This is a genomic window from Streptomyces sp. WM6386 (genome assembly GCF_000972385.1).
Lineage (GTDB): Bacteria > Actinomycetota > Actinomycetes > Streptomycetales > Streptomycetaceae > Streptomyces.
This window is the reverse complement of the sequence record NZ_JXTE01000047.1, coordinates 1-55,861: the sequence shown is the minus strand read 5'-3', so window position 1 is coordinate 55,861 and position 55,861 is coordinate 1. Positions and strand designations below refer to the sequence as shown.

At 70.2% G+C, this 55,861-nt stretch carries 53 protein-coding genes and 1 pseudogene (1 of these 54 cut by a window edge); 27 read left to right on the top strand and 27 right to left on the bottom strand.

The window, feature by feature from the left end:
- Together TN53_RS26335 and TN53_RS26330 are read right to left on the bottom strand one after the other, a co-directional pair.
- Positions 1 to 1,011, bottom strand: partial view of a hypothetical protein gene (locus tag TN53_RS26335; RefSeq protein ID WP_046261140.1) — the 5' portion only. 48 nt of this gene lie to the left of the window's left edge; the window shows 1,011 of its 1,059 coding nt (coding positions 1-1,011); its start codon is at positions 1,009 to 1,011; the stop codon falls past the left edge of the window.
- A gap of 69 nt (positions 1,012 to 1,080) precedes the next feature.
- Positions 1,081 to 2,415 carry a PP2C family protein-serine/threonine phosphatase gene (locus TN53_RS26330; RefSeq protein WP_046261139.1) on the bottom strand — a complete coding sequence of 445 codons (1,335 nt, stop codon included), beginning with the start codon at positions 2,413 to 2,415 and terminating at the stop codon, positions 1,081 to 1,083.
- 137 nt (positions 2,416 to 2,552) lie between these two features.
- Between TN53_RS26330 and TN53_RS26325 the strand changes: the two genes are divergently transcribed.
- The gene (locus TN53_RS26325) at positions 2,553 to 2,999 is read left to right on the top strand and encodes a hypothetical protein (RefSeq protein ID WP_046261138.1); all 447 of its coding nucleotides are present in this window, start codon (positions 2,553 to 2,555) and stop codon (positions 2,997 to 2,999) included.
- Between the two features lie 61 nt (positions 3,000 to 3,060).
- Here TN53_RS26325 and TN53_RS26320 read toward each other — a convergent pair whose 3' ends face one another.
- On the bottom strand, positions 3,061 to 3,645 hold the full coding sequence (locus TN53_RS26320) for an SH3 domain-containing protein (protein WP_046261137.1): 585 nt from the start codon (positions 3,643 to 3,645) through the stop codon (positions 3,061 to 3,063).
- Between the two features lie 143 nt (positions 3,646 to 3,788).
- Between TN53_RS26320 and TN53_RS26315 the strand changes: the two genes are divergently transcribed.
- Entirely contained in the window at positions 3,789 to 4,319 is a 531-nt protein-coding gene (locus TN53_RS26315; protein ID WP_107080572.1) for a hypothetical protein, read from the top strand.
- Here TN53_RS26315 and TN53_RS26310 read toward each other — a convergent pair.
- Complete coding sequence (locus TN53_RS26310) at positions 4,234 to 5,562, bottom strand: PLP-dependent aminotransferase family protein (protein ID WP_046261135.1); 1,329 nt, start codon at positions 5,560 to 5,562, stop codon at positions 4,234 to 4,236. The genes TN53_RS26315 and TN53_RS26310 overlap by 86 nt on opposite strands.
- 87 nt (positions 5,563 to 5,649) lie before the next feature.
- On the opposite strand from TN53_RS26310, the gene TN53_RS26305 reads away from it, so the two are divergent.
- The 3 genes from TN53_RS26305 to TN53_RS26295 all read left to right on the top strand — a co-directional run bounded on the left by TN53_RS26305 (position 5,650) and on the right by TN53_RS26295 (position 9,336).
- Entirely contained in the window at positions 5,650 to 6,396 is a 747-nt protein-coding gene (locus tag TN53_RS26305; protein ID WP_046261134.1) for an alpha/beta fold hydrolase, read from the top strand.
- A 70-nt stretch (positions 6,397 to 6,466) separates the two neighbouring features.
- Positions 6,467 to 7,393: an endonuclease/exonuclease/phosphatase family protein gene (locus TN53_RS26300; protein ID WP_234441716.1), complete on the top strand. Its 927-nt coding sequence runs from the start codon at positions 6,467 to 6,469 to the stop codon at positions 7,391 to 7,393.
- 14 nt (positions 7,394 to 7,407) lie between these two features.
- Positions 7,408 to 9,336 (top strand): FUSC family protein, encoded by a 1,929-nt coding sequence (locus TN53_RS26295; protein ID WP_046261132.1) that lies wholly within the window; start codon positions 7,408 to 7,410, stop codon positions 9,334 to 9,336.
- Between the two features lie 28 nt (positions 9,337 to 9,364).
- On the opposite strand, the gene TN53_RS26290 is transcribed toward TN53_RS26295, so the two are convergent.
- Both TN53_RS26290 and TN53_RS26285 read right to left on the bottom strand, forming a co-directional pair.
- Entirely contained in the window at positions 9,365 to 9,913 is a 549-nt protein-coding gene (locus TN53_RS26290) for a Uma2 family endonuclease (protein WP_420719128.1), read from the bottom strand.
- Between the two features lie 133 nt (positions 9,914 to 10,046).
- Positions 10,047 to 10,274: a GntR family transcriptional regulator gene (locus tag TN53_RS26285; protein ID WP_046261130.1), complete on the bottom strand. Its 228-nt coding sequence runs from the start codon at positions 10,272 to 10,274 to the stop codon at positions 10,047 to 10,049.
- 192 nt (positions 10,275 to 10,466) lie between these two features.
- On the opposite strand from TN53_RS26285, the gene TN53_RS45610 reads away from it, so the two are divergent.
- The gene (locus TN53_RS45610) at positions 10,467 to 10,955 is read left to right on the top strand and encodes a hypothetical protein (RefSeq protein ID WP_420719127.1); all 489 of its coding nucleotides are present in this window, start codon (positions 10,467 to 10,469) and stop codon (positions 10,953 to 10,955) included.
- An 11-nt stretch (positions 10,956 to 10,966) separates the two neighbouring features.
- On the opposite strand, the gene TN53_RS26280 is transcribed toward TN53_RS45610, so the two are convergent.
- Entirely contained in the window at positions 10,967 to 13,039 is a 2,073-nt protein-coding gene (locus tag TN53_RS26280) for a PhoX family protein (protein ID WP_046261129.1), read from the bottom strand.
- Positions 13,040 to 13,426: 387 nt separating this feature from the next.
- Here TN53_RS26280 and TN53_RS26275 point away from each other — a divergent pair, with 387 nt between their 5' ends.
- Together TN53_RS26275 and metG are read left to right on the top strand one after the other, a co-directional pair.
- Positions 13,427 to 15,337, top strand: a complete 1,911-nt coding sequence (locus tag TN53_RS26275; RefSeq protein WP_324609630.1) for a VWA domain-containing protein — start codon at positions 13,427 to 13,429, stop codon at positions 15,335 to 15,337.
- 391 nt (positions 15,338 to 15,728) lie between these two features.
- Positions 15,729 to 17,456, top strand: a complete 1,728-nt coding sequence (gene metG, locus TN53_RS26270; protein WP_046261128.1) for a methionine--tRNA ligase — start codon at positions 15,729 to 15,731, stop codon at positions 17,454 to 17,456.
- 143 nt (positions 17,457 to 17,599) lie between these two features.
- On the opposite strand, the gene TN53_RS26265 is transcribed toward metG, so the two are convergent.
- Positions 17,600 to 18,943, bottom strand: a complete 1,344-nt coding sequence (locus tag TN53_RS26265; RefSeq protein WP_046261127.1) for a pectate lyase family protein — start codon at positions 18,941 to 18,943, stop codon at positions 17,600 to 17,602.
- A 148-nt stretch (positions 18,944 to 19,091) separates the two neighbouring features.
- Here TN53_RS26265 and TN53_RS26260 point away from each other — a divergent pair, with 148 nt between their 5' ends.
- The 3 genes from TN53_RS26260 (at position 19,092) to TN53_RS26245 (ending at position 20,515) form a co-directional block, all read left to right on the top strand.
- Positions 19,092 to 19,556, top strand: a complete 465-nt coding sequence (locus tag TN53_RS26260; RefSeq protein WP_046261126.1) for a hypothetical protein — start codon at positions 19,092 to 19,094, stop codon at positions 19,554 to 19,556.
- A 63-nt stretch (positions 19,557 to 19,619) separates the two neighbouring features.
- Positions 19,620 to 19,985, top strand: a complete 366-nt coding sequence (locus TN53_RS26255) for a PH domain-containing protein (RefSeq protein WP_046261125.1) — start codon at positions 19,620 to 19,622, stop codon at positions 19,983 to 19,985.
- A gap of 311 nt (positions 19,986 to 20,296) precedes the next feature.
- Positions 20,297 to 20,515 carry an FG-GAP repeat protein gene (locus tag TN53_RS26245; protein WP_052745315.1) on the top strand — a complete coding sequence of 73 codons (219 nt, stop codon included), beginning with the start codon at positions 20,297 to 20,299 and terminating at the stop codon, positions 20,513 to 20,515.
- 4 nt (positions 20,516 to 20,519) lie between these two features.
- Here TN53_RS26245 and TN53_RS26240 read toward each other — a convergent pair whose 3' ends face one another.
- The 4 genes from TN53_RS26240 to aspS form a co-directional block, all read right to left on the bottom strand.
- Entirely contained in the window at positions 20,520 to 21,104 is a 585-nt protein-coding gene (locus tag TN53_RS26240) for a hypothetical protein (RefSeq protein ID WP_046261154.1), read from the bottom strand.
- Between the two features lie 188 nt (positions 21,105 to 21,292).
- Positions 21,293 to 22,210: an intradiol ring-cleavage dioxygenase gene (locus TN53_RS26235; RefSeq protein WP_046261122.1), complete on the bottom strand. Its 918-nt coding sequence runs from the start codon at positions 22,208 to 22,210 to the stop codon at positions 21,293 to 21,295.
- A gap of 174 nt (positions 22,211 to 22,384) precedes the next feature.
- Complete coding sequence (locus TN53_RS26230; RefSeq protein WP_046261121.1) at positions 22,385 to 23,317, bottom strand: intradiol ring-cleavage dioxygenase; 933 nt, start codon at positions 23,315 to 23,317, stop codon at positions 22,385 to 22,387.
- Positions 23,318 to 23,451: 134 nt separating this feature from the next.
- Positions 23,452 to 25,215, bottom strand: coding sequence for an aspartate--tRNA ligase (gene aspS, locus TN53_RS26225; RefSeq protein ID WP_046261120.1), 1,764 nt, complete (start codon positions 25,213 to 25,215; stop codon positions 23,452 to 23,454).
- 183 nt (positions 25,216 to 25,398) lie between these two features.
- Here aspS and TN53_RS26220 point away from each other — a divergent pair, with 183 nt between their 5' ends.
- Positions 25,399 to 27,531 carry an ATP-binding SpoIIE family protein phosphatase gene (locus TN53_RS26220; RefSeq protein ID WP_046261119.1) on the top strand — a complete coding sequence of 711 codons (2,133 nt, stop codon included), beginning with the start codon at positions 25,399 to 25,401 and terminating at the stop codon, positions 27,529 to 27,531.
- Here TN53_RS26220 and TN53_RS26215 read toward each other — a convergent pair.
- Positions 27,498 to 28,547: an AI-2E family transporter gene (locus TN53_RS26215; protein WP_046261118.1), complete on the bottom strand. Its 1,050-nt coding sequence runs from the start codon at positions 28,545 to 28,547 to the stop codon at positions 27,498 to 27,500. The two genes, TN53_RS26220 and TN53_RS26215, sit on opposite strands and share 34 nt — an antisense overlap.
- Positions 28,548 to 28,720: 173 nt before the next feature.
- On the opposite strand from TN53_RS26215, the gene TN53_RS26210 reads away from it, so the two are divergent.
- Positions 28,721 to 29,590 carry a Bro-N domain-containing protein gene (locus TN53_RS26210; RefSeq protein WP_046261117.1) on the top strand — a complete coding sequence of 290 codons (870 nt, stop codon included), beginning with the start codon at positions 28,721 to 28,723 and terminating at the stop codon, positions 29,588 to 29,590.
- A gap of 90 nt (positions 29,591 to 29,680) precedes the next feature.
- On the opposite strand, the gene TN53_RS26205 is transcribed toward TN53_RS26210, so the two are convergent.
- The 3 genes from TN53_RS26205 to TN53_RS26195 form a co-directional block, all read right to left on the bottom strand.
- Positions 29,681 to 30,652 carry a pirin family protein gene (locus TN53_RS26205; protein WP_046261116.1) on the bottom strand — a complete coding sequence of 324 codons (972 nt, stop codon included), beginning with the start codon at positions 30,650 to 30,652 and terminating at the stop codon, positions 29,681 to 29,683.
- A gap of 91 nt (positions 30,653 to 30,743) precedes the next feature.
- Positions 30,744 to 31,577 carry a hypothetical protein gene (locus TN53_RS26200; RefSeq protein WP_046261115.1) on the bottom strand — a complete coding sequence of 278 codons (834 nt, stop codon included), beginning with the start codon at positions 31,575 to 31,577 and terminating at the stop codon, positions 30,744 to 30,746.
- A 68-nt stretch (positions 31,578 to 31,645) separates the two neighbouring features.
- Positions 31,646 to 32,110, bottom strand: a complete 465-nt coding sequence (locus tag TN53_RS26195; RefSeq protein WP_046261114.1) for an SseB family protein — start codon at positions 32,108 to 32,110, stop codon at positions 31,646 to 31,648.
- A 181-nt stretch (positions 32,111 to 32,291) separates the two neighbouring features.
- Here TN53_RS26195 and TN53_RS26190 point away from each other — a divergent pair, with 181 nt between their 5' ends.
- From TN53_RS26190 to TN53_RS26175, 4 genes are all read left to right on the top strand, one after another.
- Positions 32,292 to 33,149: an intradiol ring-cleavage dioxygenase gene (locus TN53_RS26190; protein ID WP_046261113.1), complete on the top strand. Its 858-nt coding sequence runs from the start codon at positions 32,292 to 32,294 to the stop codon at positions 33,147 to 33,149.
- A 137-nt stretch (positions 33,150 to 33,286) separates the two neighbouring features.
- On the top strand, positions 33,287 to 35,128 hold the full coding sequence (locus TN53_RS26185; protein WP_046261112.1) for an acyl-CoA dehydrogenase: 1,842 nt from the start codon (positions 33,287 to 33,289) through the stop codon (positions 35,126 to 35,128).
- A 77-nt stretch (positions 35,129 to 35,205) separates the two neighbouring features.
- Positions 35,206 to 36,501, top strand: coding sequence for a M18 family aminopeptidase (locus tag TN53_RS26180; protein ID WP_046261111.1), 1,296 nt, complete (start codon positions 35,206 to 35,208; stop codon positions 36,499 to 36,501).
- A gap of 78 nt (positions 36,502 to 36,579) precedes the next feature.
- On the top strand, positions 36,580 to 36,819 hold the full coding sequence (locus TN53_RS26175) for a DUF6458 family protein (RefSeq protein WP_046261110.1): 240 nt from the start codon (positions 36,580 to 36,582) through the stop codon (positions 36,817 to 36,819).
- An 86-nt stretch (positions 36,820 to 36,905) separates the two neighbouring features.
- Here TN53_RS26175 and TN53_RS26170 read toward each other — a convergent pair whose 3' ends face one another.
- Entirely contained in the window at positions 36,906 to 37,316 is a 411-nt protein-coding gene (locus TN53_RS26170; protein ID WP_046261109.1) for a cupin domain-containing protein, read from the bottom strand.
- A 53-nt stretch (positions 37,317 to 37,369) separates the two neighbouring features.
- On the opposite strand from TN53_RS26170, the gene TN53_RS26165 reads away from it, so the two are divergent.
- On the top strand, positions 37,370 to 38,359 hold the full coding sequence (locus TN53_RS26165) for a helix-turn-helix domain-containing protein (RefSeq protein ID WP_095046734.1): 990 nt from the start codon (positions 37,370 to 37,372) through the stop codon (positions 38,357 to 38,359).
- Between the two features lie 159 nt (positions 38,360 to 38,518).
- Positions 38,519 to 39,016, top strand: a complete 498-nt coding sequence (locus tag TN53_RS26160) for an LURP-one-related/scramblase family protein (protein ID WP_046261108.1) — start codon at positions 38,519 to 38,521, stop codon at positions 39,014 to 39,016.
- 28 nt (positions 39,017 to 39,044) lie between these two features.
- On the opposite strand, the gene TN53_RS26155 is transcribed toward TN53_RS26160, so the two are convergent.
- Entirely contained in the window at positions 39,045 to 39,839 is a 795-nt protein-coding gene (locus TN53_RS26155; RefSeq protein WP_046261107.1) for a carbon-nitrogen family hydrolase, read from the bottom strand.
- Positions 39,840 to 40,019: 180 nt separating this feature from the next.
- Between TN53_RS26155 and TN53_RS26150 the strand changes: the two genes are divergently transcribed.
- Positions 40,020 to 40,844: a maleylpyruvate isomerase family mycothiol-dependent enzyme gene (locus tag TN53_RS26150; RefSeq protein WP_046261106.1), complete on the top strand. Its 825-nt coding sequence runs from the start codon at positions 40,020 to 40,022 to the stop codon at positions 40,842 to 40,844.
- A gap of 53 nt (positions 40,845 to 40,897) precedes the next feature.
- Here the strand turns inward: TN53_RS26150 and TN53_RS26145 are convergent, their stop codons facing one another.
- Positions 40,898 to 42,190, bottom strand: a complete 1,293-nt coding sequence (locus tag TN53_RS26145) for an MFS transporter (RefSeq protein WP_046261105.1) — start codon at positions 42,188 to 42,190, stop codon at positions 40,898 to 40,900.
- Positions 42,187 to 42,861, bottom strand: coding sequence for a GntR family transcriptional regulator (locus TN53_RS26140; RefSeq protein ID WP_046261104.1), 675 nt, complete (start codon positions 42,859 to 42,861; stop codon positions 42,187 to 42,189). The genes TN53_RS26145 and TN53_RS26140 overlap by 4 nt, the downstream gene beginning before the upstream one ends.
- 211 nt (positions 42,862 to 43,072) lie before the next feature.
- Between TN53_RS26140 and TN53_RS26135 the strand changes: the two genes are divergently transcribed.
- Complete coding sequence (locus TN53_RS26135; protein ID WP_420719126.1) at positions 43,073 to 43,972, top strand: D-alanyl-D-alanine carboxypeptidase family protein; 900 nt, start codon at positions 43,073 to 43,075, stop codon at positions 43,970 to 43,972.
- 60 nt (positions 43,973 to 44,032) lie between these two features.
- Here TN53_RS26135 and TN53_RS48490 read toward each other — a convergent pair whose 3' ends face one another.
- Complete coding sequence (locus TN53_RS48490; protein ID WP_324609629.1) at positions 44,033 to 44,257, bottom strand: hypothetical protein; 225 nt, start codon at positions 44,255 to 44,257, stop codon at positions 44,033 to 44,035.
- Here TN53_RS48490 and TN53_RS49370 point away from each other — a divergent pair.
- A complete protein-coding gene (locus TN53_RS49370; RefSeq protein WP_052745314.1) occupies positions 44,181 to 44,672 on the top strand; it encodes a hypothetical protein in 492 nt (163 codons plus the stop codon). The two genes, TN53_RS48490 and TN53_RS49370, sit on opposite strands and share 77 nt — an antisense overlap.
- 8 nt (positions 44,673 to 44,680) lie before the next feature.
- Positions 44,681 to 44,923 (top strand): type II toxin-antitoxin system RelE family toxin, encoded by a 243-nt coding sequence (locus TN53_RS26120; RefSeq protein WP_324609631.1) that lies wholly within the window; start codon positions 44,681 to 44,683, stop codon positions 44,921 to 44,923.
- A 137-nt stretch (positions 44,924 to 45,060) separates the two neighbouring features.
- Here TN53_RS26120 and TN53_RS26115 read toward each other — a convergent pair whose 3' ends face one another.
- Positions 45,061 to 46,683 (bottom strand): protein kinase domain-containing protein, encoded by a 1,623-nt coding sequence (locus TN53_RS26115; protein ID WP_046261102.1) that lies wholly within the window; start codon positions 46,681 to 46,683, stop codon positions 45,061 to 45,063.
- 336 nt (positions 46,684 to 47,019) lie between these two features.
- Between TN53_RS26115 and TN53_RS26110 the strand changes: the two genes are divergently transcribed.
- Positions 47,020 to 48,579, top strand: a complete 1,560-nt coding sequence (locus TN53_RS26110; protein ID WP_095046732.1) for a protein kinase domain-containing protein — start codon at positions 47,020 to 47,022, stop codon at positions 48,577 to 48,579.
- A gap of 79 nt (positions 48,580 to 48,658) precedes the next feature.
- Here TN53_RS26110 and TN53_RS26105 read toward each other — a convergent pair whose 3' ends face one another.
- The 3 genes from TN53_RS26105 to TN53_RS26095 all read right to left on the bottom strand — a co-directional run bounded on the left by TN53_RS26105 (position 48,659) and on the right by TN53_RS26095 (position 51,007).
- The gene (locus TN53_RS26105) at positions 48,659 to 49,720 is read right to left on the bottom strand and encodes a phosphotransferase (protein WP_046261100.1); all 1,062 of its coding nucleotides are present in this window, start codon (positions 49,718 to 49,720) and stop codon (positions 48,659 to 48,661) included.
- Between the two features lie 92 nt (positions 49,721 to 49,812).
- Positions 49,813 to 50,250 carry a pyridoxamine 5'-phosphate oxidase family protein gene (locus tag TN53_RS26100; RefSeq protein ID WP_046261099.1) on the bottom strand — a complete coding sequence of 146 codons (438 nt, stop codon included), beginning with the start codon at positions 50,248 to 50,250 and terminating at the stop codon, positions 49,813 to 49,815.
- 91 nt (positions 50,251 to 50,341) lie between these two features.
- On the bottom strand, positions 50,342 to 51,007 hold the full coding sequence (locus TN53_RS26095) for a response regulator (protein WP_046261098.1): 666 nt from the start codon (positions 51,005 to 51,007) through the stop codon (positions 50,342 to 50,344).
- Positions 51,008 to 51,387: 380 nt separating this feature from the next.
- On the opposite strand from TN53_RS26095, the gene pdhA reads away from it, so the two are divergent.
- From pdhA to TN53_RS26080, 3 genes are read left to right on the top strand one after another with little or no spacing between them, the layout of a single operon-like run.
- On the top strand, positions 51,388 to 52,566 hold the full coding sequence (gene pdhA, locus TN53_RS26090) for a pyruvate dehydrogenase (acetyl-transferring) E1 component subunit alpha (RefSeq protein ID WP_046261097.1): 1,179 nt from the start codon (positions 51,388 to 51,390) through the stop codon (positions 52,564 to 52,566).
- 1 nt (position 52,567) lies between these two features.
- Positions 52,568 to 53,548, top strand: a complete 981-nt coding sequence (locus TN53_RS26085) for an alpha-ketoacid dehydrogenase subunit beta (RefSeq protein ID WP_046261096.1) — start codon at positions 52,568 to 52,570, stop codon at positions 53,546 to 53,548.
- A 10-nt stretch (positions 53,549 to 53,558) separates the two neighbouring features.
- Entirely contained in the window at positions 53,559 to 54,965 is a 1,407-nt protein-coding gene (locus TN53_RS26080) for a dihydrolipoamide acetyltransferase family protein (protein ID WP_046261095.1), read from the top strand.
- Positions 54,966 to 55,047: 82 nt separating this feature from the next.
- On the opposite strand, the gene TN53_RS26075 is transcribed toward TN53_RS26080, so the two are convergent.
- On the bottom strand, positions 55,048 to 55,584 hold the full coding sequence (locus TN53_RS26075; protein WP_046261094.1) for a bacterial proteasome activator family protein: 537 nt from the start codon (positions 55,582 to 55,584) through the stop codon (positions 55,048 to 55,050).
- 86 nt (positions 55,585 to 55,670) lie between these two features.
- Positions 55,671 to 55,861: pseudogene (locus tag TN53_RS49615) on the bottom strand (hypothetical protein); the annotation flags it as partial.

Below are 55,861 nucleotides of genomic sequence, written 5' to 3'. Positions count from 1 at the left end.
CAGGGCGCCCTCGCGGCGTCCTGGCACCCGCGCCCTCAAGCCGGCCAGCGCGGGCCCGAGTTCCCGGGCCCGCGCCGGGTCGTCGATCCGCCCCCACTGATGGTGGGCCCGGTCGGCGGCGGCCTCCACGGCGGGCGCGTCCGGGGCCTGCCCGGCGGCCAGCCGCGTGGTGGCCACGGACAGCCAGGCCCGGCAACTGCGCGCCGGGTCGCCGGCGAACATCGCCAGATCCGCCCGGACCTCGCTCCAGTGCAGCGCCTCCTCGGAGGCCGGCCCGTGCGCGCGTACGGCGGTCAGCTCGTGGTGCGCGGCCAGTGAGTCGGCGTCCCCGTGCCGCCGGGCCGCGACGGCGGCCGAGATCAGCACGTGCGGGTCACCCGCGGTGGGCCCCTGCGCGCTCAGGACGTGCCCCACGCTCTCCTGCGGGGTCCGGCTCAGCGCCTGCTGGTGCAACTGCACCAGCGGGGGCCGGTGCCCACTGCGCAGAATCGTCGCCACGGCCTTCATGTACGCGGGCGTCGACACCGTACGCCGGGGCGGCGGCGGTGCGATCCGGCCGTGGACGGCGTTGTTGCGGCCCGTGTCCAGGGGGTTGGCCCGCAGCCACTCCCACGTCTCCGGGTCGGCGTGCAGATCGAGGACGAAAGCCGTCGCGCCGGCCGGGCGCAGCCGCAGCTCCTCCCGGAACCAGTGCCAGGGGAAGGCGGTGTAGCGGACCGTCGAGGGCGTGGTGCGGGCCAGCGCGAGGTGGGGCAGGTGCTGGCGGCGGTCCAACTGGAGCTGGCCGGTGAGGAACACGGTGAGCGGGCCGGGGGCCGCCGCGGCGGCACGCAGCCGCGTCAGGACCGCCTGCGGCTCCAACGGGTCCGCGAGCTCGACCACGTTGGCCGTGTCCGTGCCGGACAGGACGGCGGGCGGTACGGCGGCGAGGACGGGGAGCACGGAGGCCGCGTCGACCAAACACCCCTTGCCCGCCGGTGCGGCGGCCAGCAGCAGCACGGTTCCGGGCATCGGTCCCTCCCCATCCCCCGTCGATCACGTACGGCAGCACCGTAACCGCTGCGGCTGCAAAGGTGGACCTCAGGACTGCAAACGTCCCTTTCCTGACGGACTGCCCACCGGCCGCCGGACCGCGAACGCCGTCGTGTCGTCGGCCAGCCGTCCTCCGCAGTGCCGCAGGGTGCGGTCGCGGACGAAGGCGACCAGCCGGTGCGGTTCGGCGATGCGCGGATCGGCGGCGACGGCGTCGGTGACCTCGGCGGCGAGCGGGTAGAAGAGGCCGCCGGCGTCCCGGGCCTCGGTCACGCCGTCCGTCGTCAGCAGCAGCGTCTCGCCGGGCGCCAGGGGCACCCGCAGCACCGGGGGCGGGCCGCCGGTGGCGAGTTCGCCCAGTCCGAGCGGGAGGGCCTCGCCGGGCGGCAGGTGCCGTACCCCGTGGGGGCCGACGACCAGCGGGGGTTCATGGCCGAAGACGACGGCGTCGACCGCGCCGGTGTCGTCGTCGGGGAAGCCGAGCAGCACCGCCGTGGCGAAGCGGTTGCCGTCGCCGTCACCGCGGGGGCCGCTGCCGTCGAACCCCCGTCGTCCGCCCGGAGGGCGGGCCCCGCGGCGTCCGGTGCGTGCGATCGCAAGGCGCCGGAGTGCCCTTGTGGCGGAGCCACCTGAGCGGTCCGGCAACGCGGCGAGCGTGCGTGCCGGACGCCGCGGGGCAGGCGGAGGTTCGACGGCAGCGGCCAGTGCCTTGATGTGCCGGCGGTGCCGCACCATCCGTACCTCCAGACGGTCCGCGACCGTCGTGAGGTCCGCCTCGTGGTACGCGGCCTCGCGGAACGTACCGAGCAGCGCGGCGGCCGCCTCCACCGCGGCGAGGCCCTTGCCCTGGACGTCGCCGACCAGGACCCGGGTGCCGTGCGGACCGGGCTGGATGTCGTAGAAGTCGCCGCCGACCCGGGCCTCGACATCGGAGGCGAGATAGACCGCCGCGTGCTCCAGGCCGCCCCAGTCCACGGGGAGGGGGCGCAGCACCGTGCGGCGCGTGGTGTCGGCGACGTCCCGCATGTGCAGCATCAGCCGCTCACCGCGCACCCGGACCGCGCAGGCCAGCACGGCGAGGACACCGCCGATGCCGACGAGGAGGAAGTCGGGCAGTCCGCTCTGGTACTGGTCCGGGTACGAGGTGTCCGCGAGGAGATAGTTCAGCAGCGCGAGCACGGCGAAGACCGCTGTGCCCCACACCCCGCAGATCGCGGCGGCGATACCGGGGACCAGCACGACCCAGGTGATCATCCGGAACGCGCCGGCGGTGTTGAAGTCGGTCAGCGTGATCCCGACGAGCATCAGCAGCGGCGGCACCCAGGCGACACTGCGGCCGCGGATCCGCAGCAGCTCACTGCGGCTGCGGATGTCGCGCTTCATGCCGTTCAGCGAAACACGGGGTGCCCGGGGTCGCCATCCGGTGCCGAATACCGCGTTCCGCCGACTTGCCAGGGGCTCCTCCCAGGTGTGCTCTGGAATCCGGGGGCAATCCGGGGGCGAGAGAGAGGAGTCCTCTCATGGCTCATGCGGCACCCGCGTCCGGCGGAACGACCCGCGGAACGACCCGCGGAACACCTGATGTCTTCAGCGAGCAGGTCCACAGGGCGGCGCGGTACGGGATCCCCGTCGTCCTCGGCCTGGTCTACGGCTACTGGGCCGCGGCCAACCGGCGCGGCGGCGGCGAGATCACCGGCTGGAACATCCTGTTCGGCTTCGTGACCGCGCTCGCGTTCATCGTGCTGTGCATCGCGGTGGCGACGTTCGCGCCGCTGCTCAAGCGCGAGCTGCACTCTCTGGTGAAGTCCGGCTTCGCGGGCGCCGCGGTCGGTTTCCTGTACAGCCAGACCGGCGAGAGCGTGCTGCGGTCCGCGGTCCTGGGACTGGTGGTCACGGCGAGCGTCTTCGGCGTGTTCTTCTACCGCTACTACACGCGCGAGGACGGGGCCGGAAACCGTCTGCGCTGACCGAGGGTGACCTGGGCAAAGGGGCCCGGCAGCCGCTGCCGGGCCCCTTCGTCTCCCTCTCTCACCCACTGCCCGGGAACATGTCCCAGGCATCCGCCGAGGACCCGGTGGCGCTCCAGCTCCACGAGCCGGAGAAACTCCAGGTTCCGGACCCCGACGCGCTCCATGAGTCGTTCCAGTACGGGTCGTCCCAGTTGCTCCAGGCCCCGTCCTTCCACTCGGGACACGGGTCGGCGCAGCTCGGCACCGAGCGACCGCCGGTGTCGACGAAGTCGGCGCTGGCCCAGCCCTGGGCGCCTTCGAGCCAGTACCAGTACGGATTGCCGTTGACTCGCTGTCCCCGGACCTTGCAGTCCACGCGGTCCTGGCTCCACGGCGAGAGCTGTGTGACGACGGGCGAGTGAGTGGTGGGCGCGGCTCTCACATTGAGGTCGACGCCGGAGACGATGGTGCCCCAGATCGGAGCGCCGGATCCTCCCCCACGCTCTCGGCTTCGCTCGAGCGCGGGGGGACCCCCATCGCCATGCCCGTCGGCGTAAGCCGGCGGGGCGGCGGCCGCTGCCGGGGTGCCCGCTGCCGCGACGGCCAGGGTGCCGCCGGTGAGCAGGGCCGCGGCCAGGGTCCGCAGGGCCGGAGTGGTGCGCATGGATCGGCCTCCTTCTCCCCAGCTCCAGGAAACACCCGTTCGGGTGAACCCTCCACCGGAGAGCTCGTCCGGGGGGTGCCGTCATGCGGCCATATGCAGTCACCCCGGTCGTGCACCCGCCCCCGCCCCCCTTGCCTGGAACCGTGCGCCCACCCCTCCGCAACGCCATGTCGGCCGCCCTGATCGCCGCGGCCTGTCTGCTCGTGCCGTTCGGGGTGCTCGCGGCCTGGGCGACCTACGGAAGAAATGCCGAGCTCCCCCGGCTCCGGCATCAACTCACCGACCCCTACGTGCCGTTCGAGGTCGCCGGATTCTGGCTCCCCGTCACCGCGCTGGTCCTCGCCGCCGCCGGTATCACGGTCGCCGCCTGCCGCCGCCGCGCGGTCACGGCGACCTCACTGGGTACAGCGCTGGGCGGCTCGTTCCTGGGCGTCGCGGTGGCGCTCGGCCGCCATCTGACCCTCTCCGACCTGCACGAGACCCGCCGCCCGGCCGCCGGCGCCCTCTACGACGCCCTCACCGCCACCCTGCGCACGGTCTCCTGGCTGCTGGTCGCCCTCGGCCTCACCGCGGCCTGCGCCACCTGGCTCACGGCCGTTTACGCACGACGCCGGCGAGCGTCCGCAGCGCCCGTTCCAGATCCCGCGGTGCGGCCGACGCGAGCCCGAGCCTGACCGCGTCCGGCGTCCGGTTCGGGTCGACGGCGAAGGCCGGCCCAGGCGTCACGGCGATTCCGAGCGCCGCCGCGGCGGCCGTGAAGGTGTCGGCACGCCACGGCGCGGGCAGCTCCCACCAGGCGTAATAGAGCTGCGGATGAGCCCGTACGACGAACCCGTCGAGCTCCTGGGCGACGAGCCGCTGCCGCTCGGCCGCGTCCGCCCGCTTGGCCTCCACCAGCAGCTGGACGACCCCCGACCCGACGAGCCGTACGGCCGCCTCCAGCGCGAACCGTCCCGCGCTCCACCCGCCGGAGCGGATCGCGGCGGCCACGGCGTGGCGGCGGCCCGGCGGTACGACGACGAAGCCGACGGTGAGCCCCGGCGCGACCCGCTTGGACAGGCTGTCGACGACGTGCGTGAGAGCGGGCGCGTGGGCGGCGAGGGGGTCGGGGGCGTGCGGGTGGAGGAAGGACCAGATGCGGTCCTCGACGACCGGAAGGTTCAGGTCGGCCACGGTGAGCGCGATCTCGCGGCGTCGGTCCCAACTCATCGTCAGCGACGTGGGGTTGTGCAGCGTCGGCTGGAGGTAGAGCGCGGACAGCGGGGCCGTGCGATGGGCGGCGGTGATGGCCTGCGGCAGCGGACCGTCCTCGTCCACGGCCAGCGGCACCAGGGTGCTGCCCAGCCGCGCGGCGATCTCCTTGACCAGGGGATACGTCAATGACTCCACACCCACCCGGCCGCCCGGCCGGACCAGGGAGGCGAGGGTGGCGGCGATGGCCTGGCGGGCGTTGCCGGTGAACAGCACCTGGGCCCGGTCGGGGCGCCAGCCGGGGGTCGCGAGGAGTGCGGCCACCGCCTCGCGCGCCGCCGCGGTGCCGGTGGCGGCGGCCGGGAGGAGCGCCTCGGCGAGGACGTCGGGGCGCAGCAGCGGCTCGAGGACGGGGGCGAGGAGCTCCGACTGGCCCGGCGCAGAAGGGTAGTTGAGCTCCATGTTCACGGGCGCCCGGGTCGCCTGCTCGGTCAGCGCCCGCCCGGCGGGCCCGGCCGGGGCGGCCCGCACGAAGGTGCCGCGCCCGACCTCCCCCACCACCAGTCCCCGCCGGACGAGTTCGCCGTACACCCGCCCGGCCGTCGACCCGGCGATCCCGCGCCGCCGCGCGAACTGCCGCTGCGGCGGCAGCCGTTCACCGGGTTTGAGCCGTCCGGCGGTGATGTCGTCGGCGAGTCGGTCGGCGATGCGCCGGTAGTCGTCCACAAGTCCCCCTACGTGCCACGGCACATGATTGCACCGAGGGCAAAGATCTTATTGCACCGAGGAGTTGGGCGACCTAGGGTCGACGTCATGGCGACACTCCCTCTGGTCCTGGTCCACGGCCACCCCTTCGACCACACGATGTGGAACCCGCAGCGCGCGGCCTTCTCCGCCGACCGCCAGGTGATCACCCCCGACCTGCGCGGCTACGGGGCGTCGCCGGTGACACCCGCCGTGACCGGGTTCCCGGATTTCGCGCGGGACATCGCCGCACTCCTCGACCAGCTGAAGGTCCCGGAGTTCGTCCTCGGGGGCCTGTCCATGGGCGGCCAGATCGTCATGGACTGCTACCGCCGGTTCCCCGACCGCATCCGCGGCCTGATCCTCGCCGACACGTTCCCGGCGCCGGAGACACCCGAGGGCGTCGAGGTCCGTCACGCCATGGCGGACCGCCTGCTGCGGGAGGGCATGCGGGGCTACGCCGACGAGGTGCTGGAGAAGATGGTCGCCCCGTACGCGGATGCCGAGGTGAAGGCCCACGTCCACCGCATGATGACGGCCACCTCCCCGAGGGGCGCCGCGGCGGCCCTGCGCGCCCGCGCCGGCCGTCCCGACTACCGCGACCTGCTCACCCGGGTCACGGTCCCCGCCCTGGTCGTCGTGGGCACGGACGACGAGTACACCCCCGTCGCCGACGCGGAGGCGATGCACGCGGCGCTGCCCTCGTCGCAACTGCTGGTGATCGAGGGCGCCGCCCATATGCCGAACCTGGAGCGGCCGACGGAGTTCAACGAGGCGCTCGGGGCGTTCCTGGCGAAGGTGGACGCGTCCTCATAGGCTCGGAGCGGTGAGCAGTCCCGAGGAACGACCCGTACGACGAGAGCGGCGAGCACGACAGAAACTCGGCATCCGGATCGCCGCCGTGCTGTTCGCCGTCGTCAGTGTCGTCATGGGGTGCCGGCTCGCCGACACCGACGGGATCACGCCCGTCCCCCAGTTCCTCGCCTTCCTGCCCTGGCTGGTCGCACCCACCGCCCTCGGCCTTGCCCTCGTCCTGCTCGCCCGCTGGTGGCCCGGCGTGGTGTGGAGTGTCGTCCTGCTCGGACTGCTGGCCTGGTTCATCGAGCCGTACGGCAAGAGCACCGAGCCGGGCGGGGCCGCGGTCGCCTCCTTCCGGGTGCTGACCTCGAACGTGGAGTTCGGGCAGGCCACCGGGGCGCTGATCGACGCCGTGCGGCGGGAGAAGCCGGACCTGGTGTTCGTGCAGGAGTGCGAGTACACCTGCGACGCCGAGCTGAAGCGGACCCTGGGCGGCACCTATCCGCACCGCCAGGCCGTCGAGGGCGGCGGCTCCGCGGGGTCCGTAATCCTCAGCCGGTTTCCGCTGAAGGCCACGGATCAGATCCCCGGCACGATGGGCATGCCCGGCGCCGTCGCCGATGTGCGCGGGCATGCCGTACGGCTTCAGCTCGCGCACCCGATGCCGCCGCTCCCCGGGCAGGTGGACGTGTGGCGGCGTGAGCTGGGCGCACTACGGGACTTCGCGGCGGAGCAGGCGGGCGGGACGACCCTGCTGGCGGGCGACTTCAACGCCTCCCAGGACCACGCCGCCTTCCGCCGCATCCTCGACACCGGGCTGCGCGACGCCGCCCGGCTCGCCGGCGACGACCGCACACCGAGCTGGCCGGCCCGGACCGCGCCGGCGCTCGGGGCGCAGATCGACCACGTCCTGCTCTCCTCGGACTTCTCGGCGGAGACGGCCCGCTTCCTGGACCTGGCCGACACCGACCACCGGGCCCTGCTGGTGGAGATCATCCTGCACGGCCGGGGATGACGTGTAATAGGCCCATGTCCCGCATCGGCCTCACACCCCCCGACTGGCTGGTCCGGAACCTCCAGACCCAACAGGCGCCCGTCAACTGGGCGGCGGTGGCCCGCGCGGCGATCGCGATGGCCCTCCCGCTGACCGTCGGACTGGCCGTCGACCAGCCGACGTACGGCGCCCTCGCCTCCATGGGCGCCCTCTCCGGCGTCATCGGCGACACCGCCGACGCGTACCGGATGCGGATCCTCAACATCGCGATCCCGCAGCTGTTCGGCGCGGTGGGGGTGACCCTGGGTTCGCTGGTGTACGGCCATGGATGGCTGGCCGTGGCGGTGGTGACCGGCATCGCGCTGGTCTCCGGGATGATCTCGACGATCGGCGCGGTGGCGTCGGTCTCCGGCCTGCTCCTGCTGCTGAACTCGGTGGTGGGCGCGGGCCTGCCGATGCCGGGCGAGTGGTGGCTGGCCCCGCTTCTGATGACCGGCGGCGGCCTGCTGGTGCTCGTCCTCGCCCTGCTGGCCTGGCCGCTCAGGTCGGGGGTGCCGGAGCGGGCGGCGGTGGCGGGCACGTACCGGACGGTGGCGGCCTTGATGGCGGCCTGCGGTACCCCGGACTACGACGAGGCCCGGCACGCCGTCACCCAGTCCCTGAACCAGTCGTACGACCTGGTCCTGGCCCGGCGCGCCCGCCACCACGGCCGCAGCCCCGAACTCACCCGTCTCCTCGCCCAGTTGAACGCGATCACCCCGGTGGTGGAGGCGGCCCCCGCGGCCCAACTCAGCGGCAGGCCGCTGGCGCCGGAGATCCCGGAGGCGGTACGCCACCTGGCCCAGGCGATCGAGACCGGCTACACGGGCCCGATAGGGCTCCGGTTGCCGGTGGCCACGACCGAGACGGCCCGCGCGGTGGACCACGCCCTGCGCCACGCGTCCGAGGTCGTGGCGGCCCCCGATGTGGACCCCCGGGGCATCGCGGACCGCCTGGGCCGCCCCGCCGCGCTGCGCGTCCGCGCCGCCCAGGCCGCCCGCAACGTGGCCCTGTCGGCGGCGTCCTGGCGTTACGGCCTCCGCCTCGCCCTCTGCATCGGCGTGGCACAGGTGCTGGTCTCGATCGTCCCGGTGCCCCGCTCGTACTGGGTGGCCCTGACCATCACCTTCGTCCTGAAGCCGGACTTCGGCTCCGTCTTCTCGCGGGCGCTGCTGCGGGCGGTGGGCACGGTGGGCGGGCTGGTCATCGCGGCGGCGGTGCTGTCACAGGTGCCACGCGGCTGGTGGGACGTCCCGGTGATGCTGGCCCTGGCACCCCTGATCCCGGCCCTGACCCCACGCGGCTACGGCTACCAGACGGCCGCGATCACCCCGGTGATCCTGCTGCTCTCGGACGTACTGAACCACCAGGGCACAGCCCTGCTGATGCCTCGCCTCGTGGACTCGCTGATGGGCTGCGGAATCGCCCTGGTCGCGGGCTACTTGCTGTGGCCGGAAAGCTGGCACACCCGGGTGGGCGACCGGCTCGCGGACGCGGTGTCGGACACCGCGCGCTACGTGGAATCCGCCTTCGGCACGGAGCCGGTGGACCCCCCGGCCCGCGCCCGTATGCGCCGCCGCCTGTACCGCGACCTGTCGGTCATCCGTACGGAGTTCCAACGGGCGCTGACCGAACCGCCGCCGACGGGCCGCCGCGCGGCTGCCTGGTGGCCGCTCGTCGTCGCCGTGGAACGGATCGTCGACGCGACGACGGCCGCGAGAGTACGCACCAAGCACGGGGCGCCGCTGCCGTCGAAGGCCGAGGTCTCCCAAGTGGTGCGGCAACTCCGGGAGTTGGCGGACGGTGTCCGGGAGGCCGAGACACTGTACGAGGTCCGCACGGACCTCACGGGCCCGGCGGGAAGCGTGCTGGAGCCCCTGCGCCAAGAGGTGGCGGCGGCTCGGGCGATCGCGTCGCCTCGCTGAGCACCGGACGCGAGGTCAGGGCACGGGGTCAGGCCACGAGGTTCTTGAGATCGATGTCCAGAGAGAAGGGAACAGTCACGGCCAGGCGGCCACGGTGAATGCCGGTGGGCACGTAGGTGCTCGTCATCGTGTCGAGTTCGTAGGTGTGGACGACGGGTGCGCCGGCCTCGTCCTCGACGCGCCAGAAGTGGGGAATCCTGGCCTGGGCGTACTTGACCGGCTTCATCGAGCGGTCGCGGTCCGCCGACTCCTCCGAGACGACCTCGATGACGAGAGCGACGTCTTGGGGCGCGTACCAGGTGCGGTCAGGGTCGTAGGCGGCGGTGGTGACCAGGACGTCGGGCTCGGGGCGGCTCTTGTTGTCGAGGCGGACGGTCATCTCGCGCGCGACCTCGATCCCGTCGGGGGCGGCCTGCTCCAAGGCGAGGGTCAGCTTCTGCACGAGCCGGGAGTGCCAGAGCCGCTGCGGCGACATCATGAAGATCAGGGCTCCGTCGATGAGTTCGGTGTGCCGCGGCGCTTGGGGGAGGTGGTCGAGGTCGTCGGCTTCCCAGCCGCTCGGCCTCGGCGGGATCATCCAGTCGGGGAGTTCAGCGGTCACGGCTTACTCCAGGCGCCTCAGAAGACGGTCAAAGGGTCGTGATCCCGGTTCGAGACGCGGGTCCCACGGCTGGTGCCCAGCGTAGTTGATGCCTTCGACTCGACCCCGTTCACCGATCGGCGACGAAGGACCCCATGCCTCGGGTGGTCGTGATGAGGCCTTCCTCGCGCAGGGCGCGGGTGGCCTTGCGGACGGTTTCGCGGGCGACCCCGAATTCGGCCTCCCGCTTCACTTCGGAGATCAGTCCACGCACGGGGTACTCACCGTCGGCGATCCGCTGCCGGACCACCTCTGCGATCTGCTGCCACTTCGGCCTGGTGGGGTCAAATTCGAACACCCCCGAACCGTACGTACTCCCCAGCAGCAATTCATAGAGACCTCTCCCACCCCATATGGGTAGAAACCACGCTCCACATGGACGTATCGCCCGATGCGCTGCCGCGCATGGTCGCCGACGGGCAGCTCGACGTGGCGTTCGTGCACGAGGTGGAGGGGTGTCCGTTGCGGATGCCCGAGGCTGCGGCTGCGGGTGCTCGTCGAGCGGGAGCCGCAGTTCATGTCGCTGGCCACCGACCATCCGGCCACCTCCAAGCCTGTCGTCGACCTCGCCGACCTGGCCCAGGACCGGTGGATGATCGACCCCACCGTCGACGGCTGGGGGCGCCCCCTCTGGGGGAGGACGCCGCACACCGGATGTTCCGGGCCGCGGGGTTCAACCCCCGTGTCCTGCACGGCGATTACCACACGGCCGCCGCCCTGGTCGCCACCGGCGAGGTCGTCACCGTCTGCCAGCCGTCCTGTCTGCCCCGCCCCGCCCCGCCCCGAGATGGCCGTACGTCGGCTGCGGGGCGACCCTCCCCCAGAGGGGGCCCCAGGCGTACGGCTGTTGCTCGCGGCCCGTAACGAGACGGACCTGGACGGGGCGCATCCCGCGTTGGAGGAGGCGTACTGGGGGGCGGCACGGCAGGCGCCCGCGTACCGGGAGTGGCTGGAACGCGCGGTCCCAGCCACCCACTAGGGACGTACGGCTCAGACGCCGATGTCGTCGCCGTCCTTGCGCCACACCGCCACGACCGCCGGACGGACGATCTTGCCCGGTCCGTCGGGCCAGACGCTCGCCGGGCTCTCCACGGTCGCCCCGCTGATCTCGCCCGGGTGCTGGACGGCGACCAGGACACGGCGGTCCTGGACGATCGGGCCGCAGGTCTCGGCGCCGATCGGCATGGTCAGGAACTGCTTGAGCTCACCGCGCCGGTCGCCCTTGGTCGCGACGCCGAAGAGACCGTCGTGGTAACCGAGCTGGGCGCCGTCGGTGGAGATCCACAGGTTGCCGTGCGGGTCGAAGGCGACGTTGTCCGGGCAGGAGATGGGGCTGACGCGGTCCTTGGGGAAACCGGCGAAGTAGGTGGCCGGGTCGTTCGGGTCACCGGCGACGAGGAACAGCAGCCAGGCGAACTTCGTGCTCTCCGGCCGGTTCCAGCGCTCGGTCAGCTCCAGGATCTGGCCGTGCTTGTTGGCATTGCGCGGGTTGGCCTCGTCCGCCGGGGCGTTGCTGCCGACGCCGCGGTTGGTGTTGTTGGTGAGGGCGACGTACACCTTGCCGGTGTGCGGGTTCGGCTCGATGTCCTCGGGCCGGTCCATCTTGGTCGCGCCGACCTTGTCACCGGCGAGGCGGGTGAAGACGAAGACCTCGTCGGCGCTCATGCCGTCGACGTGCGAGACGGCACCCTTGGCGGTCGCGGTGGCCAGCGGTATCCACTCGCCGCTGCCGTCGAACTCGCCGTCGGAGGGCAGCTTGCCTGTGCCGTCGATCTCGATGGCGGGGGAGTCGCCGGTGAGCTTGGCGACGTAGAGCGTGCCCTCGTCGAGCAGCGAGAGGTTGTGCTCGCGGACGGCTCGGCCCGTCCCCCTCTTCATGCGCTTGCTGCTGACGAACTTGTAGAAGTAGTCGAAGCGCTCGTCGTCACCGGAGTAGACGACGGGGCGCCCGTCGTCGGTGAGCCGGATGGTGGCGCCTTCGTGCTTGAAGCGGCCGACGGCGGTGTGCTTGCGGGGCGTGGAGGTCGGGTCGTACGGGTCGAACTCGACGACGTATCCGAACCGGTGGACCTCGTTGGGCTCCTGGGCGACGTCGAAGCGCTTGTCGAAGCGTTCCCACTTGCGCTCGGTCGCGCCCGTCCCGATGCCGTACCGCTTGTCGGTGGCCCGGCTGCTGTTGGCGAAGTACTGGTTGAAGTTCTCCTCGCCGTGCAGGCTCGTGCCCCAGGGGGTCGTACCGCCCGAGCAGTTGTTGAGCGTCCCGAGGACCTTGGTGCCGGTGGGGTCGGCGGAGGTCTTCAGAAGGTCCGATCCGGCGGCCGGGCCGGTGAGCCGGAACTCGGTGGTGGCCGTGACACGACGGTTGAGGGGATGGCGGGGTACGACGGTGAGCTTGCCGGTCTTGCGGCTCTCCTCGACGACGACGGCGGACAGCCCGTGCGCGGCCCAGGCGATCTCGACCTGCTCGCGGGTGGGGTTGGCGGCGTCGTAGCCGCGGAACATGAGCACCTCGTCGGTGTACTCGTGGTTGGCGACGAGGAGCTGCTTGCCGTGGCCCAGCGGGAGCAGGGTCAGGTAGTCGTTGTTGTACCCGAACTGTCCGGCCTGGGCGGCGGCGCTCTGGTTCTCCGGGTCGAAGGCGGGCGCACCGCGCAGGATGGGCTCGCCCCAGCGGACGACGACGTTCTGGGCGTAGCCGTCCGGGACGGTGACCTGGTCGGCGGTGTTGGGCGCGACCGGGGTGAAACGGAGCCCGCGGGCGGCCTTGCCGTTTCCGGGCCTGTACGAGCCGGCGGTCGCGTCGGTGGCGGCGTGGGCCTGGGGGGCGGCCGCGACGGTGGCCGAACCGGCGGCTGCGGCGACCGTGACGACGGCGGCGGCCTGCATGATCGACCGCCGGCTGACCGCACCGGCGATGACGTCGCCGACGTACTCGTTGGCGCTGGTGTTGGGCGCCTCGTGGAAGCAGGCGTTGCCGCACCGGTACAGGCAGGTCAGGGCGGAGCGGCCGCCCGGGTGCGCGTCGGACGACGACGTTCTGATCAACGGCAGCAGTTTGCGCATTTTGTATTCCCCTTGCTTCCCCATGGAATCCCCTTGAATCCGCGTCACGGACGCTAGGAGCCCGTTTGTGCGGCAGCGGGGACTCTCGGTGAACGGCCGGTGAATCCGAGGTAGCGGTAAGGGAGTTGGCGGCCCGGGGGAGGATGGGGACCGGCCTGTGGCCGGTTGGCGGTCTTGACGGAGGCAGGGTCCTGTGTCCGCCCCTCCCCAAGATCACCATCCGAGGCCGCTAACCTTACGTGTCCGTCCTGGCCAGGGATTTACGGGCATCAACTCACGCGAAGGGTTGCGCACATGGGCATTCTCACTCTCCTGCGGAACGCGTTCGGCCGGTCACGCAAGGGGCGTAGCGCCGAGGCAGAGGGTGCGGAAGGGACAAAGCCGACGGTGCCCTCGCCGTCACCCGAGCCCTCGACCCCGACGCCGGCCCCGGCCTCGGCCTCGGCCTCGGTTCAGGTCCCGGAGCAGCGTCCGTCGACGTCGGCGTCCCTGTCGACCAAGGACGAGCACGATCTGGTGTCGGCGGCGTTCGACAACGTGGCGGTACCGAAGCCGGCCGGCCCGGCGGATGAACGGGAGCCCGCGGCGGGCTCGGCGGATACCGCGCCGGTGGTCGCCGAGGAGGCGACACCGGGAGCGGCCGCTGAGTCCGCGGAGGAGCCGACGCCGGTCCCCACCGCGGAGGCTGTGGCGGAGACCGCCGTGGCGGAGCCGGTCAAGGAGAAGGCGAAGGTCGAGGAGTCCGCGCCGGTCGAGGAGACCGCCGTGCACGAGACGGCTGCCGAACCCGCCACGGAAGAGGCGCCGACGGCCGAGGAACCCGCCGCGACAGCCGACACCGAGCCGGTCGCGGAAACCGCCCCGGAGCCGGTCACGGAGACCCAGCCGGAGCCCACCGCCGAAGCCGCCCCCGAGCCTGAGCCGGAGCCTGCGGTCAAGGAGACCGCCGTGCACGAGACGGCTGCCGAACCCGTCACGGAAGAGGCGCCGACGGCCGAGGAACCCGCCGCGACAGCCGACACCGAGCCGGTCGCGGAAACCGCCCCGGAGCCGGCCGCGGAGACCCAGCCGGAGCCCACCGCCGAAGCCGCCCCCGAGCCTGAGCCGGAGCCTGCGGTCGAGGCGTCCGCGCCGGACGCGGCCGCAGAGGAGCCGACGACTGCCGAGGAGCCCGTCGCGGAGGTCGCCCCCGCCGAGGCCCCGGCCACCGATGAGACGCCCGTCGTCGAAGAGCCGACCGCAGAGGAGGCACCCTCCGCCGAGGCTCCTGTCGAGGACGAGCCCACCCCGGAAGCAACTGCGGAAACGGCTCCCGAGGCGGAGCCCGTGGCCGAGGAGCCCGCGCCGGAGCCCGCCGAGGCGGCCGCTGCCGTGGAAACCGAGACCACTGAGCCCGCCGTAGAGGCCGAGCCCGAGACGGTCGTCGAGGAAACCTCGCCGGAGGCGGTCGCGCAGGTCACGGAGGAGCCCACCCCGGAGCCGGTCGTAGAGCCCGCCCCCGAGCCCACCACCGAGTCCGAGGCGGTCGCTGAAACCCAGCCCGAGCCGTCCGCCGAAGAGAGCGCCCCCGAGCCGGCGGCAGAACCCGACCCGCAGTCGGCCGTCGAGGAACCCACCCCCCCCGAACCGATCGCCGCGGCCGCCGAAGGCGAAGCCGAGGCGACGGTCGCCCACGACGCCGCCGCCCTCGCCCTCGCCAAGGCCGGCCTCACCACCGCCCGCGCCAGGACCTACCTCGTCCTGGACCGCTCGGCGAGCATGCGCCCGTACTACAAGGACGGCTCCGCTCAGGCCCTCGCCGACCAGACCCTCGCGCTCGCGACCCACCTCACCCCGGACACCGAAGCCGGCACCCCCGCCGTCCACGTCGTCTTCTTCTCCACCGAGGTCGACGGCACCACCGACCTCACCCCCGCCTCCCCGAAGGACGCGATCGACGAGGCGCACGCCGGCCTCGGCCGCATGGGCCGCACCAGCTACCACGCCGCCGTGGAAGCCGTACTCGCCCACTACGACAAGAACATCCCCGACGCGCAGACCCCCGCCCTGGTCGTCTTCCAGACCGACGGCGCCCCCGACGCGAAGACCCCCGCCACCCAGGCCCTGACCGACGCCGCGAAGACCCACCCCTCGGTGTTCTTCTCCTTCGTCGCGTTCGGCGAGCACGAGAACAAGGCGTTCGACTACCTCCGCAAACTGAAGACCGACAACACGGCCTTCTTCCACGCGGGCCCGACCCCCAAGGAACTCACGGACGCGGAGCTCTACGACGGCGTACTGATCGACTGGCGCCCGTAGCCCCCAGCGATCCCGTCTCCTGCCGTCCTCTTCCACCCCGCCTTCCAGGCGGGGTGGAAGCCCCTTCAGACCGCCGTCTCCAAGTGAAGCCGCAGGATACGCAGACGAAGTCGGCTTGGCTCTTGCAACGCCGATGAAAACGCAAGGATCAACATCGCGGCAGGACAGGGCGGGATTCCCCGCCCCCGGCGAACGGCCGGTGCCGGAGGGGTGACAATGGCCACCAGCCGTTCGAGCGCCCGTGAACCTCAACCCGCCTGGGTTGGAATCCCCCTCTTTTGAGAGGGGGAGGGTGTCGACCCTCAATACGGAGAGCGGGCGGCCCACCGCTGTCGGATACGATTTCTTGGTTCGCAAAGCACCGAGAATTCCGACCTGGGAGCAGCCCCCGATGGCTCGACACCTCATCACCAGCGCCCTTCCGTACATCAACGGGATCAAGCACCTGGGCAACATGGTGGGGTCGATGCTCCCGGCGGACGTGTACTCCCGGTACCTCCGCCAGCGCGGCCACGACGTCCTCTACATCTGCGCCACCGACGAGCACGGCACCCCCGCCGAGCTCGCCGCGAAGGAGGCGGGGCTCAGCGTCGCCGAGTTCTGCGCCCAGGCGCACGACGCCCAGAAGGCGGTCTACGACGGCTTCGCGCTGGCCTTCGACTACTTCGGCCGCAGCTCCAGCGAGCAGAACGTCGAGATCACCCAGCACTTCGCACGCCGCCTCAACGAGAACGGCTTCATCGAGGAGCGGGCGATCCGCCAGGTGTACTCCCCCACCGACGGCCGCTTCCTCCCGGACCGCTACGTCGAGGGCACCTGCCCCCACTGCGGCTACGACAAGGCCCGCGGCGACCAGTGCGAGAACTGCACCCGCGTCCTGGACCCGACCGACCTGATCGACCCGCGCTCGGCGATCTCGGGCTCCACGGATCTCGAAGTGAGGGAGACCAAGCACCTCTTCCTCCTCCAGTCCAAGCTCCAGCACGAGGTCGAGGAGTGGGTCTCCCGCCACGAGGACGAGTGGCCCCAGCTGGCCTCCTCCATCGCCCGCAAGTGGCTGACCGAGGGCCTGCACGACCGTGCGATCACCCGTGACCTGGACTGGGGCGTCCCGGTCCCGGCGGACACGTGGCCGGAGCTGGCGGCCGAGGGCAAGGTCTTCTACGTCTGGTTCGACGCCCCGATCGAGTACATCGGCGCGACGAAGGAGTGGTCGGACCTGGACCCGGAGAACCGGGACTGGAAGTCCTGGTGGTACGAGGCCGACTCCGGCGAGAACCCGGTCCGCTACACCGAGTTCATGGCGAAGGACAACGTCCCCTTCCACACGGTGATGTTCCCGGCGACGGAGCTCGGCGTCCGGGAGCCGTGGAAGAAGGTGGACTACGTCAAGGCCTTCAACTGGCTGACGTACTACGGCGGAAAGTTCTCCACGAGCCAGCGGCGGGGCGTCTTCACGGACCAGGCCCTGGACATCCTCCCGGCCGACTACTGGCGCTACTTCCTGATCGCCAACGCTCCCGAGTCCGACGACTCGTCCTTCACCTGGGAGCACTTCACCGCCACGGTGAACAAGGACCTCGCCGACACCCTCGGCAACTTCGTCAACCGCGTCCTGTCCTTCTCCAAGAAGCGCTTCGGCGAGGAGGTCCCCGCGGGCGGCGAGCCGGGCGCGGCGGAGGCGAAGCTGGGCGAGGAGATCGCCCGCCTCCTCGCCGAGTACGAGGAGCAGATGGAGGCCCTCCAGTTCCGCAAGGCCGCGGCCGCCCTGCGCGCCCTGTGGTCCGCGGGCAACTCCTACCTGGAGGAGAAGGCACCCTGGCTGGAGATCAAGACCGACCAGGAAGCCGCCGCCCTCACCCTGCGCACGGCGATGAACCTGATCCACCTCTACGCGGTGGTCTCGGAACCCTTGATCCCGGCCACCTCGGCGGCGATGCGCCGGGCCTTCGCCCTCAAGGACGACACGGCCGCCTGGATCTCCACGGACGAGGCCAAGTCCCTCACCGCCGTCCCCGTCGGCACCCCCTTCACGGTCCCCCCGGTCCTCTTCGCCAAGCTCACGGAAGAGGACCTGGAAACGTACAAGGCCCGCTTCGGCGGCGAACCGACCGCGTAAGCCCCGCCCACGCGGAAAAGGGCCCCGGGACGTACGGTCCCCGGGCCCGCACGTCGGCAATTGGCAGATCTGTCCCCGCCCAGCCGGCGAAAGCGCAGGTCACTGTCGCCCGGCGTGGGACACATCCGCCAATTCCTCCTGCCCTACTTCAGGACGGCCGCACCCGTCGAAGTCGCCAGTGACGTCGGCAGGTTCTTCGCCGACGACTCCAGGCCCGCCGTCAGGGTCGGGGTCCAGTTCACCGTCGTCTTCAGGTCCTTCGACGACGCGGCGTTGTAGGCCGCCACCAGGTCCGTCACCGTGCCGTTCACGAGGTTGCCGCCGCCCTTGATGGCGCCCGTGCCGTCGCCGCTCAGGAGCTTGGCGACCTTCACGCTCGACGGGACCTTCCAGTAGTTGTTCTCGGCGACGACCTGGGCCTTGGCGCGGGAGTTGATGCTGTACTGCACCGCGTAGCCGTTCAGGGGCGTCACGTCGTAGTAGTTGTTGTAGATGTGGACCTGGCCCACGCGGGACAGCGGGGCGCGCTGGGTGATGCCCTTGTAGATGTTGTGGTGGATCGAGACGCGCAGCTTGCCGGCGGGCTCGCTGTCGCTGCTGCCGATCAGGGTCGTCTTGTCGTGGTTGGTGAACTGGTTGCGGGAGACCGTCACCAGGTCGGAGCTCTTGGTGATGTCCAGCGCGCCGTCGTGGATCTGGTACTCGCGGCCGTAGTACTTCGGGTTCGCGGAGTCCAGGTGCGGCGTGTCCGTGAACGTGTTGTGGTCCGCCCAGACATGGGTCGCGCCGCGCAGGGTCACCGAGTCGTAGTTGGAGTTCCAGTTGCCGTCGTCACCGTCGGTCGGGTCCCACTGCGGGAAGCAGTCCTCGGTGGCGGAGAAGGCGAGGTTGCGGACGATGACGTTGTCCACGTTCTGGATCTGGAGCATCGCGCCGGTCAGACCCGCCTTCGTACCCGGCACGCCCACGATCGACGTGTTCGCCGGGACCTTGAAGACAATGTTCGCGGCCTGCTTCTTCTGCGCGGCGGCGCGGGCCGTCTCCTGGCTGCCGGAGGGGAGCTTCGAGCGGCCGTACGTCGACGGGTCGTACGCCTTGAGGTACGAGGTCAGCGAGTAACCCGTGCCCGACGCGTAGTCCGCGCAGGTCAGCTTCTTGCCCGCGTCGTTCGTGTTGGCGTCGATCGTGCCCTTGACCTTGATGATCCGGGGCGTGGTGTCGGAGGCCGAGCCCAGTGCCTTGACCAGCTGGGCACGGGTGGAGACGGTGAAGGTGTGCGCGGCGTCGGCCTTCTTGCCGCCGGTCGTGCCCGTCCCCGAGGAGGCCCAGCCGTCCTTGGCGGCGAGGGTCTCGTGGTACAGGTCGACGGTCCCGGCGTTCGCGTTCAGCACCAGCGCGCCCGCGCCGACACCGGCCGCCACCACGGCGGCGGAGACGACGAGGGTGCGGCGCTTACGGAGAGACCGGCGGTGTGCGGGAGCAGCCACGGATGAGTCCTTACGTACTTGGGGGGTAGTTCCGACTCTTCTGTGGTCGTGGAGATCCAAAAGGTTGCCGTAAAACTTTTGCCCGTTCGGTGATCAACTGATGGATGGGGGGCGGAACTTGCCAGAGAAGCTACGTATGGTTTGCGCCATGGCAGTACCTGGGATCATCCCGATCGCCTACGAGCCGCACGGCCGTACCGAGGCCATCGGGCTATACGCGGACGGGCAGTTCCTCGGGTCGGTCTCGTATGCCTTCCCCAAGGGGTTCCGGCTCGACAGCGGCTGGGAGGAGCACAAGCGCCTCTACGCCGTACTGCACACCTTCGACGCGCAGGGCAACTACCGCGACTCGCAGATCTGGTGCGCCGGTACCTGGGCGGAGCAGCAGCGCGACGGTTCGGTGCTCGGACGTGCGCGGGCTCACCTCGCCACGCTGTTGCGCAGTCTGCCCCGGCGCACCTACACCGACATCGCCGTACGGCCCTTCCAACTCGTCGTCGACGGTGTCCTGTTCGGTCTGGTCACCGGGGAGGACGAGGACGAGCTCTGGGCCGAGCTGTACCCGGACAATCTGGGCTTCGGGCCACCCTGGGACGGGAGTTACGACACCTGATCTAGGCAGACGCCCCCACAGGCGCTATACATGCCCGAAGATCACTAGTGGGGGGTTTCATCCATGGCACTTTTCGGCAACGCGCACACCATCGATCCTGCCCAGGCGGCATCGGACTTCGCCAAGCTGCTGGGCGCCGGTGAGGGTGTGCAGGCGGCGTACCAGCTGGTGCGCGACGTCATCATGTTCACCGACCGGCGGCTGATCCTGGTCGACAAGCAGGGCATCACCGGCAAGAAGGTCGAGTACCACTCGATCCCGTACCGCAGCATCACGCACTTCGCGGTGGAGACGGCCGGCACCTTCGACCTCGACGCCGAGCTGAAGATCTGGGTCTCCGGCAACTCCGTGCCGATCCAGAAGACCTTCACCAAGGGCGTGGACATCTACGAGGTGCAGGCGATCCTCACCCAGTACGTCGCGCGCTGAGCGCTCCGCTGGAAGTGCGGTGGACGGGTTGTTGTTCGTCTGCGGCGCCGTCGTGGCTGGTCGCGCCCCGCGGCGGGGCGCTGCCGAACCGCGGCCGACTTCACCCGACCCGCTCAGCACTACCTGCGCGGGCCGCCCCCGAAGCCTCCTTCGGGGGCGTCGCCCGCCGTCGACGTCGAGCGCCCCGTTGCCGCCCGTCTCGGGGCCGTCGGCCACGAGCGTGCCGCCGGTGATCTCGGCGGTGCCGTCGGAGTCGGGCGACCACTTCGGCTCCGCACTGGCCGTGGCCGACCTGAACCGGGACGGGCCGTATGACGGTCTCGGCCGGGGACGTGTACAAGGACGGCAAGCCCGAACTGTTCGTCGGCGCGACCGGCGAGAACCACTTCAACGGAGCGGTCCGGGTCTTCTCCGGCGGTTCGTCCCGCCCTGTGGCCCCGGGCAGCAGGATGTTCGCGGCTGTGTCGGTCGGGCTCCCTCAGCAGAGCGGCACGCTGCTCGGCGGCGCCGGGCTGCTCTGGGTGATCTGACCGCTCAGGCGACCGCCGGCGCCGGGTTCCACCAGGGCGAGCTGTACCAGCCCCCGGGAACCCGGCGCCCGGCGACGACCCCGCCCGCGTAGTAGTACGGCGTCACTCCGTCCCGCCAGCGGTTGGAGACGGTGTACGTCCGCTCGTCCAGGATGACCCGCCCGTCCCGGGCCGTGACCGCGGGCGTGCCCAGGCCGGGCAGGACGGGCCCGGGGTCCAGGCGGAGCGCGGTGCGGGCGGCGCGGACGTAGTGGAGGCCCTCGACGGCGGCCGCCGTGGCCGTGTCGTACCGCCCGGCGGCGAGCTCCCCTCGCGCGGCGCGGTACCGCTCGGTCGCGTCGGCGAGGGCCTGCACGGCCGCCTTGTCACCCGCCGCGTCGATCCCCGCCGGCCCGGCCCCGAGCCGCTCGACCCACCGCTCGGCCTCGACACGGGCGCCGGTCCCGGGCTCGGGATCGGGGACAGCGGGCGGCACAGCCACCGGCACGAAAGGCTCCGCCCGACCGCCCTGCCTCCGCGGTGCGACGACCGCGGCGCCCGCGCCCGCCGCTCCGACGACCAGCAACAGTGCGAGTACGACGTATCCCATCGCTTCCTCCAGCGCTTGCGGTCTCCCACGGGGCGGGGCGACCCGACCCCGTATGTCCCCATGAGACCCCGGGCCGCTGTGCACAGATGCCGAGCCGTCTGTACGGCTCCTGTGAGAACGCCGTGACGGCTCACGACAAAGGGCGCCCGGGACCTGACCGTCCCGGGCGCCCTGGTGCATGTCCGTGGTTACAGCGAGGTGCCCTCGTTCGTCGCGTCGGGGTCGACGCCCATCGTGAGGGAGCCGGTGACGCCCTTGGCGATGTTCTTCTTGTTGTACTTCAGCTTGAGCAGGCCGCCCGTGGTGCCGCTCTGGTCGTAGATGGTGTCCTCGTCGAGCGTGGTGCGCTCGGTCGTCGAGGTCGAGTACGGCTCGACCTCGGCGGAGGCGAGCACGGACGTCTCGTCGAAGAAGAACTGGCCGGTGTGACAGGTGTTGCCGCCCTCGTAACCGGCGTCCGTCCACTCGCCGCCCACGTGCACCTTGGTGTGGATGTGGACGGTACGGCCCCGGTACCAGCCCGGGAAGACCGTCTTGAAGGTGACCTTGCCGTGCTTGTCCGTCTTCCACGTGCCGCGCAGATAGCGCTCGTCGTCGGTGGGCTCCTCGTGGCCCCCGCCGCCGGTGCCACCGGACGGCGCACCCGACGGCGGCTCACCGGTCGGGGTGCCGGAGGGGGCGTCCGTGGGGGTGGTGCCGCCACCGCCGGTCGACAGGCTCTCGTAGCCCGAGTAGATGCCCAGGGCGTCGCAGTGCCAGATGTCCACGGCGGCGTTGCGGATCGGCTTGCAGGTCTCCGAGTCGATCACCTTGAGGTCGAGGACGAGCGGGATGCCCTCCTTGTCCTCGGTGATGTCACGGCGGAGCTTGTCGGCGTCGATGTAGTACGGCCCCTCGGTGGTCTCCGAGGTGAGCTTGTAGCAGACCTCGGCGGAGGAGGTACTGCTCGCGGAAGTGCTGCTCGTCGTCTCGTCGGCGAAGGCACCCGAGGCGAGCGTGGCGCCCGCCCCCACGGCCACGGCGGCGCCCGCGCCCGCCACGACGACCTTGCGACGCGTCAGGTCCCGCTTGTGCTTCGGCTCGTAGTCCTGCTGGTTTCCCGTCATGTGCAGGAAAGTTAGGTAAGAAGACTGTCAGGGGCGTGGGAAAGCACTGTGGCGTTCTCAAAGGAACATGAGAGGGAAGCCTTCCCTTACTTTCAGAGGCGTTTCTTCCGGGTCAACAGGGGAGGGCCCCGCTCCTCCCGAGCCGCAGGTGGGGGAGGAGCGGGGCCCGGTGGATCAGCCGGCGGACACAGACGCGGACGCACTCGCCGGGGGCGGGGAGCCCTGCCCGTCGTTGGTCGCCTCCGGGTCCACGCCGACCGTGATCGACCCGCGGACGCCCTTGCCGATGTCGTCCTTGCGGTATTGCAGCTTCAGCAGACCGCCCGCGGTGCCGCTGCCGTCGTAGATCGTGTCCTCGTCGAGCGTGGTCCGCTCCGCCGTGTTGGAGGCGTACGGCTCCACGCCCGCCGAGGCGAGCACCGACTCCTCGTCGAAGAAGAACTGGCCGGTGTGACAGGTGTTGCCGCCCTCGTAACCGGCGTCCGTCCACTCACCGCCCACGTGCACCTTGGTGTGGACGTGGACGGTGCGACCCCGGTACCAGCCCGGGAAGACCGTCTTGAAGGTGACGAACCCCTGCCGGTCCGTACGCCACGTGCCGCGCAGATAGCGGGTGTCGTCGGTGGGCTCCTGGTGCCCACCGCCACCGCCCGGGGGAGGGCCGGTCGGTACGCCGGTAGGCGTTCCCGTGGGAGCCGGCCCACCGCCCCCGCCTCCATTGCCCATGTCCTCGTACCCCGAGTAGACGCCCACCGCGTCGCAGTGCCAGATGTCCACGGCCGCGTTCCGGACCGGTCGGCAGGTCTCGTTGTCGATCACCTTGATCCTGAGGAGGAACGGGATACCCGGCCGATCCTCGGTGACGTCGCGGCGGATCTTGTCCGCGTCGATGTAGTACGGACCCTCGGTGGTCTCCGAGGTCAGCACATAGCACTCCTCGGCGCCCTGCGCCGGTGACCGTCTCTTCTCCCCCGCTCCGGCGTTCGACGCGTACGCGCTGCCGCCCAGGCCCAACGCCGCGACCGCTCCGGCACCCACCGCGACGACCTTACGGCGCGTCACATCCCGTACTTCCGCTGCCTCTTGAGGCTGGTGATTCGCTGTCATGCGGCTGGAAGCTAGGTAAGAAGGCTGTCAGCGAGCTGAGAAAACAGCCCGTTTCCGGCACGCACGCAAAAGGGACCTGAAATCGTCCGTCGATTTCAAGTCCCTTTGCGATCAACCGAGTTACAAGGCTTGCCTTACTTCGGCTGCGGCTTGCGCACCGACAGGTGCAGCTCCTTCAGCCGCGCCTCCTCCAGCTCCGTCGGCGCACCCATCATCAGGTCCTGGGCGTTGCCGTTGAGCGGGAAGGCGATGGTCTCGCGGATGTTCGGCTCGTCGGCCAGCAGCATGACGATGCGGTCGACGCCGGGCGCGATGCCGCCGTGCGGCGGGGCGCCGAAGCGGAACGCGCGCAGCATGCCGGCGAACTTCTCCTCCACCGTCTCGCGGTCGTAGCCCGCGATCTCGAAGGCCTTCAGCATGATCTCGGGCTCGTGGTTCCGGATCGCGCCGGAGGACAGCTCGACGCCGTTGCAGACGATGTCGTACTGCCAGCCGAGGATGTCCAGCGGGTCCTGGGTCTCCAGGGCCTCAAGACCGCCCTGCGGCATGGAGAACGGGTTGTGCGAGAAGTCGATCGCGCCGCTCTCCTCGTCCTTCTCGTACATCGGGAAGTCGACGATCCAGCAGAACCGGAAGACGCCCTCCTCGAAGTGCCCGGCACGCTTGGCGGCCTCGACCCGCACCGCGCCCATGATCTTCGAGACCTCGTCGAACTCGCCCGCGCCGAAGAACACGGCGTGCCCGGCGGCCAGCGACAGCCGCTTGGTCAGCTCGGCGACGTTCTCCTCGGTGAGGAACTTCGCGATCGGCCCGGACAGCGAACCGTCCTCGGCCACGCGGACCCAGGCCAGACCCTTCGCACCCTGCGAGACGGCGTAGTCGCCGAGCTGGTCGAAGAACTTCCGCGGCTGCGCGGAGACGTCCGGCACCGCAAGCGCCCGCACGTGCTTGCCGGCGAACGCCTTGAACTCCGAGCCCTCGAAGACATCGGTGATGTCGACGAGCTCCAGCTGGGCCCGCAGGTCCGGCTTGTCGGAGCCGTACTTCAGCATCGCCTCACGGAACGGGATCCGCGGGAACGGAGACGTCACGTGACGCCCGTTGCCGAACTCCTCGAACAGCTCCGTCATGAGCTTCTCGATCGGCTGGAAGACGTCCTCCTGCTCGACGAAGCTCATCTCCACGTCGAGCTGGTAGAACTCGCCCGGCGAACGGTCCGCGCGCGCGTCCTCGTCACGGAAACAGGGTGCGATCTGGAAGTAGCGGTCGAAGCCGGAGATCATCAGCAGCTGCTTGAACTGCTGCGGCGCCTGGGGGAGGGCGTAGAACTTGCCCGGGTTCAGACGCGACGGCACGACGAAGTCACGCGCGCCCTCAGGAGAGGTGGCGGACAGGATCGGCGTCGCCATCTCGTTGAACCCGAGGGCCGTCATCTTGTGACGAATGGCGGAGATGACCGACGTACGCAGCAGGATGTTCTTGTGCATGCGCTCGCGGCGCAGGTCCAGGAAGCGGTACTCCAGACGCCGCTCCTCGTTGACCCCGTCCTCGGTGTTGATCGTGAACGGCAGCGGGGCGGCCGCGCCGAGCAGCTCGACCTCGCCGACCTCGACCTCGATCTCGCCGGTGGGCAGGTCGGGGTTCACGTTGTCGGTTCCACGTGAAACAACCTTGCCGTCTACACGGACCGTCGACTCCTTGGAGACCTTGTCCAGGGCCTCGTACGCGGGCGTGCCGGGCCGGGCGACGAGCTGCGTGATGCCGTAGTGGTCGCGCAGATCGATGAAGAGGATGCCGCCCAGGTCGCGCCGATTGTGCAGCCAGCCACTCAGCCGGACGTCGGTACCGACGTCAGAGGCGCGGAGCTCGCCGCAGGTGTGGGACCTGTACCGATGCATCGTCGTTCATCGTCCTTACATCTTGGGCTGTGCCGAGGGTCACTCCCCGACAAGGAACGGGCCATGGTGCCCGGACCTCCCAAGGGTACCGGCCGCCCCACGATCGGCTCCCCACCATTAATCGCGGGACGCGGGCCCCGCCATCGGTGGCAGCCTCCGATCACCTCTCCCTACAGTGGGGCAATGCGCACTGGTGAGCCCCTGCCCGCCGTGGGGGACGTCCTCGCCGCCCTCGCGACCGGCCTGTGGCACTGGGACACCGCAACGGGCCAGGTCACCGTGGACGCCGAGGCCGCACGGCTGCTCGGGCTGCCCGCCGAGCCGACCACCCTCACGGAGGTCCAGGCACGCGCGCGTATGCACGCCGTCGACTGGAACGAGATCACCGGCGTCATCCAGCTCGCCGTCGCCGAGGGCACCCTCGCCGAGGTCCGCATCCGGATCATGGACGAGCAGAACCGGGTCGTACGGGTCGTCCGCAGCCGCTCGAATCCCTCCTACGACGCCGAGCGCCGCGCCTTCGTCCTGATCGGCACCCTGCAAGAGGTCACTGAGCCCTCGCCCGGCACCCCGGCCGGCCGCAGCGCGATCACCGGCGACTGGCGGCGCTCCAGGGAGGCGTTCCTGCTGGACGCGGGCCGCGCCCTGGCCGAGGCTCGGTCCACCGAGGAGGTTCTCCGGGTCGCCGCGGGCCTGTCGATGCCGGGCTTCTCCCCGGACGGCCTCGCGGTCTTCGGCGTCGAGGGCGACCGCCTGAAGATCATCGGCCACCACGGCCAGCAGCCCGGCGACGAGGGCCCCTTCTCCCACATGGCCCTGGAGACGGACTACCCCGCCGCCGAGGTGGTCCGCACCGGCCGCGCGGTGTACCTCTCCACCCCCGAGCAGTACCGGAGCCGCTACCCGGTCACCTGGCCCCTCGCGGCCAACTTCGGCCGCCAGTCCTGGGCCTTTCTCCCCCTCACGGTCGCGGGCCGCACGATGGGCGCCTGGATGGCGGCCTTCGCCTACCCGGTCGCCTTCACCCCGGACGAGAGATCCGTGCTCACGACGGTCGCCCGGATGCTCGCCCAGGCACTGTCCCGCGCGGAGGCGGCGGAATCCGCCAGAGAGCTCACCGACGGCCTCCAACGCTCCATGCTCCCCAAGCTGGGCCCCGAGATACCGGGCATGAGCGTGGCGGCCCGCTACGTCCCCACCGGCGGCGGCCTCCAGGTGGGCGGCGACTGGTACGACATGATCCCGCTGCCCGGGGGCGGACGCTTCGCCCTGGTCATAGGCGACGTACAGGGCCACGACGTCCACGCGGCAGGCCTGATGGGCCAGTTGCGCATAGCCCTGCGGGCCTACGCCTCGGAGGGCCACCGCCCCGACGCGGTCCTGTCCCGCGCCTCCCGCTTCCTGCACGGCATGACGTACGACTCCGACGACCCCGCCGACCAGCGCTTCGCGACCTGCCTCTACGTCGAGGTCGACCCCGCCACCGGCCGCCTCGACATCGCCCGCGCCGGCCACCCCGACCCCGCGATCCGCATGGCGGACGGCACGGTCCTGGTCCGCCGCACGGACGGCGGCCTCCCCCTCGGCATCGACCCCGACGCCGACTACCCCACGACCCGCCTCACCCTCGAGCCCGGCGAGACGATGATGGTCTGCACCGACGGCCTGATCGAGACGGGTGGCCACGACCTGGAGACCGGCTGGCAGCGGGTCCGCACGATCCTGGAGGAACACAAGGGCGACCTGGAGGAACTGGCGGACGCCCTGGTCCAGGCAGTGCACGGCCCCTCCTCCCACCACACGACGGGCCCCCTGGCGGACCGCCGCGAGGACGACATAGCGGTGTTGCTGCTGTGCCGCGAGGGAGAGGGCTGCGGCTGCGGCGACACCGTCGTGACGACCCCGCGGATCCGCCGCACGATGCTGTCGGTGGCCCAGGCGGAACCGGAACGCGTGGCGGTGGCCCGCCAGCACCTGAAGGAGCTCCTCCACGACTGGCCGTCGCAGGACCAGGTGGACTCGGCGGTGCTGCTGCTGTCCGAGATGCTGACGAACGTCCTGGTCCACACCGACGCGGACGCGCTGCTCCTGGCGGAGGTACGCGGCGAACAGGGCTCCCGCCGTATGCACGTGAAGGTGACGGACACCAGCGACGACCTCCCCCACGTCCGCCGCCCCGGCGAACTGGCCTCCTCCGGCCGCGGCCTCGTCCTCATCGAACTACTGGCCGACACCTGGGGCGTGGACCCACAGGGCGAGGGCAAGAGCATCTGGTTCGAGCTCTACGAGTCCACGGCCGCGGACGCGTCTGAGTAACGCTCCCGCAGCTCATGCGCGACCCCGAAGGCGGCGGCGGTGAGCGGCACGGCGAGCAGCATGCCGAGAATCCCGGCGACGGAGGCCCCGGCCGTGATGGCGAGCATGACGACCGCCGGATGCATCTGCACGGTCCGGCTCTGGATCATCGGCTGCAGCACATGCCCTTCGAGCACCTGCACGGCCAGTACGACCCCGAGCACCCACAGCGCGATGACGAACCCCCGGTCGGCGAGCGCGACAAGAACGGCGACGGCCCCGGAGATGAAGGCGCCCAGGTAAGGGATGTACGCCCCCACGAACACCAGCGCCCCGAGCCCGACGGCCCCCGGCACATCGAGGATCAGCAGCCCGACGGTGATGCAGAGGGCGTCGATGAGAGCGATGAGCGTCGTCCCCCGCATGAACCCCTCGACCCCTTCGTACGCCCGCCGGGCCATGGCCTCGACGAGGTCACCGGAGGAACGGGGAACAAGGGAGCGCAGCACGCCGACGGCCCGATGCGAGTCCCGGAGAAAGAAGAAGACGAGCAGCAGCGCGAGCACAGCCATGGCAATCGTCTCGCCGACGACACTGACCCCGCTGATCACCCCGGAGGCTGCGGTCCCCCCGAACTTGGCGAGCAGTTCCTTCGCGTTGGAGGCAAGGTCGTCCAGCGAGGTCCCCGCGGCCCCGAAGTGCTCGGCGAGATCCTGAGCCGCCTGCTTGAGCGAGGCGACGATCTCATCCCCGGTGTCGATGAGCGCGGCGACGACGACATAGACGGCCCCGCCGACGACACCCACGACGGCGACACATGTGAGCCCGGCACCCACCGACCGATTGACCCTGCCCTTGACGAGCCACCGGTGCAGGGGCCCGAGCAGCGCAGTCCCCAACAGCGCGAGCAGCACAGGCACAACAGCGGTCCGGAACTCCACACACAACCGAATCCCGACGTACACAACCCCGGCGACAAGCAGCACGACAACACACCAGGCGGCCAGCCGCCGTACGGGCTCGGGAAGCAGTTGCACACCCCCAGCGCACCACGCGCCCCCGCCCTTGTCCTGCGCGGTCGGCCGGTCAGGTGAAGGACTGACGCGGCCGGCAGAATCGGTACGTCTGTCCACCTTTCGGATGAACATCCTTGCTATGGACGCGAGTTGCGCCCCTGCGTCCTTAGGTTCCGACACGGAGGTGATGCTCGATGAACGAGCAGAACAACACGCGCAAGGACGCGATCGAGATCAGTGACTTCGTGTTCGCCGCGACAGGCGCACGGGTCCGAAGGCTGACCCTGCCGGACGGGACGTACTGGTTCCCGGCCGTCGACGTATGCAGGCACCTGGGCTACAAACACATCGGATCGACACTGCGGAACGTCGCCGACACAGCCAACTTCTCCAGCGCCGAGAGTGTGCTTCAGAGGCACGCTCTCGACATTCCCGCAGGTCGAGAGTGGCGCCGAGACATGAATCTCGTGAATCTCCAGGGCCTGATCCGCTTGGTCAACGGCTGCACGAAGCCGGAGTCCCAGCCCTTCAAGGCCTGGGTCTCCGAAGTCATCGCCACCATCCAGCGCGACGGCTCCTACTCCCTGGAACCGGCCCCCGTGCAGCCCGCCACCACCGACTGCACCGCATACGCCGTGCCCCAACAGCTCGCCGACGCCCTTGTCCGGCTCGAAGAGCGCGCCTGCAGGACGGACGAAGCGCTACAGCGGATCGACAACAAGCAGAACGTGATCATCGAGTCCCTCCGGGACCTCGCCCAGACCCTCCGGCGTTCCGGCGATCGCGCCCGCCCGGTCCAGGCCCCGGAGTTGACGCCTCAGCAGCTCCTGGCCAACTGGAAGTCCCGGAACCTGGTCGTCACCGAGGACGTCCACGCGGTGGCTGCCCACCTGGCTCCTGCGCTGCTGCACGGCGGCGCCGGTTACAGCGTGGAGGAGATCTCCGTCTGTACCGGGTTGTCGTCCGACCGCGTCCACGACAGCCTGGAGTTGCTGTCCGAGCAGGAATGTGTGCGGCAGGTGGGCCGCGCACCGAACGGCGCGCCGTTCTACGTACTGCCGTAGTCCGGTAGCGCCCACGTAGGACAGGCCCGAAGCCGCACCTCGAACTTGCGGCTTCGGGCCTTCCCACAACCTACCGAGTCGCAGCCCGCTTTACAGGCCACCCTCCGACATCCCGTGCACAGCCGGCACCGTCCCCAGCCGCCCCTTCTGGAAATCGTCGAACGCCTGCTGGAGTTCCTCACGGGTGTTCATGACGAACGGGCCGTAGTGGGCCATGGGCTCACGGATCGGCTGGCCGCCGAGCAGTACGACCTCGAGTTCCGGCGCGTTCGAGTCCTGCTTCTCGTCCGCTCGCACGGTCAGCGAGGAGCCCGCACCGAACACTGCAGTCTGTCCCAGGTGCACCGGGCGCCGCTCGGCGCCCACCGAACCACGGCCGGCCAGGACGTACGCAAGCCCGTTGAAGTCCTCACGCCACGGGAGCGTGATCTCGGCGCCGGGAGCCACGGTCGCGTGGATCATCGTGATCGGTGTGTGCGTGGCACCAGGCCCCTGGTGACCGTCCAATTCACCGGCAATCACCCGCAACAGCGCGCCACCGTCCGGCGAGGTCAGAAGCTGGACCTGGCCGCCACGGATGTCCTGGTAGCGCGGGTCCTTCATCTTGTCCTTGGCGGGCAGGTTCACCCACAGCTGGAGGCCGTGGAACAGCCCACCCGACTTCACCAGCGACTCGGGCGGGGTCTCGATGTGCAGAAGGCCGGAGCCCGCTGTCATCCACTGCGTGTCCCCGTTCGTGATGGTGCCGCCACCACCGTTGGAGTCCTGGTGAATGAAGGTGCCGTCAATGATGTACGTGACGGTCTCGAAGCCACGGTGCGGATGCCAGGGCGTCCCTTTTGGCTCATTTGCCCCGTAATCAACCTCGCCCATCTGATCCATCATGATGAACGGATCCAGATGCCGGTAATGAATCCCGGCGAACGCACGCCGCACCGGAAATCCCTCACCCTCGAAACCGCTCGGCGCGGTCGTGACGCCGAGCACGGGACGGGCCACGGCGTCGGCCGGGGCGGCCACGCGGGGGAGCGTCAGCGGGTTCTCCACGGTCACTGCGGGCATGTCGGTACCTCCTTGGTGCGTCCAGTTTAGTTGAGCATTGAACTTCCTGCCACCCCTAACCATGAGGTCCGCGGGCGCATTCCCGCCGCCGTCAACGCAACAGGGCCACCGTCCCGACGCCCATCGCCCACAGGCCCGCCGACACCGTGGACACCCCGAGGACCAGGCGGAACAGGCCGAGGGCGAGGTGCCCGGCGGTACCGTGCCCGACCTTGGTGGTGCCCTCCGGATCCTCGGGGTCGTACAGGATGTCGACCTCGTCCGCCCCGCCCTGCGGACCGCTGCGCGTACGCGCCTTCCCCAGGGCGTCGACGTACGCGTACGTGTGATGCATGACGGTGTCCTCGCCGGTCCCGACCTCGTACGACCGCTCGCGCCGCCCCTCCACCGTGATCCCCCGGCGGCGCAGCACGACAGCCTCCCGCACCGTGCGCACGCCGCCCGCCAGGGCGGTGCCCCCGGCACCCGTCAGCACCGGACCGACCAGCCAGTAGACGACGGCCTGCTCCCCCGCACCGCGGTTCACCAGCACCACCGCGACCAGCACATACGTGAGGACCAACGCGCCGAGGATCGCGTATCCCAGGTACGGGCCGCGCCGCTCGACCGGCTCCGCCGACACCTCCGGACGCGGTTCGTCGGCGTCGCGCACGGGCAGCGCCCGGCGTACCGCTTCTGCGAACGCCCGTACGGCAGGTGCGCTGCGGGAGGTGAGGGAGTAGGTCACGGAATCGGTGGGTGTCGTGGCGACGACGACCGTCAGCACCCGGCCTCCGGGGCCGGTCACGTCGACGCGGGCGATCGCGGCGACGGGGATCCGGTGGCGCACTCCGCCGGTCTCCAGCAACACGACGCCGGCCCGGAGGCGGGCAACAGAACGCCGCCGGCCGTGCAGGACCAGCGGCGATGTGTCGATCTCGGTCACGCGGGCACAGTAGGCGAGCCCGGCGACCGGAAGGAGCGGTTCAGTCGGAGCGGTGGTGGATGCGGCACTCAGCCATACATCCGCCGCATCGCGAACTCGACCATCTGCTCCACGGCCTTCGCGTCGAAGACCATCCGGTGTTCGCCCTCCATGTCGAGGACGAAGCCGTAGCCGGTGGGCAGCAGGTCGATCACCTCCGCCCCGGTGATCACGAAGTACTTGGACTCCTTGCCCGCGTACCGGCGCAGTTCCTTCAGCGAGGTGAACATCGGGATCACCGGCTGCTGGGTGTTGTGCAGGGCGAGGAATCCGGGGTTGTCACCGCGCGGGCAGTACACCTTCGACGTGGCGAAGACCTGCTGGAAGTCCTCCGCCGCCAGCTGGCCCGTCGTGAAGGCCCGCACCGCGTCCGCGAGGGACGGCGGGGACGGCTCGGGATACAGCGGCGGCTGCTGGCCGTACCCGCCCGGCATCTGCTGCTGTGGGGCGGCGTACTGCTGCTGCGTACCCGCGCTCTGGTCGTAGCCGTACATGGGCGCAAGAGTACCGAGAGCGGCCGGGGGGCGGGCCGCTACGGGGTGGGTCGGTGGAGCGGCGGGGGATCGACAGTGACTTGACAGCCCTGGTGTGGTGTTCTCGCCGCCGACCGCCCATAACGTCTGTCATGTCAGGTAAAGCACGGAGAAACGGCACCGCACGGGCAAGGGGACAGCCATGCACGGACACCACGGCGACGGGGTCGACGAGGTCCACGAGCACGACAGGGGACTTTCCTACGACCTTCCCGTCCTCGCCCGCCGCCGGATGATCCGGCTGATGGCGGGGGCGAGCCTGATTCCGCTGGTGGGCTGCACGTCGGAGGACGAGAAGGCCGCCTCCTCCCCCTCTTCCTCGACGGCTTCCCCGGGCGGCGCCTCGTCGTCCGCCGGAAGTTCCGCCGAGTGCGCGACGATTCCCGACGAGACCGCCGGGCCCTTCCCGGGCGACGGTTCGAACGGAGTGAACGTCCTGAAGGAGAGCGGTGTCGTGCGCGGCGACATCACCAGGAGCTTCGGCGACTCCGCGGGCGGCACCGCCGAGGGCGTGCCCCTGTCCGTCACGCTGACGGTCGTGGACGCGGCCTCGGGCTGCGGGACGCCGAAACAGGGTGCGGCCGTATACATCTGGCACTGCGACCGTGCGGGCGACTACTCCCTGTATTCCGAGGGCATCGCCGACGAGAACTACCTGCGGGGTGTGCAGGAGACCGACGCCGCCGGTCAGGTCACCTTCACCAGCGTCTTTCCCGGCTGCTACCCGAACCGCTGGCCGCACATCCACTTCGAGGTCTACGGCAGCCTGGAGGACGCCACGGCGGCCACGTCGATCACGAACACCTCGCAGCTCGCCCTCCCCGAGGACGTCTGCGACACGGTGTACGCGACGGAGGGCTACGAGGAGAGCGTGCCGAACCTCGCCGAGCTCTCCCTGGAGACGGACAGCATCTTCCGCGACGGCCATGACCAGCAGCTGGCGACGGTGAAGGGCAGCGCGGCCGAGGGGTACGCCGCCACGCTCACCGTTGCGGTGTGAACCGTCACAGATGGCCGGATCAGGGTTGCGCTTTATTACTGGCGGGTAGCATCATCGTATCGAAGCTACTTGTTGGTACGTGAACTAGCGCGAGGATCCAGTGCCTCGCCCGTCTCTTCTCTACGGGAGCCGTCGCCATGGGGCACTACAAGTCGAATCTCCGCGACATCGAGTTCAACCTCTTCGAAGTACTCGGCCGCGACAAGCTGTACGGCACGGGTCCCTTCGAGGAGATGGACGTCGAGACCGCGAAGAGCATCCTCGACGAGATGACCCGTCTCGCCGAGAACGACCTGGCGGAGTCCTTCGCCGACGCCGACCGCAACCCGCCGGTCTTCGACCCGGAGACCAACACCGCGCCGGTCCCGGCGTCCTTCAAGAAGAGCTACAAGGCCTTCATGGACTCCGAGTACTGGCGTCTGGGCGTCCCGGAGGCCATCGGCGGCACCACCGCCCCGCCGTCCCTGATCTGGTCGTACGCGGAGCTGATCCTGGGCGCCAACCCGGCCGTGTGGATGTACTCCTCCGGTCCGGCGTTCGCCGGGATCCTCTACGACGAGGGCAATGACGTACAGAAGAAGATCGCCCAGATCGCGGTGGAGCGGACCTGGGGTTCGACCATGGTGCTGACCGAGCCCGACGCGGGTTCGGACGTCGGCGCCGGCCGCACCAAGGCGATCCAGCAGGATGACGGCTCCTGGCACATCGAGGGCGTCAAGCGCTTCATCACGTCCGGTGAGCACGACATGGAGGAGAACATCCTCCACTACGTCCTCGCCCGCCCCGAGGGCCACGGCCCCGGCACCAAGGGCCTGTCCCTCTTCATGGTCCCGAAGTACCTCTTCGACTTCGAGACCGGCGAGCTGGGCGAGCGCAACGGCGCCTACGCCACCAACGTCGAGCACAAGATGGGCCTGAAGGCCTCCAACACCTGCGAGATGACCTTCGGCGACCAGCACCCCGCCAAGGGCTGGCTGATCGGCGACAAGCACGACGGCATCCGCCAGATGTTCCGCATCATCGAGTTCGCCCGCATGATGGTCGGCACGAAGGCGATCTCCACCCTGTCGACGGGCTACCTGAACGCGCTGGAGTACGCCAAGGAGCGCGTCCAGGGCTCCGACCTCGCCGCCTTCGGCGACAAGGCCGCGCCCAAGGTCACCATCACCCACCACCCCGACGTACGCCGCTCGCTCATGACGCAGAAGGCCTACGCGGAGGGCATGCGCGCCCTCGTCCTCTACACCGCCTCCATCCAGGACGCGATCGCGGTGAAGGAGGCGGCGGGTGAGGAGGCGAAGACGGAGCACGCGCTCAACGACCTCCTCCTGCCCATCGTCAAGGGCTACGGCTCCGAGAAGGGCTACGAGCAGCTCGCCCAGTCGCTGCAGACCTTCGGCGGCTCCGGCTTCCTGCAGGAGTACCCGATCGAGCAGTACATCCGCGACGCCAAGATCGACACCCTGTACGAGGGCACCACGGCCATCCAGGGCCAGGACTTCTTCTTCCGGAAGATCGTCCGCAACCAGGGCGCGGCCCTGAACGGTCTCGCCGAGGACATCAAGAAGTTCCTGGCGCTCGGCACGGGCGGCGAGGACCTCGCGGGCGCCCGTGAGCACCTGGCCAAGGCGGCCGTGGAGCTGGAGGCCATCGTCGGTCTGATGCTGACCGACCTCGCGGCCACCGAGCAGGACGTCAAGAACATCTACAAGGTGGGCCTGAACACCACCCGCCTGCTGCTGGCCTCCGGCGACGTCGTCGTCGGCTACCTGCTCCTCAAGGGCGCCGCGGTCGCCGCCGAGAAGCTGGAGACGGCCTCCGCCAAGGCTGTGTCTTCCAAGGATGTGGCGTTCTACACCGGCAAGATCGCGGCGGCGAAGTTCTTCGCCGCCAACGTCCTGCCCGGCGTCACCGGCGCCCGCAAGCTCGCCCAGGGCGTCGAGCTCGACCTGATGGAGCTGGACGAGGCCGCGTTCTAGGACACACCCGCACAGCTCTCCCGAAGGCCCGCTCCCATCACCGGAGCGGGCCTTCGTACGTCGTTAAGGTGAACCCCATGAGCGAACCCTCCCGCTTCGACCGCGGTCACACCGACGACCTCATGTCCTTCCTGGCTGCCAGCCCCTCGCCGTACCACGCCGTGGCGAACGCCGCCGAGCGACTGGAGAAGGCGGGCTTCAGGCAGGTCGCGGAGACGGACGCCTGGGACGGGACGACCGGCGGCAAGTACGTGCTGCGCGGCGGTGCGATGGTGGCCTGGTACGTCCCCGAGGGCGCCGAGCCGCACACGCCGTTCCGGATCGTCGGCTCGCACACCGACTCCCCCAACCTGCGGGTCAAGCCGCTGCCGGACGCCGGGGCGCACGGCTGGCGCCAGGTCGCCGTGGAGATCTACGGCGGACCGCTGCTGAACTCCTGGCTCGACCGTGACCTGGGCCTGGCCGGCCGGCTGACCCTGCGGGACGGCTCGACGCGACTGGTCAACGTCGGCCGGCCGCTGCTGAGGGTTCCGCAGCTCGCCGTCCACCTGGACCGTTCGGTGTCGACGGAGGGCCTCAAGCTCGACAAGCAGCGGCATCTGCAGCCCATCTGGGGACTCGGCGACGACATCCGCGAGGGCGACCTCATCGCCTTCCTGGAGGAGGAGAACGGGCTCCCGGCGGGCGAGGTGACCGGCTGGGACCTGATGGTGCACTCCGTGGAGCCCCCGGCCTATCTGGGCCGCGACAAGGAGCTGGTGGCCGGCCCGCGCATGGACAACCTGCTGTCCGTGCACGCCGAGGTCGCCGCGCTGAGCGCCGTCTGCGCCGGCTCGGCCCTGTCCCACATCCCCGTACTCGCCGCCTTCGACCACGAGGAGAACGGCTCGCAGTCGGACACCGGCGCGGACGGGCCGCTGCTCGGCAGTGTGCTGGAGCGTTCGGTGTTCGCGCGCGGGGGCTCGTACGAGGACCGGGCGCGAGCCTTCGCCGGCACGGTATGTCTGTCCTCCGACACGGGCCACGCGATCCACCCCAACTACGCGGAGCGCCACGACCCCACGCACCACCCGCGGGTCAACGGCGGCCCGATCCTCAAGGTCAACGTCAACAACCGCTACGCCACGGACGGTTCGGGCCGCGCGGTCTTCGCCGCCGCCTGCGAGAGGGCCGGCGTCCCCTTCCAGTCCTTCGTCTCCAACAACTCCATGCCCTGCGGCACCACGATCGGCCCCATCACCGCGGCCCGGCACGGCATCAAGACCGTCGACATCGGCGTCGCCATCCTGTCGATGCACAGCGCCCGCGAACTGTGCGGCGCGGACGACCCGCATCTGCTGGCGAACGCGCTGGTGGCGTTCCTGGAGGGATAGCAAGAGACAGCGAGGGATAGCCCCCGCAGGGCCGGGTACCCGCCTGCAACCGGAACCACCGGACAGGGAGGCGACACTATGGGCCTCGGCGGATGCATCATCCTCATCGCCGCGGGAGCCATCCTCACGTTCGCGACCGACTGGGAAATGCAGGGAGTCAATCTCGACCTGGTCGGCGTCATCTTCATGATCGTCGGCCTGATCGGCGTCAGCACGTTCAGCAGCATCGCCCGGCGCAGGCGGGTGGTCGTACCGCCGTCCACGACCACGGTGGTCGAGGACGACCAGCACCGGCGTGGGGGCGGCTACGGCGCCTGATCTCCACACCGGCCGGCACGAGGGGCGGCCGGTCCGCATCGCCCCCGGCGAGACGGACCGGCACACCCCGGTCCTGTTCCCTTCGGTCACGCCTGGTTGAGCGCGTGCCCCGTGGTCGCATCCACATGCCCCGGTACGTCCTCGTGGCGATCGCCGACCGTGAGGGTGCCGGTGGGTTCGAGGAGGAGGATCGCCGACGGGACGGGGGCGTACGGCTTGTGTTCCGTGCCGCGGGGGACCGTGAAGACCGAGCCCCTGGGGAGGACGACCGTGCGTTCGCCGGTCGGTTCGCGCAGGGCGATGTGGAGTTCGCCGTCGAGGACCAGGAAGAACTCGTCGGTGTGGTCGTGGACGTGCCACACATGCTCGCCCTCGACCTTGGCGACGCGTACGTCGTTGTCGTTGACGGTGGTGACGATGCGAGGGCTCCACTGGTCCGTGAAGGACGCGAGGGCCTTTTCCAGGGAGATCGGCTCGAGGGAGACGGGTTCGCTCATGTCCGCCATGGTCGGGTGTGACGGGACCGGCGGACGAGTGCTAGAAATCGCATATGTCGCAAGGATCCTCTCACCGCGTCGTCCTGCTGGTGGACGAGAACTCGAACCCGTTCGAGATGAGCTGCGCCATCGAGATCTTCGGGTTGCGACGGCCGGAACTGGGACGGGAGTTGTACGACTTCCAGCTGTGCGCCGCCGCCCCGAGCACCCGCATGCGGGACGGCTTCTTCACGCTCACCGACGTCGCCGGGCTGGAGGCCACCGAGGACGCGGACACCCTGATCGTGCCGAACCGGCCCGACACCGACACCCCGCGCCCGCCTCACGTCCTGGGCGCCGTACAGCGGGCACACGCGCGTGGCGCCCGCCTCGTCGGCTTCTGCTCGGGCGCGTTCACCATGGCGGAGGCCGGGCTGCTGGACGGGCGACGGGCAGCGTGTCACTGGATGTGGGCCGACGCCTTCCGGTCCCGGTTCCCGCGTGTCCTGCTGGAGCCGGACGTGCTCTTCGTCGACGACGGGGACATCCTCACCGCGTCCGGCAGCGCTTCCGCGCTCGACCTGGGGCTGCATGTCGTACGACGGGACCATGGCGCCGAGATCGCCAACCACGTGTCGCGGCGACTGGTGTTCGCTGCCCACCGCGACGGCGGGCAGCGGCAGTTCGTGGAGCGTCCGGTGCCCGAGGTGCCGGACGAGTCGCTGGCGCCGTTGCTGGCGTGGGCGCGGGAGCGGCTGGGGGAGCCGATGACGGTGGCGGAGCTCGCCGCCCGCGCGGCCGTCTCCCCCGCCACGCTGCACCGCCGTTTCCAGGCCCAACTCGGCACGACGCCGCTGGCCTGGCTGACGGGGGAGCGCGTGACGCTGGCCTGCCGGCTCATCGAGCGGGGCGAGGAACGGCTGGACGTGGTGGCCGCCCGCAGTGGCCTGGGGACGGCCGCGAACCTCCGCGCGCGCGTGCGGCGCGAGACGGGGCTCAGCCCGTCGGCGTACCGCAGGCGGTTCGGGACGTCGGCGACGGACGTGCCGTGGCCTCGGACCTGAGCTGTCGCGCCCAGGCCGCGGAGACCTTCTCCGGGACGCTCGGCAGCGGCCGAATGACGTGCACGCCCGGCTCGGACACCACACCGACCCTGGCGTGTCGACCATCCTGACGGCCTATTGGCTGCGTTCCGTCGCGCCGGTCGGGGAAGCCGTAACGGCATGAGATTCCTCGTACGCGACCGGCTCCTCGGCTTCGGTGACGACTACTGGATCGAGGACGACCAGGGCAACAAGGTGTTCCTCGTCGACGGCAAGGCCATGCGGCTGCGGGACACCTTCGAGCTGAAGGACACCCGTGGGCGCGTCCTGATCGACATCCGGCAGAAGATGTTCGCCCTGCGGGACACGATGCTCATCGAACGGGGCGGCGAACCGCTGGCCACCATCAAGCGCAAGCGCCTGTCCCTGCTGCGCAACCACTACCGGGTGTCCCTGGCGGACGGCAGCACCGAACTCGACGTCAGCGGGAAGATCCTCGACCGGGAGTTCGCGGTCGAGTACGACGGTGAGCTGCTCGCCGTCGTCTCCCGGCGGTGGCTGCACGTGCGGGAGACCTACGGCGTCGACGTCGTACGCGAAGACACCGACCCGGCGCTGCTGATCGCGGTGACGGTGTGCGTGATCCACCTCGCCGAGAAGGAGCGGGAGTCCGACTGAGACCCAGGGCCTGCTCGGCGGACAAGCCCTAGCGCCGGGGTGCGTCGAGTCCCAGCATCCGGTCCTTCAGCGCCGGGAACTGATCCCGTGTCACGGCCACCTTCGCGGGGTCGAACTCGACGGTGAGGACCTCCTCGCCGACACCGGCCTCGGCCAGTACCTCGCCCCACGGATCCACCACGATCGAGTGACCGGCCTGTGGAACTCCCGCATGTGTCCCGGCCGTTCCACAGGCAAGCACGTACGCCTGGTTCTCGACCGCCCGCGCCTGGGCCAGCAGCGTCCAGTGCGACCGGCGGCGCTCCGGCCAGCCCGCGGGGATCACCAGGGTCTCGGCGCCGGCGTCGACGAGGCCACGGAAGAGTTCGGGGAACCGGAGGTCGTAGCAGGTGGCCACGCCGAGGGTGGTCTCGGGCAGACGGACCGTCACCAGGTCCCGGCCCGCGCCCATCAGCACGGCCTCACCCTTGTCGAAGCCGAAGCGGTGGATCTTGCGGTAGGCGGCGATCAGGTCGCCGGAGGGGGAGAAGACGAGAGAGGTGTTGTAGAGGGTGCCGTCGGGGGTGTGCTCCGGGATCGAGCCCGCGTGCAGCCAGACGCCCGCGTCGCTCGCGGCCTTCGCCATGGCCTCGTACGTCGGCCCCTCCAGCGGCTCGGCCTCGCTGCCGAACCCCTCGTAGGCGAACGCGCCCGTGGTCCACAGCTCCGGCAGCACGACCAGATCGGCACCGGACTGGTCCCGCACCAGCGAGGCCACCCGCCGTCGGCGCGATTCGACCGATTCGCCCTCACTTACGGCGATCTGAATCAACGAGGCGCGCACACTACCACCGTCCTGGCATTCGAGCCGTTCACACGGGCCTACGATCGTCACACGAAAGCACTGCCGGGGTGCCTCACAGCAGCGTAACTTAGCGTTTCAAGACACCCGCCGACAGCCACACTCCCACTGGCAACGACGCCATCACCAGCCCGTGCACCGACCGCCGAGGGGTCCCGTTCCGTGAGTCTGCATCCCACCCTCCAGCCCTACGCCGACGCCTGGACCCACTCCATCGATGCGATATCCGAGCTGGTGACCCCGCTTGTGGAGGGAGAGTGGAACCGGCGTACCCCATGCCCCGGCTGGTCGGTGCGTGACGTCGTGTCCCATGTCATCGGTCTGGACACCGAGATGCTGGGAGACCCGCGCCCCATCCACTCGCTGCCTCGCGACCTGTACCACGTCACCAATGAGCACCAGCGGTACACGGAGATGCAGGTCGACGTCCGCCGTCATCACACTGCGCCGGAGATGACGTCCGAGCTGGAGTACGTGATCATCCGCCGCAACCGCCAGCTGCGCAACGAGTCGCGGGATCCGGGTACGAAGGTGCGCGGTCCTCTCAGCAGCGAACTGACGCTCGAAGAGTCCATGCGCAAGCACGCCTTCGACGTCTGGGTGCACGAACAGGACCTCCGCGCCGCCCTCGGCCGTCCCGGCAACCTGGACTCCCCCGGTGCGCACATCGCCCGTGACGTCCTGCTCGCCGAACTGCCCGCAATAGTCGCCGAGAAGGCCGACGCCCCTCGCAGCTCGGCGATCGTCCTCGACGTCCACGGCCCGATCGAGTTCCTGCGCACGATCCGCGTCGACATCCAGGGCCGCGGCACCCTCGAAACGGCCCCCGCCCTCGGCCCCGCCGCCACTCTCACCCTCGACTGGGAGACCTACGTCCGCCTGGCCTGCGGCCGGGTGACGGCGGACGCGGTACCGGACCGGGTGAAGACGGAGGGCGACCCGGCACTGACGGCGGCGATCCTGCGGAACTTCACGGTGACGCGGTAGCGGGACCGCGATGACGGGACCGTTGACGGAGCTGGGGGCGGCGGCCCCCAGCTCTACACCGGCACGTGCACCGTCTCCACCCGGCTCACCACCAACCGCTCCCGCTCCCGGCGGATCGCCCGCTTGCGCAGCCGCAGGATCTGGCTGATCCCCAGGGCCTGCAGCACGAAGACCGCGGAGAAGGCGACCCGGTAGTTGTCCCCGGTCGCGTCCAGCAGCACCCCGACCGCGAACAGGGTCGTCATCGAGGCGACGAAGCCGCCCATGTTGGTGATACCGGACGCGGTGCCCTGACGCTCCGGCGGGTTCGCCGGACGCGCGAAGTCGAAGCCGATCATCGAGGCCGGCCCGCACGCGCCCAGCACCGTGCAGAGCACCACGAGCAGCCACATCGGCGCATGCTCACCCGGGTACGCCAGCGTCACCGCCCACACCAGCCCCGTCGCCCCCACGGTCCCCAGCGCCAGCGGCAGCCGCGCCTCGTGGTGCCGGGCGACGACCTGGCCGTAGACCAGCCCGACCACCATGTTCGACAGTACGACGAGGGTCAGCAGCTCACCGGCGACCGCCCGGGACAGCCCCTGCGCCTCGACCAGGAACGGCATGCCCCACAGCAGCAGGAACACCATCGCCGGGAACTGGGTCGTGAAGTGCACCCACAGGCCGAGCCGCGTGCCCGGCTCCCGCCAGGAGGCGGCGATCTGCCGTCGTACGTAGGCCGCGCCCTGGTGCGGGAAGGGCTCCGGCTCGTGTCCCTCGGGGTGGTCCTTGAGGAAGAGCAGCAGCAGGACCAGCACGACCACACCCGCGACCGCGCTGCCAGCGAAGGCCGCCGTCCAGCCGATGCCGTGCAGCAGCCGGGCCAGCACGAGGGTGGAGACCAGGTTGCCCGCCATGCCGACCAGCCCCGCGAACTGCGCGACCATCGGCCCGCGCCGGGCCGGGAACCAGCGGGTGCCGAGCCGCAGCACGCTGATGAACGTCATCGCGTCACCGCAGCCCAGCAGCGCGCGCGAGGCGAGGGCCATGCCGTACGAGGGGGAGAAGGCGAAGCCGAGCTGTCCGGCCGTGAACAGCACCACCCCGATGGTCAGCACCTTCTTGGTGCCGAGCCGGTCGACGAGCAGGCCGACGGGTATCTGCATGCCCGCGTACACGAGCAGCTGGAGGATGGAGAAGGTCGACAGCGCGGAAGCGCCCACGTGAAAGCGGTCGGCGGCGTCGAGGCCGGCCACCCCCAACGACGTACGGAAGATGACGGCGACGAAGTAGACGGAGACGCCGATGCCCCAGACGGCCATCGCGCGGCGGCCGCCCGGCGGGTCACCCGGCAGAGTGGCGCTCATCGGACCTCGCCCCGCGCCAGGTGGGAGAACCACTCGACGTGGCCGTGGATGAGACCGACGACCGCCTCCGCGTCGCCGGAGCGCAGCGCGTCGAGGATCTGCTCGTGCTCGGCGAGGGTCTTGGTGATGCGGTCGGGGTGGGCGTGCATCACGGCGACGCCCATCCTCAGCTGCCGGTCGCGGAGCTGGTCGTAGAGCCGGGACAGGATCTCGTTGCCCCCACTGCGGACGATCTCGGCGTGGAAGCAGCGGTCGGTGACGGCGGCGCCGGCCAGGTCCCCGGCGGCGGCCTGCTCCTTCTGCTGGGCGAGGAGTTCCTCGAGCCGTGCGATGAGCCGCGGCGACGCCGGTACGGCCTTGCGGGCGGCGTGTTCCTCGACGAGCTGGCGGGTCTCCACCACGTCCGCGATCTCCTGTGCGGAGACGGGCAGGACCAGCGCGCCCTTCTTCGGGTAGAGCTTGATCAGCCCTTCCACCTGGAGCCGCAGCAGCGCCTCGCGCACCGGCGTCCGCGAGACCCCCACGGCCTCGGCGAGCTCGCCCTCGGTGAGCAGGGTGCCGCCCTCGTAGTGACGCTCCAGGACGCCTTGCTTGACGTGGTCGTAGACGCGGTCGGCGGCGGGCGGCTGCTTGAGGTGAGCGGCGGACGGGGCGGGTGGGGCTGAAGGCATGCGCACATCATAGATACAACACGTACGCATGCCGGAGACCGGTCCATATTGCGGACCCCAGGGGCCCCGTAGGACAGGGAAATCCAAACCCGCCCCAGCAGTCGCACAACCTTCTGTGCTACTTACGAGTCAGACACGTGCGGCCCCAACAACTTTCAGGTCTCAACTCGGCCGCACGCCAGGGGCATTCAACGTATTCGGGGTACCTCACTTGATTACCGGCATTCAGGGCATCCGTATCCGCAGAGCCGTAGCCGTGGCCGTGACCACCGGCTCGCTGCTCGCCACAGGAGCCCTCACCGCGGCGCCGGCGCAGGCCGTCACCGCGCCCACCATCACCGCCAAGGGCGGGTTCCTGATGAACAGCGCCACCGGCACGACGCTCTTCTCGAAGTCCGCCGACACCAAGCGGCTCACCGCGTCCACCACGAAGGTCATGACCGCGAAGGTCGTCCTGTCGCAGTCGAACCTGAACCTGGACGCCAAGGTCACGATCAAGAAGGCGTACAGCGACTACATCGTCGCCAACGGCGCCTCCTCCGCGAACCTGATCGTCGGCGACAAGGTCACCGTCCGTCAGCTGCTCTACGGGATGCTGCTGAAGTCGGGCTGCGACGCCGCGATGGCCCTCGCCGACAAGTACGGCAGCGGCACGACGGTCGCGGCCCGCACCAAGAGCTTCATCGGCAAGATGAACACCATGGCCAAGAGCCTGGGCATGACGAACACCAAGTTCGACTCGTTCGACGGCATCAGCAAGGGCGCCAACGCCTCGACGCCGCGCGACCTGACGAAGCTCGCGCGCAGCGCGATGAAGAACTCCACCATGAAGACCGTCGTCAAGACCAAGTCGTACACGGCCAAGACGATCACGAAGACCGGCTCCACCCGCACCATGGCGGCCTGGAAGAACACCAACCTCCTGCTCGGCTGGAACGGCACGCTTGGCGTGAAGACCGGCTCGGGCACCGAGGCGAAGTACTGCCTCATCTTCGCCGCCACCCTCAACGGCGAGTCGGTGATCGGCACGGTCCTCACCGCCTCCTCGGAGGCCAACCGCACGGCGGACGTGAAGAAGCTCATCAACTACGGCTACGCGAAGATCAGCTGACGCGAGGACGTGAACACGGGAAGGGGCCTGCGGTGCAGGCCCCTTCCTCACGTTCCCGACTCATGTGACGGGCAGAAAGAACCGCCGCTTGTCCTTGGACGTGGCCCCGATCCGCCCATAGAAGCGAATGGCCCCCTCGTTCCACGCAGGCGTCTGCCACTGCACCTGTCCGAGCCCGCGGTGCCCGTGCCGCAGGAACAGACAGTCCATGTGGAGGTACTCGGAACCGTCCCAGGTGGACACCTCGGCGGAACAGGTGGCGTATCCGACGACGGCCCCGTCCAACTCCGCGACGAGACACCGCAACCGCGGCTCGGGACTCCCGAACAGCAGGGACCGCAACCGCTCTTCGAGCCCGGGGGCGGGCAAGAACGCTGTAGCCGAGGCCCGGGAGGCCACCGGCTATACGGCCGACGTCATCCAGCGCACTGTCGACAGCGTCGGAGCAGCCCTCCGTCTCGATCACCGCGCCGACTTCTACACGGAGCTGGGCTCGCTGTCCGACTCCGGAGGCTTCGAGGCGTTCCTCAACCACTGGTGGACCCAGGGGCTCGCCGACTCCATCCCGGACGAGGACACGCGTGAGCAGGCGATCGACTTCGCCGACGTAGCCGTATCCCTGTACGCGCGGACTACGGGCGGCGCTACGTCCACCTCGGCCCAGATCGACGCCATCATCGCCGGAGCAGAAGCCTCTTGAGCTAGACGATCATCTGGGAACGGGCCGCCTCCGAAGGCCTCAAACGGCTCCGATCCCGCGACGGCGACGCGGTGAAAGCCCTGGTCAAGGCGATCAACACCGTCGCCCAGAACCCCGAACCCGCGGCAAGCACCAAGCTCGGCAACACCAACCTGCGGCGGCTGCGCGTCGATGCCTGCAGAGCCACGTACGAGATCGACGGCGACACCGTAGCCATCAAGATCCTCATGGTCGGCAGCACGGCGGTCTGAGGCAGGTCACAGCATGATCACTGCGGGCATGTCAGAAACGCCGGAGACCTGGTCTTCGAGGGCGACGACCTTCTGCGGCTCTGCTCCAGCGACCTGAAGTGGAACCCGTGGGGCCCGTCCGGTTCCACCCCGGCCTCTTAACCGGCCGGAACGCCCGTCGAGACGTCGAACTGCATGTCCGGCGGGTTCTTCGGGTCGAAGTCGGTCCCGGCCTTGGGGAACTGGTTCATGATCGTGCCCTGACCGTATGTGTTCTCGGCGTAGTCGTTGGGGTCGTACGACCAGCCCGCCGCCTGCAGGCACAGCTTGACCGAGTCCCAGTTCTTGAACGCGAAGTCCGGCATCTGCACCTGCTTGGGGTCGTTGTTCGACTCCTGCGGCTCGGTGCACTCGGTCGTCTCGACCGTCCGGTTCGCGTCCCCGGTCCGGTATCCCGACGGCGTCGACGAGGTGGTCGGTGTGGTGTCGCCGCCGGCGTCGTCGTCCGTCCCGCCCCCGTTCAGCGTCAGCGCCGCGATCAGGCCGCCGACCGCCACGACGGACACGATGATCGAGCCGAGGATGACCGGCTTGTTGCTCTTGCCGCCGCCGCCCGAGGGCGGTGCCTGGTGCGGGGTGATGTTGTACGGCGGCGGCGTCGAGGCGTACGCGTTCGGCGCCGGCGTGGGGGTCTGGTATCCGCCCTGCTGCGGATAGCCGTACGCCGGGGAAGGGGTCGAGGGCGGCGGGGTGCCGTAGGGGTTCGGCGTCGGCTGGTACGGCGTCTGGACCGGCCCCGTCGGCGCCGGGGTCCCCTGGTCCACCGGCGGGAACACCGCCGAGCCCACGCCCGCCCCGCTCGACGTCTGCGCGCCGGGGACGATGCTCGGCGCGGCCGCCTGGAAGGACGCCGCCACCCGCAGGCACTCGGTGCGCATGGCCTCGGCGCTGGGGAAGCGCTCGTTCGGGTTCTTCTTCAGGGCGCGGGCGATCAGCGCGTCCACCGCGGGCGGCAGCGAGCGGTTGATCTGCGAAGCGGCCACCGGCTCTTCCTGCACATGCGCGTACGCGATCGCCAGCGGCGAGTCCGCGTCGAACGGCAGCCGCCCGGTGACCAGTTGGAACAGCATGATGCCGACCGAGTAGAGGTCGGAGCGCGCGTCCACACCTCGGCCCAGCGCCTGCTCGGGGGAGAGGTACTGGGGGGTGCCGACCACCATGCCGGTCTGCGTCATCGACGTGACACCCGACTGCATGGCGCGCGCGATGCCGAAGTCCATGACCTTGACCACGCCGCGCTTGGTCATCATCACGTTGCCCGGCTTGATGTCGCGGTGGACCAGGCCCATCTCGTGGCTGATCTCCAGCGCCGCCAGCACATCGGCGGTGATCTTCAGCGCCTTGTCGGCGGGCATCGCGCCGTACTGCCGTACGTCCTCGTCGAGCACCGAGCCGAGCGGCCGGCCCTCGACGTACTCCATGACGATGTACGGCATCGTCATCCCGTCGAGGTTGTCCTCGCCCGTGTCGTAGACCGAGACGATATTGGTGTGCGTGAGCTTGGCCACGGCCTGGGCCTCGCGGCGGAAGCGCTCGCGGAAGGCCTGTTCCCGGCCCAGCTCGGTATGGAGGGTCTTGATCGCGACGGGGCGGTCGAGCACGGTGTCGTGCGCGAGGTGCACCGAGGCCATGCCACCCTCACCGAGCAAGTCGCGCAGCTGATAGCGGTTGTTGGCGATCGCCCGCCCCGCATACCGGCCGTGTGCGCCGTCCTGGCTCATGTTCCGCGTCCCCCATCGGCCATCAGGCGCCGGCCCGACTGTCGTTGATCGAATGGCTCATTCCCGGCCAAGTCTGCCCCACGGCACTGACAGGTCAAGCCAGGTGCCCGTTCCGTGACCGTACGCGAAAGAAGCGTCGCGGAAGCGTTACAGGTGGCCTACGGCCGGTACACAGAATTTGCACGACAGCGCGTGCTACCGCTTTGATGACCGGTCCGTCTCGGACCGGCCCCCAAGCTCATCCCGGACCGGAGGCTTGCGCGGAGGCTGTAGCGTGGCCGACGGAGACCGTAACAACACCGCGCGCACCGCGGGCAGAAACGACGGCGAGGACCGATGGCACAGCAGCAGCGCGCTCAGGGCCCGTCCGACCCCGAGGCGACTGGCGGCGGGATGTCAGACGCGCCGGAGATGTGGGGCAACGGCGGACTGGTCGGCGACGGCCGGTATCGACTGACACACAGACTCGGCCGGGGCGGCATGGCCGAGGTGTTCGCCGCCGAGGACGTACGTCTCGGCCGCACCGTGGCGGTCAAGCTGCTGCGCGCCGACCTCGCCGAGGACCCGGTCTCCAAGGCCCGCTTCACCCGCGAGGCCCAGTCCGTGGCCGGCCTCAACCACCACGCGATCGTCGCGGTGTACGACTCCGGCGAGGACTATGCGAACGGCCATGCCGTTCCGTACATCGTCATGGAGATCGTCGAAGGCCGGACGATCCGGGACCTGTTGCTCAACGCCGAGGCCCCGGGGCCCGAGCAGGCGCTGATCATCGTCTCCGGTGTCCTGGAGGCGCTCGCCTACTCGCACCAGCACGGCATCGTGCACCGGGACATCAAGCCGGCCAACGTCATCATCACCCACAGCGGCGCCGTGAAGGTGATGGACTTCGGCATCGCCCGCGCGCTGCACGGCGCACAGTCGACGATGACGCAGACCGGCATGGTCATGGGCACCCCTCAGTACCTGTCGCCCGAGCAGGCGCTCGGCAAGGCGGTGGACCACCGCTCCGACCTGTACGCGACGGGCTGCCTCCTCTACGAACTCCTGGCGCTGCGGCCGCCGTTCACCGGTGAGACCCCGCTGTCCGTCGTCTACCAGCACGTCCAGGACATCCCGACGCCTCCGTCCGAGGTCTCCGACGCCACGCCTCCGGAGCTCGACGGCCTGGTCATGCGCTCGCTCGCCAAGGAGCCGGACGACCGGTTCCAGACGGCCGAGGAGATGCGCGGGCTGGTCCAGTACGGGCTGCAGATGCTGTACGAGCAGGGCGGTCACACCGGCACCTGGAACACCGGGCCGGTCGCGATGCACGACGGCCGGCACACTCCCTCGGGCGGCTTCGCCGGCACCACCGTCATGCAGCACCCCGGCGACGCCTCCGGCACCACGCAGATCCCGCAGCCGATCCTGCCCGGCGGCTACGGCGGCGGGGACGACGGCGGCTTCGAGGGGCACGGCAACCGGGGCAGTGGCCGCGGCAAGCTGTGGATCCTCGCGGTCCTCGCGGTGGTCGCCATAGCGGCAGGTGTCGCGCTGGCGCTGAACGGGGGCGGCGGGGACGGCGGCAAGGACGGCACCACCCAGAAGCCGACCACCTCCACGACGCCCTCGGAGACGACCAGCGAGTCGCCGAGCGACGAGCCGACGGACGAGGCGACCGACGAGCAGACCGACGACGGCTCCGTGAGCACCGGTTCGTCCTGGTCCCCGTCCTCGACCCCGTCGTACACACCCTCGCCGACCCCCACGGAGACGGCCACGGAGCCGACGGGCGAGCCGACGACCGCGGAGCCGACGACGACCGAGCCGACGCCCACGGAGCCGACGGAGGGGCCGACGGAGACGGACGGCGGCACCGACGCGGGCGGCACCACCGGTGACGTAGAGGGCGGCTGACGCAGCAGTACGCCTCCACGCGCGCGTGCGGACCGGAAACGGACCGCACGCGCGCGTGGCGTTTTCCCGGACGGGCGGCTCAGTCGGCGAAGGCCTCGCACACCGCCTCGTACTCCCGCGTCCACCACACCACCAGCGCCGAGGCCGCCGGGAACTGGGGGTCCGCGCGGGTGTCGCCGCGTTCGTAGTGCCAGCGCAGCATCCAGAAGTCGTTGAGGCGCTCCCACCAGACCCGGTGGACGGCCGCCGTCAGCTCCGAGGGCGTGGCGCCCGCCGTACGCCGGTACGCGCGCGCGTACGCCCGCACCTTCGGCAGGTCGAGCGCCCCCGCGGGCCGTACGAAGAAGATCGCGGCGGCGCGTACGGCCTCCTCCGCGCGGGGCTGCACCCCCAGCCGGTCCCAGTCGACGATCGCGGCCGGGGCGTCCCCCTTGTAGAGCAGGTTGAACGGGTGGAAGTCCCCGTGCACCCACCCCACACACCCGCCCCGCGACGGCCGCCGATCCGCGTGCCGCTCCAGCAGCGCCCGCCGTTCCAGGAGCCGGTGCCGGGCCAGCTCGTCGAAGGAGTCGGCGGGGCGGTGCCGGCGTACGCGGGTGAGCAGGTCGTCGATGAGGGCGAAGGTGTCGGCCGGGTCGGCGCTCTTGGCGCGGGGGTCTGCGGCGGCCGCGGGCGTGCGGCCCTGAGGCCCGGCGCACGCCTCACTGCGCGCGCCCGGCACTCGCCCCTGCACCGGCATCACCCGCTCCAGACTCGCGTGCACCACCCCGAGCAGCGCCCCCAGCCGTCCGCACTGCTCCGGCGTCAGCTGGCCCCCGTGGCGGTGGCGGCCCTCGATCCATGGGTGGAGGGCGTAGGAGTGGCCGCCGACGACCGCGACGGTGCGGCCGTCGCGGTCGGGCAGGGGCGGGGCGACCGGGACGCCCAGGACCGCCAGCCGCTCGGTGGCGCGGTGCTGGCGGGCGATGGCTGCCGGGTCGGCGGTCTCGGGGTCGAAGTGATGCTTGAGGAAGTAGTGGCCGCGGGTCGTGCGCAGGCGGTAACCGCGGTTGAGCAGCCCCTGGTCGACGGGTTCGCAGGTGACGGCGGAGCCGGTGGCGTACTGGCTGAGGAGGGCCCGCAGTGGGGGCGCGTGAGGCATGGGGGGTGGTACACAAGGGCGCGGCACGCGCCAGATGCTAGGGCACGAGCCGGGCCTGTGAGCTGGGCGTTGTCACAGACAGTCGCTTTTGGTCACGGCATGTGCGCGAAGTGACTTTCCAGGGCGCCGTCGGTCGAGTGGACCGTGCCGAACTGCGGCTCGACGCTCAGATAGACCGGCTCATAGGGCTCGCCGTCCACGAACCGGGGTGTCGGCCCGAACCGCTCGAGCTCGGCGGCCGTCGGCTCGTACGCCGTGCACTCGCCCACGACCTGGACGGACCACAGCCCCTCGCCCGGCCGGGCCGAGCTCAGATTGTCCGCGCCGTACGCGACGACGCCGCCGACGCACGCCCGGTGGTAGCCGCAGCTCCTGGGCAGCCGCAGCAGGACCCGCCCGTCGTCCACGACGTGCCGGGCGAAGGCGAGGAAGGGCAGGGCACGCATGCTGGTGGCCACCCGGCCGTAGCCGGTGCGGGCGAGCAGATCGACGGCGAGCTGTTCGCCGGAGGGCCGTTCGTCGAAGGGCATACGACCAATGTCGGCCGTACACGCCGCCCGGGGCAGGGGTCTTTGGTCCCCAATACGCCTGCAATACGCTGCGACACGCCCGCCGCGGTCCTCAGCGACGTTCCTGCTCGACCTGCATCCGCGCCACGTACGCCGCCGCCTGCGAGCGACGCTCCATACCGAGTTTGGAAAGCAGACTCGATACATAGTTCTTGATCGTCTTCTCTGCCAGGTGCAGCCGCTCGCCGATCGCGCGGTTGGTGAGCCCCTCGCCGATCAGGTCGAGGATCCTGCGCTCCTGCTCGGTGAGGTGCGCGAGCCGGTCGTCGCTCTTGGCGCTGCCGCCGCCCCGCAGCCGTTCGAGCACGCGCGCGGTGGCCACCGGGTCCAGGAGGGACCTCCCGGCGGCGACATCACGTACGGCCGCCAGGAGTTCACTGCCCCGGATGGCCTTCAGGACATATCCGGAGGCGCCCGCCATGATCGCGTCGAAGAGGGCCTCGTCGTCGGCGAACGACGTCAGCATCAGGCACTTGATGTTCTCGTCCCCGGACCGGATCTCCCGGCAGACCTCCACCCCGCTGCCGTCCGGAAGCCGTACGTCGAGGACGGCCACGTCGGGCCGGGTGGCCGGGATCCGGACCAGCGCGTCGGCCGCCGTACCGGCCTCGCCGACCACCTCGATGTCGTCCTCCACCGAGAGCAGCTCATGGACACCCCGCCGGACGACCTCGTGGTCGTCGAGGAGAAATACCCGGATTTTTCCGTCTTCGCGCACGAGGGCAGTCTCACACAGCCCCTGAGAGCTCGCTCCAGGCAGGCTCTTCCCGTGACCTGGGTCACCGGGTTAACGTGCCGTTGTTCCGGCCCCCTGCAAGGCTGTGACCAGGAGTTGTTCCCGACTTTGCCGACTTTACTTGGAAATCCAAGCAAAATCGCAGGTCAGGAGGGGTTTCACAGAAATGTGAGGCACTGGGTAACGTGCATCGTGCAGGGCGCTCGCCGGGGCACCTGTCACGCCTGTTCCCGACCGAGCCGCACCCACCCCGTGCGTCCGCAGGGCTTCAGGTGCGCCGCTCCCCCAGGCTCCTGAACGGAGCTGGGGGGACCCCCAGGCGCCCGGCGAACCCGGGTAGCCGGACCGACGGAGGAGCACACGTGACCGTGGAGAGCACTGCCGCGCGCACATCGCGACGCAGCGCCAGTACCAAGAGCACGGCCGGCAAGCGCACGACCGCCAAAAAGCAGCCGGGCCCCGAGCCCGAGCTCGTGCAGCTGCTGACGCCCGAAGGCAAGCGCGTCAAGGACGCCACGTACGACAAGTACGTCGCCGGCATCACCCCCGAGGAGCTCCGCGGTCTGTACCGCGACATGGTGCTCACCCGCCGCTTCGACGCCGAGGCCACGTCCCTGCAGCGCCAGGGCGAGCTGGGCCTGTGGGCCTCGCTGCTCGGCCAGGAGGCAGCCCAGATCGGCTCCGGACGAGCCACCCGCGAGGACGACTACGTCTTCCCGACCTACCGCGAGCACGGCGTCGCCTGGTGCCGCGGGGTCGACCCGGCCAACCTGCTGGGCATGTTCCGCGGTGTGAACAACGGCGGCTGGGACCCCAACAGCAACAACTTCCAGCTCTACACGATCGTCATCGGCTCCCAGACCCTGCACGCCACCGGCTACGCCATGGGCATCGCCAAGGACGGCGCGGACAGTGCCGTCATCGCCTACTTCGGCGACGGCGCGAGCAGCCAGGGCGACGTGGCCGAGTCCTTCACCTTTTCCGCGGTCTACAACGCCCCGGTCGTGTTCTTCTGCCAGAACAACCAGTGGGCGATCTCCGAGCCCACCGAGAAGCAGACCCGGGTGCCGCTCTACCAGCGCGCCCAGGGCTTCGGCTTCCCGGGCGTGCGCGTGGACGGCAACGACGTGCTGGCCTGCCTCGCGGTCACCAAGTGGGCCCTGGAACGCGCCCGCAACGGCGAGGGCCCCACCCTGGTCGAGGCGTACACCTACCGGATGGGTGCCCACACCACCTCCGACGACCCGACCAAGTACCGGGCCGACGAGGAGCGCGTGGCCTGGGAGGCGAAGGACCCGATCCTGCGCCTTCGCCGGTACCTGGAGGCCTCAAACCACACGGACGACGGATTCTTCGCGGAACTCGAGGCCGAGAGCGAGGCGTTGGGCAAGCGAGTACGTGAAGCGGTCCGCGCCATGCCGGACCCGGACCGCTTCGCCATCTTCGAGCACGCGTACGCGGACGGACACGCGCTCGTCGACGAGGAGCGCGCCCAGTTCGCCGCCTACCAGGCGTCGTTCGCAGAGGAAGAGGGGGTCTGACATGGCAGCCGAAAAGTTGGCTCTGGCGAAGGCGATCAACGAATCGCTGCGCCGTGCCCTGGAGACGGACCCCAAGGTCCTCATCATGGGCGAGGACGTCGGCAAGCTCGGCGGTGTGTTCCGGGTGACGGACGGACTGCAGAAGGACTTCGGCGAGGAGCGGGTCATCGACACCCCGCTCGCCGAGTCGGGCATCGTCGGCACCGCGATCGGCCTCGCGCTGCGCGGCTACCGCCCGGTGGTGGAGATCCAGTTCGACGGCTTCGTCTTCCCGGCCTACGACCAGATCGTCACGCAGCTCGCGAAGATGCACGCCCGCTCGCTGGGCAAGGTCAAGCTCCCCGTCGTCGTGCGCATTCCCTACGGCGGTGGCATCGGCGCGGTCGAGCACCACTCCGAGTCCCCCGAGTCGCTCTTCGCGCACGTGGCGGGCCTCAAGGTCGTCAGCCCCTCCAACCCCTTCGACGCGTACTGGATGATGCAGCAGGCCATCCAGAGCGACGACCCGGTGATCTTCTTCGAGCCCAAGCGTCGCTACTGGGACAAGGGCGAGGTCAACACCGAAGCCATCCCCGGCCCGCTGCACAAGGCGCAGGTGGTCCGCGAGGGCACCGACCTCACCCTGGTCGCGTACGGCCCGATGGTGAAGCTCTGCCGGGAGGTCGCCGACGCGGCCGCCGAGGAAGGCAGGAACCTCGAGGTTCTCGACCTGCGCTCGGTGTCTCCGCTGGACTTCGACTCCATCCAGGCCTCGGTCGAGAAGACCCGCCGTCTGATCGTCGTCCACGAGGCACCGGTGTTCTTCGGCTCGGGCGCGGAGATCGCGGCGCGGATCACGGAGCGCTGCTTCTACCACCTGGAGGCCCCGGTGCTCCGGGTCGGCGGCTACCACGCCCCCTACCCGCCGGCCCGCCTGGAAGAGGAGTACCTGCCGGGCCTGGACCGGGTACTCGACGCCGTCGACCGTGCCCTGGCGTACTGAGGAGAGGGTCGTGACGACGATGACGGAAGCGTCCGTACGCGAGTTCAAGATGCCGGACGTGGGCGAGGGCCTCACCGAGGCCGAGATCCTCAAGTGGTACGTCAAGCCCGGTGACGAGGTCACCGACGGCCAGGTGGTGTGCGAGGTCGAGACCGCCAAGGCGGCCGTCGAACTGCCCATCCCCTACGACGGTGTCGTCCGGGAGCTCCACTTCCCCGAGGGCACCACGGTCGACGTGGGCACGTCGATCATCGCGGTGGACGTGTCGGGCGGGGCGGCTCCCGTCGAGGCACCGGCACCCGCTGCCGAGCCGGAGCCCGAGCCCGAGAAGAAGCCCGAGGGACGTCAGCCCGTGCTCGTCGGGTACGGCGTCGCCGCGTCCTCGACCAAGCGGCGCCCCCGCAAGGGCCCCCAGGTCCCCGTCCAGGAGCCCGCGCCGGTCCAGGAGACCTCGGTCGTGATCCAGACCGAGCTGAACGGCCATGGGGCCCCGGTGGCGGCGCTCAGGGAGCGCCCGCTGGCCAAGCCGCCGGTGCGCAAGCTGGCCAAGGATCTCGGCGTCGACCTGACGACGATCGTCCCGTCCGGCCCCGACGGCATCATCACCCGCGAGGACGTCCACGCGGCGGCGGCCCCGGAGTCGGCGGTCGTCGAGACGCCGGCGCCCACCCCGGCCCAGGCGCCCGCGCCCGTACCGACGTACGACACGGCCAGGGAGACCCGTATCCCGGTCAAGGGCGTCCGCAAGGCGACGGCCGCGGCGATGGTCGGCTCGGCGTTCACCGCGCCGCATGTCACGGAGTTCGTGACCGTCGACGTGACCCGCACGATGAAGCTGGTCGAGGAGCTCAAGCAGTCCGACAAGTACGGGATGCAGGGCCTGCGGGTGAACCCGCTGCTGCTGATCGCCAAGGCCCTGCTGGTCGCCATCAAGCGGAACCCGGACGTCAACGCGTCCTGGGACGAGGCGACCCAGGAGATCGTGCAGAAGCACTACGTGAACCTGGGCATCGCCGCGGCCACCCCGCGCGGTCTGATCGTGCCGAACATCAAGGACGCGCACGCCAAGACGCTGCCGCAGCTGGCCCAGGCGCTGGGTGAGCTGGTGGCGACGGCGAAGGAGGGCAAGACCTCGCCCGCCGCCATGCAGGGCGGCACCGTCACCATCACCAATGTCGGCGTCTTCGGCGTCGACACCGGTACGCCGATCCTCAACCCCGGTGAGTCCGCGATCCTCGCGGTCGGCTCGATCAAGCTCCAGCCGTGGGTCCACAAGGGCAAGGTGAAACCGCGTCAGGTGACGACCCTGGCGCTCTCCTTCGACCACCGGCTGGTGGACGGGGAGCTGGGCTCCAAGGTGCTGGCGGACGTGGCGGCGATCCTGGAGCAGCCGAAGCGGCTGATCACCTGGGCGTGAGTCCGAGTGCTGTGAGTCGTCAGTGCCGTGAGGCATGAGTGAAGGGGCCGACGTTCTTCGCCGGCCCCTTCGTTTACGTGGTTTACAGGTAGGGCCCGCCCGAACGGCCGCCCATGTGGCCGTCCTCGCCGTCGTGGCCGACGCCGGGCGGCAGGGCCCGCCGCATCTGCTCCAACTGCGCCCGCGCGGCCATCTGCTGGGCGAACAGGGTGGTCTGGATCCCGTGGAAGAGACCCTCCAGCCAGCCGACCAACTGGGCCTGCGCGATCCGCAGTTCGGCGTCGCTCGGGGTCGCCCCTTCCGTGAAGGGCAGGGAGAGTCGCTCCAGCTCCTCGACCAGCTCAGGGGCCAGACCGTCCTCCAGCTCCTTCACCGAGCTGCGGTGGATCTCCTTGAGCCGGACGCGGCTCGCCTCGTCCAGGGGAGCCGCTCGCACTTCCTCCAGAAGCTGCTTGATCATGCTGCCGATCCGCATGACCTTGGCGGGCTGCTCCACCATCTCCGTCACCGGAATCTCGCGGGAGTCCTCGTCCCCGGTGCCGCCGAGCGCCATTCCGTCCTGGCCCACGACCAGGATCTGGGGCTGCTCGGGCGACCGTTCGTTCCTCGGCATCTCCATGCCGCCATTCTCTCGCACCGGTACACCTCATCACTGAGGTGCCCCCCATGGAGGGTGATCCACCGTTTACGGTGCGGAAGTTTCCGTCACTCGCCGCTCCCACGGACCTGGGTGAGCCGCAGCAGCCGCGCCTCGCTGGGGGAGGTCGAGCCGCGCAGCTCGGCCACCTGCTTGATGGCCGGCTCGTCGCGCTGCGGGATCCCCCGCTCCACGGGCCGCGAGAACCAGGCCCGCAGCTCGGCCCGCCCCGCGTCCGTGAGCGCGTACAGCACCCGCC

What these genes read in the sequence shown, in the direction of transcription:
- TN53_RS26330 (WP_046261139.1), bottom strand. Translation starts at nt 2,415, where the DNA reads ATGAAGCGCGACATCCGCAGCCGCAGTGAGCTGCTGCGGATCCGCGGC.
- TN53_RS26325 (WP_046261138.1), top strand. Translation starts at nt 2,553, where the DNA reads ATGGCTCATGCGGCACCCGCGTCCGGCGGAACGACCCGCGGAACGACC.
- TN53_RS26320 (WP_046261137.1), bottom strand. Translation starts at nt 3,645, where the DNA reads ATGCGCACCACTCCGGCCCTGCGGACCCTGGCCGCGGCCCTGCTCACC.
- TN53_RS26305 (WP_046261134.1), top strand. Translation starts at nt 5,650, where the DNA reads ATGGCGACACTCCCTCTGGTCCTGGTCCACGGCCACCCCTTCGACCAC.
- TN53_RS26295 (WP_046261132.1), top strand. Translation starts at nt 7,408, where the DNA reads ATGTCCCGCATCGGCCTCACACCCCCCGACTGGCTGGTCCGGAACCTC.
- TN53_RS26290 (WP_420719128.1), bottom strand. Translation starts at nt 9,913, where the DNA reads ATGATCCCGCCGAGGCCGAGCGGCTGGGAAGCCGACGACCTCGACCAC.
- TN53_RS26280 (WP_046261129.1), bottom strand. Translation starts at nt 13,039, where the DNA reads ATGCGCAAACTGCTGCCGTTGATCAGAACGTCGTCGTCCGACGCGCAC.
- metG (WP_046261128.1), top strand. Translation starts at nt 15,729, where the DNA reads ATGGCTCGACACCTCATCACCAGCGCCCTTCCGTACATCAACGGGATC.
- TN53_RS26260 (WP_046261126.1), top strand. Translation starts at nt 19,092, where the DNA reads ATGGCAGTACCTGGGATCATCCCGATCGCCTACGAGCCGCACGGCCGT.
- TN53_RS26255 (WP_046261125.1), top strand. Translation starts at nt 19,620, where the DNA reads ATGGCACTTTTCGGCAACGCGCACACCATCGATCCTGCCCAGGCGGCA.
- TN53_RS26245 (WP_052745315.1), top strand. Translation starts at nt 20,297, where the DNA reads ATGACGGTCTCGGCCGGGGACGTGTACAAGGACGGCAAGCCCGAACTG.
- TN53_RS26240 (WP_046261154.1), bottom strand. Translation starts at nt 21,104, where the DNA reads ATGGGATACGTCGTACTCGCACTGTTGCTGGTCGTCGGAGCGGCGGGC.
- TN53_RS26235 (WP_046261122.1), bottom strand. Translation starts at nt 22,210, where the DNA reads ATGACGGGAAACCAGCAGGACTACGAGCCGAAGCACAAGCGGGACCTG.
- TN53_RS26230 (WP_046261121.1), bottom strand. Translation starts at nt 23,317, where the DNA reads ATGACAGCGAATCACCAGCCTCAAGAGGCAGCGGAAGTACGGGATGTG.
- aspS (WP_046261120.1), bottom strand. Translation starts at nt 25,215, where the DNA reads ATGCATCGGTACAGGTCCCACACCTGCGGCGAGCTCCGCGCCTCTGAC.
- TN53_RS26220 (WP_046261119.1), top strand. Translation starts at nt 25,399, where the DNA reads ATGCGCACTGGTGAGCCCCTGCCCGCCGTGGGGGACGTCCTCGCCGCC.
- TN53_RS26210 (WP_046261117.1), top strand. Translation starts at nt 28,721, where the DNA reads ATGAACGAGCAGAACAACACGCGCAAGGACGCGATCGAGATCAGTGAC.
- TN53_RS26205 (WP_046261116.1), bottom strand. Translation starts at nt 30,652, where the DNA reads ATGCCCGCAGTGACCGTGGAGAACCCGCTGACGCTCCCCCGCGTGGCC.
- TN53_RS26195 (WP_046261114.1), bottom strand. Translation starts at nt 32,110, where the DNA reads ATGTACGGCTACGACCAGAGCGCGGGTACGCAGCAGCAGTACGCCGCC.
- TN53_RS26190 (WP_046261113.1), top strand. Translation starts at nt 32,292, where the DNA reads ATGCACGGACACCACGGCGACGGGGTCGACGAGGTCCACGAGCACGAC.
- TN53_RS26185 (WP_046261112.1), top strand. Translation starts at nt 33,287, where the DNA reads ATGGGGCACTACAAGTCGAATCTCCGCGACATCGAGTTCAACCTCTTC.
- TN53_RS26180 (WP_046261111.1), top strand. Translation starts at nt 35,206, where the DNA reads ATGAGCGAACCCTCCCGCTTCGACCGCGGTCACACCGACGACCTCATG.
- TN53_RS26175 (WP_046261110.1), top strand. Translation starts at nt 36,580, where the DNA reads ATGGGCCTCGGCGGATGCATCATCCTCATCGCCGCGGGAGCCATCCTC.
- TN53_RS26170 (WP_046261109.1), bottom strand. Translation starts at nt 37,316, where the DNA reads ATGAGCGAACCCGTCTCCCTCGAGCCGATCTCCCTGGAAAAGGCCCTC.
- TN53_RS26165 (WP_095046734.1), top strand. Translation starts at nt 37,370, where the DNA reads ATGTCGCAAGGATCCTCTCACCGCGTCGTCCTGCTGGTGGACGAGAAC.
- TN53_RS26160 (WP_046261108.1), top strand. Translation starts at nt 38,519, where the DNA reads ATGAGATTCCTCGTACGCGACCGGCTCCTCGGCTTCGGTGACGACTAC.
- TN53_RS26145 (WP_046261105.1), bottom strand. Translation starts at nt 42,190, where the DNA reads ATGAGCGCCACTCTGCCGGGTGACCCGCCGGGCGGCCGCCGCGCGATG.
- TN53_RS26140 (WP_046261104.1), bottom strand. Translation starts at nt 42,861, where the DNA reads ATGCCTTCAGCCCCACCCGCCCCGTCCGCCGCTCACCTCAAGCAGCCG.
- TN53_RS49370 (WP_052745314.1), top strand. Translation starts at nt 44,181, where the DNA reads ATGTGGAGGTACTCGGAACCGTCCCAGGTGGACACCTCGGCGGAACAG.
- TN53_RS26115 (WP_046261102.1), bottom strand. Translation starts at nt 46,683, where the DNA reads ATGAGCCAGGACGGCGCACACGGCCGGTATGCGGGGCGGGCGATCGCC.
- TN53_RS26110 (WP_095046732.1), top strand. Translation starts at nt 47,020, where the DNA reads ATGGCACAGCAGCAGCGCGCTCAGGGCCCGTCCGACCCCGAGGCGACT.
- TN53_RS26105 (WP_046261100.1), bottom strand. Translation starts at nt 49,720, where the DNA reads ATGCCTCACGCGCCCCCACTGCGGGCCCTCCTCAGCCAGTACGCCACC.
- TN53_RS26100 (WP_046261099.1), bottom strand. Translation starts at nt 50,250, where the DNA reads ATGCCCTTCGACGAACGGCCCTCCGGCGAACAGCTCGCCGTCGATCTG.
- TN53_RS26085 (WP_046261096.1), top strand. Translation starts at nt 52,568, where the DNA reads ATGGCAGCCGAAAAGTTGGCTCTGGCGAAGGCGATCAACGAATCGCTG.
- TN53_RS26075 (WP_046261094.1), bottom strand. Translation starts at nt 55,584, where the DNA reads ATGGAGATGCCGAGGAACGAACGGTCGCCCGAGCAGCCCCAGATCCTG.